Annotated in this window: 55 protein-coding genes, 1 tRNA gene and 1 riboswitch (1 of these 57 running past the window's edge); of the genes, 16 read left to right on the top strand and 40 right to left on the bottom strand. The window is 72.1% G+C overall.

The window, feature by feature from the left end:
• From ACFPZJ_RS08130 to ACFPZJ_RS07985, 30 genes are all read right to left on the bottom strand, one after another.
• Positions 1-102, bottom strand: partial view of a hypothetical protein gene (locus tag ACFPZJ_RS08130; protein ID WP_381019112.1) — the start only. 204 nt of this gene lie to the left of the window's left edge; only the first 102 of its 306 coding nucleotides appear in the window; the start codon lies at positions 100-102; its stop codon lies beyond the left edge, outside the window.
• Positions 99-437 carry a hypothetical protein gene (locus ACFPZJ_RS08125; RefSeq protein WP_381019110.1) on the bottom strand — a complete coding sequence of 113 codons (339 nt, stop codon included), beginning with the start codon at positions 435-437 and terminating at the stop codon, positions 99-101. Before ACFPZJ_RS08125 ends, ACFPZJ_RS08130 begins: the two co-directional genes overlap by 4 nt.
• Positions 437-982: a mobile element protein gene (locus ACFPZJ_RS08120; protein WP_381019109.1), complete on the bottom strand. Its 546-nt coding sequence runs from the start codon at positions 980-982 to the stop codon at positions 437-439. Before ACFPZJ_RS08120 ends, ACFPZJ_RS08125 begins: the two co-directional genes overlap by 1 nt.
• Positions 969-1,322 carry a hypothetical protein gene (locus ACFPZJ_RS08115; RefSeq protein ID WP_381019107.1) on the bottom strand — a complete coding sequence of 118 codons (354 nt, stop codon included), beginning with the start codon at positions 1,320-1,322 and terminating at the stop codon, positions 969-971. The genes ACFPZJ_RS08120 and ACFPZJ_RS08115 overlap by 14 nt, the downstream gene beginning before the upstream one ends.
• A 13-nt stretch (positions 1,323-1,335) precedes the next feature.
• Positions 1,336-2,625 (bottom strand): phage major capsid protein, encoded by a 1,290-nt coding sequence (locus tag ACFPZJ_RS08110; RefSeq protein WP_381019106.1) that lies wholly within the window; start codon positions 2,623-2,625, stop codon positions 1,336-1,338.
• Positions 2,622-3,443, bottom strand: a complete 822-nt coding sequence (locus ACFPZJ_RS08105) for an HK97 family phage prohead protease (protein ID WP_381019104.1) — start codon at positions 3,441-3,443, stop codon at positions 2,622-2,624. Before ACFPZJ_RS08105 ends, ACFPZJ_RS08110 begins: the two co-directional genes overlap by 4 nt.
• Positions 3,444-3,446: 3 nt before the next feature.
• Positions 3,447-4,145 carry a hypothetical protein gene (locus ACFPZJ_RS08100; protein WP_381019102.1) on the bottom strand — a complete coding sequence of 233 codons (699 nt, stop codon included), beginning with the start codon at positions 4,143-4,145 and terminating at the stop codon, positions 3,447-3,449.
• Positions 4,142-5,488 carry a phage portal protein gene (locus ACFPZJ_RS08095; protein WP_381019100.1) on the bottom strand — a complete coding sequence of 449 codons (1,347 nt, stop codon included), beginning with the start codon at positions 5,486-5,488 and terminating at the stop codon, positions 4,142-4,144. The genes ACFPZJ_RS08100 and ACFPZJ_RS08095 overlap by 4 nt, the downstream gene beginning before the upstream one ends.
• 16 nt (positions 5,489-5,504) lie before the next feature.
• Complete coding sequence (locus ACFPZJ_RS08090; protein ID WP_381019098.1) at positions 5,505-7,298, bottom strand: terminase large subunit; 1,794 nt, start codon at positions 7,296-7,298, stop codon at positions 5,505-5,507.
• Positions 7,267-7,749, bottom strand: coding sequence for a phage terminase small subunit P27 family (locus ACFPZJ_RS08085; protein ID WP_381019096.1), 483 nt, complete (start codon positions 7,747-7,749; stop codon positions 7,267-7,269). Before ACFPZJ_RS08085 ends, ACFPZJ_RS08090 begins: the two co-directional genes overlap by 32 nt.
• 375 nt (positions 7,750-8,124) lie before the next feature.
• Positions 8,125-8,517: an HNH endonuclease gene (locus ACFPZJ_RS08080; protein WP_381019094.1), complete on the bottom strand. Its 393-nt coding sequence runs from the start codon at positions 8,515-8,517 to the stop codon at positions 8,125-8,127.
• Positions 8,518-8,677: 160 nt separating this feature from the next.
• Positions 8,678-8,878 (bottom strand): helix-turn-helix domain-containing protein, encoded by a 201-nt coding sequence (locus ACFPZJ_RS08075; protein ID WP_381019092.1) that lies wholly within the window; start codon positions 8,876-8,878, stop codon positions 8,678-8,680.
• A gap of 178 nt (positions 8,879-9,056) precedes the next feature.
• Positions 9,057-11,147 (bottom strand): ATP-binding protein, encoded by a 2,091-nt coding sequence (locus ACFPZJ_RS08070; protein WP_381019091.1) that lies wholly within the window; start codon positions 11,145-11,147, stop codon positions 9,057-9,059.
• Positions 11,148-11,233: 86 nt separating this feature from the next.
• Positions 11,234-11,419, bottom strand: coding sequence for a DUF6257 family protein (locus ACFPZJ_RS08065; protein WP_381019089.1), 186 nt, complete (start codon positions 11,417-11,419; stop codon positions 11,234-11,236).
• A gap of 2 nt (positions 11,420-11,421) precedes the next feature.
• Positions 11,422-11,739, bottom strand: a complete 318-nt coding sequence (locus ACFPZJ_RS08060) for a hypothetical protein (RefSeq protein WP_381019087.1) — start codon at positions 11,737-11,739, stop codon at positions 11,422-11,424.
• Positions 11,736-11,912 carry a hypothetical protein gene (locus ACFPZJ_RS08055; RefSeq protein ID WP_381019086.1) on the bottom strand — a complete coding sequence of 59 codons (177 nt, stop codon included), beginning with the start codon at positions 11,910-11,912 and terminating at the stop codon, positions 11,736-11,738. Before ACFPZJ_RS08055 ends, ACFPZJ_RS08060 begins: the two co-directional genes overlap by 4 nt.
• Complete coding sequence (locus tag ACFPZJ_RS08050; protein ID WP_381019084.1) at positions 11,909-13,027, bottom strand: hypothetical protein; 1,119 nt, start codon at positions 13,025-13,027, stop codon at positions 11,909-11,911. The genes ACFPZJ_RS08055 and ACFPZJ_RS08050 overlap by 4 nt, the downstream gene beginning before the upstream one ends.
• A complete protein-coding gene (locus ACFPZJ_RS08045; protein ID WP_381019082.1) occupies positions 13,024-13,239 on the bottom strand; it encodes a hypothetical protein in 216 nt (71 codons plus the stop codon). Before ACFPZJ_RS08045 ends, ACFPZJ_RS08050 begins: the two co-directional genes overlap by 4 nt.
• Positions 13,236-13,910, bottom strand: a complete 675-nt coding sequence (locus ACFPZJ_RS08040) for a hypothetical protein (protein WP_381019080.1) — start codon at positions 13,908-13,910, stop codon at positions 13,236-13,238. The genes ACFPZJ_RS08045 and ACFPZJ_RS08040 overlap by 4 nt, the downstream gene beginning before the upstream one ends.
• 186 nt (positions 13,911-14,096) lie before the next feature.
• On the bottom strand, positions 14,097-14,741 hold the full coding sequence (locus tag ACFPZJ_RS08035) for a hypothetical protein (RefSeq protein ID WP_381019078.1): 645 nt from the start codon (positions 14,739-14,741) through the stop codon (positions 14,097-14,099).
• On the bottom strand, positions 14,738-14,968 hold the full coding sequence (locus ACFPZJ_RS08030; protein ID WP_381019076.1) for a hypothetical protein: 231 nt from the start codon (positions 14,966-14,968) through the stop codon (positions 14,738-14,740). Before ACFPZJ_RS08030 ends, ACFPZJ_RS08035 begins: the two co-directional genes overlap by 4 nt.
• Entirely contained in the window at positions 14,965-15,300 is a 336-nt protein-coding gene (locus ACFPZJ_RS08025; protein ID WP_381019074.1) for a hypothetical protein, read from the bottom strand. Before ACFPZJ_RS08025 ends, ACFPZJ_RS08030 begins: the two co-directional genes overlap by 4 nt.
• A gap of 160 nt (positions 15,301-15,460) precedes the next feature.
• Positions 15,461-15,847: a hypothetical protein gene (locus ACFPZJ_RS08020; RefSeq protein ID WP_381019073.1), complete on the bottom strand. Its 387-nt coding sequence runs from the start codon at positions 15,845-15,847 to the stop codon at positions 15,461-15,463.
• A 58-nt stretch (positions 15,848-15,905) separates the two neighbouring features.
• On the bottom strand, positions 15,906-17,519 hold the full coding sequence (locus tag ACFPZJ_RS08015) for a DEAD/DEAH box helicase (RefSeq protein WP_381019071.1): 1,614 nt from the start codon (positions 17,517-17,519) through the stop codon (positions 15,906-15,908).
• Between the two features lie 366 nt (positions 17,520-17,885).
• Positions 17,886-20,552 carry a bifunctional DNA primase/polymerase gene (locus tag ACFPZJ_RS08010; protein ID WP_381019070.1) on the bottom strand — a complete coding sequence of 889 codons (2,667 nt, stop codon included), beginning with the start codon at positions 20,550-20,552 and terminating at the stop codon, positions 17,886-17,888.
• The gene (locus ACFPZJ_RS08005; protein WP_381019068.1) at positions 20,549-20,812 is read right to left on the bottom strand and encodes a hypothetical protein; all 264 of its coding nucleotides are present in this window, start codon (positions 20,810-20,812) and stop codon (positions 20,549-20,551) included. Before ACFPZJ_RS08005 ends, ACFPZJ_RS08010 begins: the two co-directional genes overlap by 4 nt.
• The gene (locus ACFPZJ_RS08000; RefSeq protein ID WP_381019066.1) at positions 20,809-21,279 is read right to left on the bottom strand and encodes a hypothetical protein; all 471 of its coding nucleotides are present in this window, start codon (positions 21,277-21,279) and stop codon (positions 20,809-20,811) included. The genes ACFPZJ_RS08005 and ACFPZJ_RS08000 overlap by 4 nt, the downstream gene beginning before the upstream one ends.
• The gene (locus tag ACFPZJ_RS07995) at positions 21,276-21,563 is read right to left on the bottom strand and encodes a hypothetical protein (RefSeq protein ID WP_381019065.1); all 288 of its coding nucleotides are present in this window, start codon (positions 21,561-21,563) and stop codon (positions 21,276-21,278) included. Before ACFPZJ_RS07995 ends, ACFPZJ_RS08000 begins: the two co-directional genes overlap by 4 nt.
• A gap of 15 nt (positions 21,564-21,578) precedes the next feature.
• Complete coding sequence (locus ACFPZJ_RS07990) at positions 21,579-21,839, bottom strand: helix-turn-helix domain-containing protein (protein WP_381019063.1); 261 nt, start codon at positions 21,837-21,839, stop codon at positions 21,579-21,581.
• Between the two features lie 47 nt (positions 21,840-21,886).
• Positions 21,887-22,177: a helix-turn-helix domain-containing protein gene (locus tag ACFPZJ_RS07985; RefSeq protein WP_381019061.1), complete on the bottom strand. Its 291-nt coding sequence runs from the start codon at positions 22,175-22,177 to the stop codon at positions 21,887-21,889.
• 279 nt (positions 22,178-22,456) lie between these two features.
• Between ACFPZJ_RS07985 and ACFPZJ_RS07980 the strand changes: the two genes are divergently transcribed.
• From ACFPZJ_RS07980 to ACFPZJ_RS07965, 4 genes are all read left to right on the top strand, one after another.
• Positions 22,457-22,888, top strand: a complete 432-nt coding sequence (locus ACFPZJ_RS07980) for a hypothetical protein (protein ID WP_381019059.1) — start codon at positions 22,457-22,459, stop codon at positions 22,886-22,888.
• Positions 22,889-23,045: 157 nt separating this feature from the next.
• Positions 23,046-23,279: a hypothetical protein gene (locus tag ACFPZJ_RS07975; RefSeq protein ID WP_381019057.1), complete on the top strand. Its 234-nt coding sequence runs from the start codon at positions 23,046-23,048 to the stop codon at positions 23,277-23,279.
• A 4-nt stretch (positions 23,280-23,283) separates the two neighbouring features.
• Positions 23,284-24,960 (top strand): site-specific integrase, encoded by a 1,677-nt coding sequence (locus ACFPZJ_RS07970; protein ID WP_381019055.1) that lies wholly within the window; start codon positions 23,284-23,286, stop codon positions 24,958-24,960.
• A 475-nt stretch (positions 24,961-25,435) separates the two neighbouring features.
• Positions 25,436-26,944, top strand: coding sequence for a toll/interleukin-1 receptor domain-containing protein (locus ACFPZJ_RS07965; RefSeq protein ID WP_381019053.1), 1,509 nt, complete (start codon positions 25,436-25,438; stop codon positions 26,942-26,944).
• Positions 26,945-27,020: 76 nt separating this feature from the next.
• Here the strand turns inward: ACFPZJ_RS07965 and ACFPZJ_RS07960 are convergent, their stop codons facing one another.
• Positions 27,021-27,692, bottom strand: coding sequence for a GTP cyclohydrolase II (locus ACFPZJ_RS07960; protein ID WP_381019051.1), 672 nt, complete (start codon positions 27,690-27,692; stop codon positions 27,021-27,023).
• 188 nt (positions 27,693-27,880) lie between these two features.
• Entirely contained in the window at positions 27,881-28,396 is a 516-nt protein-coding gene (locus tag ACFPZJ_RS07955) for a MarR family winged helix-turn-helix transcriptional regulator (RefSeq protein WP_381019049.1), read from the bottom strand.
• A 68-nt stretch (positions 28,397-28,464) separates the two neighbouring features.
• On the opposite strand from ACFPZJ_RS07955, the gene ACFPZJ_RS07950 reads away from it, so the two are divergent.
• The 4 genes from ACFPZJ_RS07950 (at position 28,465) to ACFPZJ_RS07935 (ending at position 32,296) form a co-directional block, all read left to right on the top strand.
• Positions 28,465-29,604, top strand: a complete 1,140-nt coding sequence (locus ACFPZJ_RS07950) for a dihydrofolate reductase family protein (protein WP_381019047.1) — start codon at positions 28,465-28,467, stop codon at positions 29,602-29,604.
• A gap of 49 nt (positions 29,605-29,653) precedes the next feature.
• Positions 29,654-29,727: transfer RNA gene (locus ACFPZJ_RS07945), tRNA-Met, on the top strand.
• 307 nt (positions 29,728-30,034) lie between these two features.
• A riboswitch (cyclic di-AMP (ydaO/yuaA leader) is annotated at positions 30,035-30,191 on the top strand.
• 12 nt (positions 30,192-30,203) lie between these two features.
• Positions 30,204-31,232 (top strand): M23 family metallopeptidase, encoded by a 1,029-nt coding sequence (locus ACFPZJ_RS07940; protein ID WP_381019046.1) that lies wholly within the window; start codon positions 30,204-30,206, stop codon positions 31,230-31,232.
• 119 nt (positions 31,233-31,351) lie between these two features.
• Positions 31,352-32,296 carry an aldo/keto reductase gene (locus ACFPZJ_RS07935; RefSeq protein WP_381019044.1) on the top strand — a complete coding sequence of 315 codons (945 nt, stop codon included), beginning with the start codon at positions 31,352-31,354 and terminating at the stop codon, positions 32,294-32,296.
• A gap of 24 nt (positions 32,297-32,320) precedes the next feature.
• On the opposite strand, the gene ACFPZJ_RS07930 is transcribed toward ACFPZJ_RS07935, so the two are convergent.
• The 4 genes from ACFPZJ_RS07930 to ACFPZJ_RS07915 all read right to left on the bottom strand — a co-directional run bounded on the left by ACFPZJ_RS07930 (position 32,321) and on the right by ACFPZJ_RS07915 (position 37,669).
• A complete protein-coding gene (locus ACFPZJ_RS07930) occupies positions 32,321-33,676 on the bottom strand; it encodes a PrsW family intramembrane metalloprotease (RefSeq protein WP_381019042.1) in 1,356 nt (451 codons plus the stop codon).
• 24 nt (positions 33,677-33,700) lie between these two features.
• On the bottom strand, positions 33,701-34,549 hold the full coding sequence (gene trmB, locus ACFPZJ_RS07925) for a tRNA (guanosine(46)-N7)-methyltransferase TrmB (protein WP_381019040.1): 849 nt from the start codon (positions 34,547-34,549) through the stop codon (positions 33,701-33,703).
• Positions 34,550-34,952: 403 nt separating this feature from the next.
• Complete coding sequence (gene lhgO / locus ACFPZJ_RS07920) at positions 34,953-36,152, bottom strand: L-2-hydroxyglutarate oxidase (RefSeq protein WP_381019038.1); 1,200 nt, start codon at positions 36,150-36,152, stop codon at positions 34,953-34,955.
• A gap of 92 nt (positions 36,153-36,244) precedes the next feature.
• On the bottom strand, positions 36,245-37,669 hold the full coding sequence (locus ACFPZJ_RS07915) for an MFS transporter (protein ID WP_381019036.1): 1,425 nt from the start codon (positions 37,667-37,669) through the stop codon (positions 36,245-36,247).
• 702 nt (positions 37,670-38,371) lie between these two features.
• Here ACFPZJ_RS07915 and ACFPZJ_RS07910 point away from each other — a divergent pair.
• Positions 38,372-40,498: an asparagine synthase-related protein gene (locus ACFPZJ_RS07910; protein ID WP_381020111.1), complete on the top strand. Its 2,127-nt coding sequence runs from the start codon at positions 38,372-38,374 to the stop codon at positions 40,496-40,498.
• A gap of 297 nt (positions 40,499-40,795) precedes the next feature.
• Positions 40,796-41,323 carry a hypothetical protein gene (locus ACFPZJ_RS07905; protein ID WP_381019035.1) on the top strand — a complete coding sequence of 176 codons (528 nt, stop codon included), beginning with the start codon at positions 40,796-40,798 and terminating at the stop codon, positions 41,321-41,323.
• Positions 41,324-41,327: 4 nt separating this feature from the next.
• On the opposite strand, the gene ACFPZJ_RS07900 is transcribed toward ACFPZJ_RS07905, so the two are convergent.
• Both ACFPZJ_RS07900 and ACFPZJ_RS07895 read right to left on the bottom strand, forming a co-directional pair.
• Entirely contained in the window at positions 41,328-43,097 is a 1,770-nt protein-coding gene (locus ACFPZJ_RS07900) for a sigma-70 family RNA polymerase sigma factor (protein WP_381019033.1), read from the bottom strand.
• Positions 43,098-43,742: 645 nt separating this feature from the next.
• Positions 43,743-44,492, bottom strand: a complete 750-nt coding sequence (locus tag ACFPZJ_RS07895) for a TetR/AcrR family transcriptional regulator (protein ID WP_381019031.1) — start codon at positions 44,490-44,492, stop codon at positions 43,743-43,745.
• A 376-nt stretch (positions 44,493-44,868) separates the two neighbouring features.
• Here ACFPZJ_RS07895 and ACFPZJ_RS07890 point away from each other — a divergent pair, with 376 nt between their 5' ends.
• Together ACFPZJ_RS07890 and ACFPZJ_RS07885 are read left to right on the top strand one after the other, a co-directional pair.
• Complete coding sequence (locus ACFPZJ_RS07890) at positions 44,869-46,248, top strand: NAD(P)/FAD-dependent oxidoreductase (RefSeq protein WP_381019029.1); 1,380 nt, start codon at positions 44,869-44,871, stop codon at positions 46,246-46,248.
• A gap of 189 nt (positions 46,249-46,437) precedes the next feature.
• Positions 46,438-48,081, top strand: a complete 1,644-nt coding sequence (locus ACFPZJ_RS07885; RefSeq protein ID WP_381019027.1) for an ATP-binding SpoIIE family protein phosphatase — start codon at positions 46,438-46,440, stop codon at positions 48,079-48,081.
• Positions 48,082-48,142: 61 nt separating this feature from the next.
• Here the strand turns inward: ACFPZJ_RS07885 and ACFPZJ_RS07880 are convergent, their stop codons facing one another.
• Positions 48,143-48,802, bottom strand: a complete 660-nt coding sequence (locus tag ACFPZJ_RS07880; protein WP_381019025.1) for a LuxR C-terminal-related transcriptional regulator — start codon at positions 48,800-48,802, stop codon at positions 48,143-48,145.
• Positions 48,803-49,092: 290 nt separating this feature from the next.
• Here ACFPZJ_RS07880 and ACFPZJ_RS07875 point away from each other — a divergent pair, with 290 nt between their 5' ends.
• From ACFPZJ_RS07875 to ACFPZJ_RS07865, 3 genes are read left to right on the top strand one after another with little or no spacing between them, the layout of a single operon-like run.
• Positions 49,093-49,461 carry a peptidase inhibitor family I36 protein gene (locus ACFPZJ_RS07875; RefSeq protein WP_381019023.1) on the top strand — a complete coding sequence of 123 codons (369 nt, stop codon included), beginning with the start codon at positions 49,093-49,095 and terminating at the stop codon, positions 49,459-49,461.
• A gap of 1 nt (position 49,462) precedes the next feature.
• The gene (locus ACFPZJ_RS07870; RefSeq protein WP_381019021.1) at positions 49,463-50,155 is read left to right on the top strand and encodes an ABC transporter ATP-binding protein; all 693 of its coding nucleotides are present in this window, start codon (positions 49,463-49,465) and stop codon (positions 50,153-50,155) included.
• Positions 50,152-52,803 carry a hypothetical protein gene (locus ACFPZJ_RS07865; RefSeq protein ID WP_381019020.1) on the top strand — a complete coding sequence of 884 codons (2,652 nt, stop codon included), beginning with the start codon at positions 50,152-50,154 and terminating at the stop codon, positions 52,801-52,803. Before ACFPZJ_RS07870 ends, ACFPZJ_RS07865 begins: the two co-directional genes overlap by 4 nt.
• 32 nt (positions 52,804-52,835) lie before the next feature.
• Here the strand turns inward: ACFPZJ_RS07865 and ACFPZJ_RS07860 are convergent, their stop codons facing one another.
• Complete coding sequence (locus tag ACFPZJ_RS07860; protein WP_381020109.1) at positions 52,836-54,095, bottom strand: MFS transporter; 1,260 nt, start codon at positions 54,093-54,095, stop codon at positions 52,836-52,838.
• Positions 54,096-54,218: 123 nt separating this feature from the next.
• Between ACFPZJ_RS07860 and ACFPZJ_RS07855 the strand changes: the two genes are divergently transcribed.
• Positions 54,219-54,767 (top strand): MarR family winged helix-turn-helix transcriptional regulator, encoded by a 549-nt coding sequence (locus ACFPZJ_RS07855; RefSeq protein WP_381019018.1) that lies wholly within the window; start codon positions 54,219-54,221, stop codon positions 54,765-54,767.
• Positions 54,768-55,208: the final 441 nt, after the last annotated feature.

The following is a 55,208-nucleotide window of genomic DNA, read 5'->3' as shown; positions in this document are numbered from 1 at the left end:
CACGATCTCCTCGGCCCGCTCGCGCAGGGCGCCGCGCACCTGCTCGGAGCGCATGATCTCCGGCAGGCACGACGGGTCGAACTCGAACTCGATACCGCTCATCCGCTCACCACCTTCAAAAACACCTCGGTGTGGTCGAGCAGTCCGCCGAACGAGCCGAGCTCTCCCGGCTCGCCGTCGACCTCGTACAGCACGCCCCGGTATCGGACCCGGGACTGGGCGGTCAGGCCCATGCCGGGCGGCCCGGCCAGCCGCCATCGGGTGACGACCTGGTCTTTGCCGTCGACGACCTCGGTGGAGCTGACCGGCTGCATGTTGCAGTCCGGCACGTCCCGCTCGACGTCCTCGTACTGGTCGGCTCCGTAGTCGTCCTCGCCGGTCTTGACCCGGTCGATGACGGTCACGGTGTCCCGGCGCAGAGGGTTGTCCAGCACCATCAGGCGTCGTCCCCTCGGTTCAGGCGGTAGGCCTCGACCGCCGCGCGCCACTGCTCGGTGATGCCGACCGCCGCGGTGGCCGCGAACGACACGGACTCGGTGCCGGTGGTCACCTGCTGAATGGCCGGGTCGGTGCGGTAGATGACGCGGGCCTGGTCGACGACGACCTCGGCCACGTCCTCCGGGACCGGGTCAAGCCCGTGGTCCCAGTTGACGGTGACCTCCGACCACTCCGGCCAGCAGCCGTCCGGGTGCAGCAGCAGCCCGGCCTGCCGCCGCACCTTCACCCCGGTCAGCGGCACACCGTCGACCTCGACCGCGTGCACGGCCAGGACCGGTGCGGCGGGCAGTTGCAGCACCGCCTTGCCGGTCCCGTCCAGGAACGTGGTGTCGTCGGTGACCAGGGAGACGGGGTGGCGGACCTGGCCGCGAAACCGGCGGGTCGCGGCCCGCAGCGCGGCCAGCAGCTGCGGATCGTCCGCCGGCTTCTTCAGCAGCGCGGCCAGGTCCGCCGGCTCCGCGAGGTACGGCTCAGGCCCCGCCACCGCTGCCGCCCGCCGCGCGCTGCTGGGCCTCGGCCAGGAATTCCTCCCGCCGCTCCAGCAGCCCCTTGCGCTTCTCCCCTGCGGCCTCGGCGTCCAGGACGCGGGCCGTCTCCTGCTCGTCGGCCTCCGCCAGGTACGCGATGACCTGCAACACGGTGTGCTCCGCCGGGTCGAACCCGTCGCCCCCGTCCTGACGGTCCTGCGTGCGCGGGTCCGCCTGCGCCTGCGTGAGCGGGGCCGCCTGCCCGCCCGCGGCCGGGGCCGTGCGCGCGCGGTAGCGGGCCTCGTCCTCCGCACGCACACGGATACCGTCGATAGTGATCATCTTGTGTTCGGGCATGCGCGCTGCCTCCTTACGGGGTCACGGCCGGCTTGACGACGATCAGCCGGTTCGGCTTCCAGATGACCTGCATGGCCCGCAGCTCGGCCCGCACATACACCAGGTTCCGCTGCGCGTAGTCCTTGTGCTGGTTGAACGCCAGGATGGACAGGCCCTCGACGTCGAGCAGGGCGACCTGCCGCCAGTCGCCCAGGATCACCGTGCCCGGGCTGAGACGCTGCGACAGCGCCCGCGCCCGGCCCCACGAGGTGTTCGGTCCCTGCCCGAAAGGCCCCTGGCCGAAGAACCGGTCATTGGCGTCCTGCAGCAGGTCCCAGGCCTCGTCGTCCTCGGGGGACATCAGGCACGCGGTGACGTTGCCGCCGGGCAGCGTGGTGATGCGGGTGATGGCCTGGCGGATGGCCTTGACCTGCGCCATGGCGTCGGTGCCCGGGGTGTAGGTCAGCTCCTGCACGCCGGTGGTGTTCAGGATGCCCTTCGGCTGCCCCGAGGTGCCGGTGCCGTTGAGGAGCTTGTCCTCGATGACCCAGTCGAGGCTGTACTCCAGCTCGTTGTTCATGTACGTCGCCAGCGCCGGCGCGTTGGACAGCAGCGCGTTGGTGACGTCGTAGCCGTCCGCGTAGGTGTACGGCTTGGCGTCCGCCAGCTCGGTCTGGATCGTGGACGTCGGCTTCAGCGCGGTGTCCGGGTCGGTGGGCAGGATCTCGTCCTGGACCACCGCCGCGTTCCGGGTGACACCGGTCACCTGGAGGTACTCGAACGGGCCGTCCGACTCGCCACGGCTGATCAGGTCCAGGATGGTCAGGTTGTCGCGGTCGACCTGGTCGACCATCGGCATCCGGACCGGCTGGACGTGCCCGAGCGCGACCTGCAGCGGCGCGGCGGTCGCCTTGCGCTGGGCCATCCACTCCTTCAGCGAGCCGACCCGCACCCGGCCGATGTCGACCGCGGACCCCTCGCCGAGGCCGGAGGGGTGCTGCTTGCGAAACTCCCCGTACAGGCCGGACTTCACGAACCGGTCGCCGAAGGTGTGCGCATCGGCGTCCTCCTGGCGGTCCTTCACCTGCACCTGGCCGGCCGGAGACTTCGGGGTGTTAGCGGCGGCCTTGCCCGCCATGGCGGCGGCCGCGGCCTGCGCCTCGTCGGCGGCCTTCACCTTGGCCTCGACCTCGTCGGCTTCCTTCTTCAGGTCGTTGATCCGGGTCACCTCGTCCTCGGTGAAGTCCCGGTTCTCTTCCTGCGCCTTTGCAGCGATGGCCGCAGCCTCGTCCAGCAGCGCCTTGAGCCGCTCTCGCAGCGTCATCCTGTCCTCCTCATGGTCATCTCTCGTGCGGTGACCCATGCGGCTACCTGGGCGGGCGACAGGCCGGATACCTTCGCGGGCGCCTGGCGGGCGGCGGCGGGCGTCTCGGCCGGCTGCTGGCCGGTCTCCTGCTCGGGGTTGGTCCGGCCCGCGGCCTTGGCGGCGGGGGGCCGGGAAGTCTTCTGAGGCTCGGCCGCGGCGAGGACCTCGCCGATGGCGGCGTGCGCCGAGGCCAGCCGGTCGTAGTTGGCCTGCGACAGCACCCGCCCGGCCTTCACGCCGTGGGCCAGGTCGGCGGCCTTGGCGGCGATCAGCTCCGTCTGCTGGTTCGCGCCGACCAGGCACGGCCCCACCTCGTAGAGCTTGCTCACCCGCTTGATCTCGTAGTACTCGCCCCACGGGTGCGCGGCCAGGTCGTCGGTCTCGACCCAGCCGCCCTCGCCGACGTCGTAGGCGAAGCTGAACTGCTTGATCCGGCGGCCCTTCAGCAGCTGGTGCACGTGCCGGGCCGTCGGGTTGGTGTCCAGGTCCTCGATGCGCCCGCGGACCTTCAGCCCTTCCGGGACTTCCTCGGACTCGACCACGACACCGATGTGCGAGAAGGGGTCGCTCCACCTGTGCGACCACACGACCGGGATCGGGTCACCGGAGGCCTTCCACTCCGCCAGGACCTGGCCAAACGCCCCGTACTCGACGACGTCGCCGACGGAGTCTTCGTTGCCGAAGACGGAGACGATCGCGATGAACTCGCCCTCGGCCAGGCCGTCGGCGGGGCCCACGGCCTTGATCCTGGCGGACGCTTCCTTGGTGCGGGGCACGTCTCAGCCCCCCTCTCGTGTGTAGTCCAGACGGCAGTTGCAGTTCGCGGTCTCGTCGGCGTCGCCGTTCGCATCGCCCGGCCAGCGCAGCCCGTTGGCGAACACCCCGCCCAGCTCCACCGCGTCGCCGTTCAGGCGCACGTGCGAGGCGCGCGGGTTCTTCCCGCCCGTGCGCCAGATCTTGTGCGTCAGCCCGGAGGCGCCGGCCGCGTCGTGGCTGCCGAAGCTGCGGGCCTCCGTGGCGGCCGTGACCGCGCGCATCCCGGCGGCGACCACCCACGACGCCAGCCCGGCCTTCAGGTTGTCCCGCCAGTCGCCCTCTTCACGGACGGCTGTGGTCGCCGCGGTGTAGGCGGCCTGCTCGTACTCGGCGGCGTGCGAGGCGGCGGCCTTGGCCAGCCAGGCCTCCATCACCGCCGGGTCCCAGCCGTCGGCCTCCGGGTTCCACAGGCCGAGCACGGACCAGGCACCGATCTGCGCCAGGCGGAACCCGTAGCCCTGCATGAGCGCGGCCAGCTGCGCCTGCCGCTCCGGGGACTGCGCGGCCCACAGGTCGTAGAAGTCCGGCGGCCCGTCCGCCTTCACATCCGCCCGCTCCAGCAGGGCGTCGGCCTGGCGCTGCGCCCAGTCGGTGAGCGCCGCGGCGTAGGCGTCCCGCTCTGCCTCGAACGTGCCCAGGTCCTCGGGCCGCCCGGCCTTCACGCGGGGCGGCCCTGCCCTTTTGGGAGGGCCTCCGGGGCGGTGTCCCTGGGCGAGGCGAGGCCGCCGATCGTGACGTTCAGCGGTGTCACCAGCTCGTCGGTGCCATCCACGTGCGGCAGGTTCTGCACCGCGCGCGCCTCCGAGCGCAGCATGTACGGGGCGCCGACGGCGGTCTGCAGCAGCGCGGCCTGCTCGGTGAAGGAGCCGCGCAGCTTGGCCTCCAGGTTCGCCTCTACGTAGAGGTTGGAGCCGGGGGCGAGCATCGGCACCAGCATGCTGTTCAGGACGTCCTGCCACTGCGTGACGTAGGGGCCGAGCGAGATGGTGAACAGCATCTGCCGGAAGGCGTCGATGTTGGAGAACGTCCCCTCGCGGGCGCCGACCAGCTCGGGGGCGATGTGGTAGGCGCTCGCCACTTCGGCGTCGGTGAGCTTGCGGCCCTCGATGTCCTGCGTCTCCTTCGGGTTGAACGCATTCACCGTGACCAGCTTCATGCCGTCCTCAAGGAGCGGCGTTCCACCGGCCTGGTGGCCGCGGCCCATGAAGGCGTTGAACGCGGCCAGGAACCGGTCCTTCGCCGTCTTCGACCAGGGGGGCGCTTCCGCTGGCCGCTCGATGACGGTCGGAACCCGGGCCCCGTTCTTCCACACCGAGCGCCGCCACTCGACCGCTTCGGCCTGCTCGGCGAGGATCTGCCGCAGCGTCATCATCGGCGACGTGCCGTCCGCGCCGATCGTGGCGTAGCCGTGGTCGTACAGGTAGGGCGCGGGCAGGGTGACCACCTCGGCCGGGCCCATGGATGACATCAGGTAGAGGGCGTCGGCCTGGTCGTCGTCGTCGGCCAGGATGTGGAACCGCCGGGCGGGCTTCCTGCGCAGCTCATAGCCGCTGGAGGTGTCGGCGCTGGGCAGGACCTGCTGGCACCACCGGTCGTAGATCAGCCAGTCCACCAGCGTGGCGTGCCACAGCCGGGCCGGGGACCGCATCGGTGCGGGCTCGGCGAGCAGCTGCGCCAGCGGGTGGTCGGTGACCCGGCGCCGGTCGGTGTCGGAGACCCGCTCGTAGACGTGCCAGGGGATCGTGCACAGCTGCCGGGCGATGTAGTCGACGACCTTCCGCACCGACGGCTGGGTCTCCCACACGCGCGCGGCCGCCGCGGTGTCGGCGTACTGCGACAGCGGGACCCCGGGGTCGACGACGCGGATGCCGTTCGCGGCGAGGTAGCCGCCGAGCTGGCTGAGGTCGCTGAACTGCTCGGCGGCCTTGGCGAGGACGGGCACCCCGTCCTGGTCGATGACCTGCCCGGAGGCACGAGTCTTGCTGCGGCGCGGCCACCAGCGCATCCGTCCGCCCCCTCTCTCAGATCGCTTCGAACTCGCCGTCCTCGTAGGCGGAACGGCGCTTGGGCGGGCGGGCGAGGACCTCGGACATCGCGTCACACAGCGCGGACACCCCGTCGATCTTGTCGGCGCTGTTGGCCTTGTCGGGCTTGACGTTCCCCGAGGCGTCCATCTGGATGGCGAGGTTGTCGACCATCCACGTCATGACCGGGTTGCCCCCGTGGCGCAGCATCGGCCGGCGGCCCTGGCGCACCTGCCGCTCGCCGAGCAGCAGCACCCGCTTGACGGCCTTCAGTGCCGGGCTCATGGTCTTGTAGCCCTGGCCGACGCCGACCATCGGCGCCCGCTCGCCCTCGAGGTCGTTGGTCAGCGATGTCGATCCCCACCGGTCGAACCCGAGCGACTTCACGTCGAACTGGTCCAGGTCCCGGCGCACGACACGGCCGATGGCGTCGTAGTCGGTGACGTTGCCCGACGTGGTCGTCAGCCAGCCCTCGGCAGCCCACCGGGAGGCCGCGCCAGCGGTCCGCTTGTCCAGGGCCGGCAGGTTGTCCTCCGGCGTCCAGAACCGCAGCAGTAGGTCCAGGCTGCCGTCCTCGTCGTCCGGGAACAGCCACGCCAGCGCGTTCAGGTCGGACACTGAGGCGAGGTCCAGGCCGCCGTACGCCTCGCGGCCGCGCAGCTTCACCTCGTCGACCAGGGCCTGGTTCGCGCGCCAGGCCTCCAGGGTCAGGAACTTGGTGACCTGCTTGGTGCGAATGCCCAGGTGCAGTCGCTGGAACTTCGCCAGATCCGCCGGCGACTGCTGCGCCTCGCGGGCCTTGCGCTCGAGGTAGGAGCGGGTCGGCGAGATACCGAACCCGGGGTTGGCCGCCCGCCACGTCGCCTCGACGAACGGGTCCGCGTCCTTGGGGACTGCCCACACCACGCCGTACACGGACGGGTCCTCGAGGACGCCCCGCGCCAGCTGCTCGATGCGGGTCCGCTTGCGGTTGTAGATCGTCTCCGGCTTGCCGCTGTCCGCCGTGGTGATGATGACGATGAGCGGCTGCCGGCGCGAGCCGGTACCGGTCTCGATGACCTCGACCATCTCGGGGTCCTTGTGCACGTGCAGCTCGTCGATCACCGCGCCGTGCAGGTTCGCGCCGTGCTGGGCGTCGGCGACGCTCGAGATGACCTCGAAGTACGAGTTCGTCTTGGGGTGGACGATCTTGCCCTTGTAGGGCTTGACGTGTCCCTTGAGCGCCGGGGCCCGCTCGGCGAGCTGCTTGATCGGCGTGAAGACGTACCCGGCCTGCTGCTTGGTCGTCGCCGCGGCGATGACCTGGGCACCGGGCTCGCCGTCCGCGCACGTCAGGTAGATGGCCAGGCCGCCGGACAGGGTGGACTTGCCGTTCTTGCGGGGGACGTCGACGTAGAGGTCCGTGATGATCCGGACGTACATGTCGGCGTCGTCGTCCCAGCGCACCCACCCGAAGACCGGGGCGATGATCCAGGCGACCTGCCAAGGGTCGGGCTTCAGGGGCTGTCCGGCCCACTGGCCCTGGGTGTGGCGCAGCAGGCTGAAGGACTTGATGACCTTGTCGACGCGCTCGGGGTCGAACCGGGCGCCGGCGACGTCCCGCGGCTCGGGGGTCTTGATGAGCGGCGGGCAGTCGGGCAGCGGGATTCCGCGCGAGGTGAGGTACCAGGCGACCTCGGGGCTCAGCTTCAGCCGTTCGAGCTCGGCGTCGTCGAGGAACGCGGAAGGGGTGACGTCGCCGGCGTCGGCGTCCGCCCGCTTACGCGAACGGGTTGTCGTCCTCGTTGCCATCGTCGGCCCCCCTGCTCAGGGCCTGCTCGGTGGACGGGCTCAGGCCGAACTGGGCGGCGAACCCGCGCAGCTCCCGCCCGGCGTTGCGGGCGATGGCCACCGACGGGTTGGGCACGGTCCGCTCGGAGACTGACCCGTCCGGCCGGGTGGTGGTCTGCACGATGGTCAGGCCGGTCAGGGTGACGTCGCGGGTCGCGGTGACGAACACGGCCCACGTCTCGCAGTAGGCGGCGAGCATCGCCCGGTCCTCCTCCTTCAGCAGGTCCAGGCGGGACAGGCCGGGGACGACCCGCCGCCACTCGGCGGAGGCCTCGCGCGATAGCCACGTAGGGGGCTTGGGCGGGATGCGGCGGAACGCCGGCCCTGGGTTGACCTTGCGGCCTCCGGAGTCGCGGCCCTCGGCGCGGCCGGTGAGCAGCTTCAGGGCAGCGGGTGCGGCGGTGCGGGCCATGGGGTCACCTCCCGTCACCTGCACGAACGCCCGTCACGCGAAGTGACGGGCGGCTATGGCGATTTCACAATTCTGAGCGTGCGTGCGCCGCACTGACGGCGCCGGGCCCCCAGAAAATCAAGCTGGAAATCCAGACTCCCTTTCCCCCGGGGAGGGACTGGGCTGGGCTGCTCGCTCGCGGGCGTGCCGGACGCAGCCGCAGCGCGGCGGACAGGCCCATTGGACGTGCCTGTTGCGGTGCTTCCCCCACCGGTGGCGTCCTCGGCCGCAGGCGACCTCTCGGATGATGCCGTCAGGGGTGTCTATCTCGGCGCGCGACCAGCAGTGCGGCGAGTCGCGCGGGTCGGTGATGGCCATGGGGTCAGCCTCCGTGGGTCAGCGAGGCCTGCGTCGTGCTCTGTTGGCGCGCGCGGCCTCGGCCTTGGACTTGGCGAGGTGGCAGTCGATGCAGATGAGGCCGAGGTTGTCGAGGTCCTCGGCTGCTCCGCCCTCGCTGATCGGGATGATGTGGTCCAGCTCGTGTTGCTGCTCGCCGTCGGGATCGTCGGCGCGGTCGGGCTGCTCGATGCCGCATCGGTAGCAGCATCCGTTGTCACGGATGGTGACGCGTCGCTTCAGCGTGCGCCATCTGCCCGAGCTGATGCCGTAGCGCGCTGCCTTGTCGTCCCTGCCTGCCCATGGGACGCGCTGATGCTGGTCGCATCGGCCACGGGGGACGAGGGCTCGGCATCCTGGGTGGGCGCATCGGGTGGGGGGCCGGGTGGGCACGGGGGTACCTCCCCGGGGGTGTCCAAGGGGTGGCCTGGTGGGGGCCTGAGGCCCTGGGGGCATGCAGAAGGCCCCGCTGGTGGGCGGGGCCTTGGGTGTCTGCGGTGCCTCAAGTGGGCACAGTTGTACGCCGAGATCGTGACACGCCGCTGACCTGCGGTCAAGCAGCGGCCAGGCTGCGGCGCTCGACGTCAAGGGCCTGGACGTCTTCCACGGCGTACCAGGGCTGCCGAGGACTGCCACCGGACCGCTTCAGCCGGCCGCGCCGGACCAGCTGCCGGACGGTGTCCAGCTCGACGCCGAGCAGGCGCGCGGTCTGGTGCGCGGTGAGGTAGCCGGGGCGTAGGTTCTGCTGCTCCATGTCTCCATGATGCGGCAGTGAGTGTGCCGGCGGAGGCTGCGAGTGAGGCCGTTTGCGGGGGGTCAGACTGACCCTGACAGGCAGACTCACTGCCTCACTAGATCGCCGTTTGCGCTGATCAACGCCAGTGGGGCGGGGCAGTGACCTTGGAAGTGGAAGGTCACTGCCCACTGCCGGGTCACTGAGCCTCTGCGAGTTCCTCCGCGTGCCGTTCGAGGGCCCTTTGGACGCTCTCCAGCTTCACCACGGGGTAGCCGTCGTACAGGCCGGTGTCCTCGCCGTGCTCGACGAGCAGGGCGCGCAGCCGTTTGCCGTCCCAGTGTTCGTAGGCGGCGTGGTTGCGGGTCTTGAGTCGGTGCAGCACCTCGCCCGTCTTCACGCGCTTCTCGGAGCCGACGACGGCCGCCAGGTCTGTGAGGTGGTCGACGGGCTGGGCGACCTCCAGCTGGTGGACGGTGGCGACGCCGTCGCGGAGCTGGCGTGCGCGGTCGGCGATCTCCTTGGCGGGGTCGGTGTCGATGAAGTGGGTGCGCACCGTGATGGCGGGCTCGCCCGCGGGGATGTCGATGCCGTCGCCGGCGACGACGAGAGTGCCCTTGTCGAGGCCCTGGCGCAGCAGGTGGGGTGCGGCGCCGGCGTTGACGGCCTTGTCGCCGAGCGCCATCTTCGCCTGGGACTCGGTGCCGACGACGAGGGACGCGCGGATGTGGGCGCCCTCGCGGACCAGCTTGGGCAGGTTCTCGTCGGTGGGGTCCTGGGTGCCCTGCCACAGGGTGACGGAGACGGCGCGGCCCTGGTTGTGGAGGCGGCGGCAGGCCATGAAGTAGCGGCTGGTGGCCTTCTTCCCGCCGTAGGGCCGGCCGTCGTCGCCCTTCAGGGGGTTCATGAAGGCGACCTGGGCCTCGTCGACGATGACGACGAGCGGGTGGTGGACGGTGCCGGGCGGGTCCTGAAGGCGGCGCTCCATCTCGGTGACGGCGGCTTCGACCATCTCGGTGACGGCGCAGGCGTGTTCGTCGGTGGGGCCCTGGATGAGCACGGTGGCGATGCCCTCGAACATGGCCCAGTCGCCGACGCCCTTGAGGTCGCCGATCCAGAACTCGACCTTGGTGTCGAAGGCGAGCCAGAGGGCGATGGCGCGCAGGGATGCGGTCTTGCCCTGGTTGGACAGGCCGGTCATGAGCAGGTGCCTCTGGTAGACGCTCAGGGAGACGGCGTCGCCGCGCAGGGACTGGCCCCAGGGGGCGCGGCCGGTCTTGTAGTCGGCTCGGATGTCGTGGTCGAGGACGAGCGGGGAGGGGCCGATGGGCTCGTCGAGGGCGCCGGAGTCGGCGATCCACAGCCGGACGGTGCGGGGCTGCGGCGGGATGGTGATGAACACTTCGTGTTCGTGCCGGTTGAGGTTTTCGGCGAGCTTGCGGCGCTTGGCCTGGATCTCCTCGGTGGAGACGCCGGAGGGCAGGGTGACGTCGACCTCGACGCCGCAGCCTGCGAGGTTGATGGGGGACAGCATGGCGGCGCCGGCGTCGCCCATGGCGTCGATGGCCTTGCGCAGGGCGGCGATGCCCAGGTCGCGGAAGGCGACGACGACGATGGACGGGGTGATGGGTCCGCCGAGGTCGCGGGCGCTGGCGGGCAGGGCCCACTGGGGTGCGGTGTGTCGCTGCTGGCCGACGGCCCAGACGGCGGCGAGGCCGATCCAGGGCGCGGCGAACAGGAACGGCCCCCAGACGACCCCGGCGAGCATCGCCACCCACCGCACCAGTTCCACGATGGCCTCGATGGGGGTGAGGACGTCGCGGACGTTGCCGGTGCCCCAGGCGAGCATGGCGCCGAGCAGCAGCAGGACGCCGGTGCCGCCCGCGGTGGCGAGGCCGAGGGCCTTGGGGGCCTGGACCATCATCTGCAGCATGTCCAGGCGGCGCCGGTGGCGGGCGGTGCGGTAGGCCTGGGCGCGGGCTTCCCACTCCTTGACCTCGTCCATGAGGCCGGCGGCTTCAGCGGCGCGGATCATGCGTTCGTAGCGGGACGCGGTGCGTCCGTCCCAGACGCGGCGGGCGGCGATGCGCGTCCCGCCGAGGACGTAGGAGCTGTGGCGGACGGTGAGGCGTCCTGCGGTGCGGACACGTTCGTCGGCGAGGGCGGCGCGGGCGATGCGGCGGAAGCGGGCTCGGCGGCGGTCGGGACGGGTGGAGGACGCCTTCGGATGGGGCGCGTCTTCGGCGTCCTGCGGGGTGTCCTCTGGCGTTTTGATCAGGTGGACGGTCATGCTGGGGCTTCCTGCCTCTTGCTGGGGTTAGGAGGCCCGGGGACGGCTCTGCAGCGCGGCAGTTGACGGCCGTCCCCGGGGGGTAGCTACTTCTTCTGCTTGCGGCGCCTGGCCGCGTTCTCGATGCGCTCGACGCGGCGCTTCAGGTCGCTGATGTCGACGTTTCCGCTGCCGTCGTCGGCGAGCCCGCGCTTCGCCATGCGGGCGGTCAGGGCGGTGATACGGGCCTTCTCGCCGAGGGTGAAGTCGGCGAACGTGATGTCGTCGGCCATGGTCACTTCCGCTTCTGGTAGTCGGCCCACATGCCGCGCAGGACGAGGGCGAGGATCGCGACGGAGATACCGCCGATCGCGATGGCGATGGACGCGAACGCGATACCGACGCCGCCGACGCACACGGCGCAGCCGATGCCGAGCCACTCGCCGGTGCTGCGGCCGGGCTTGTGCTGGTGCTGGCAGGCCGCGGCCGGGGCGGGCTGCTGGGTCTGGGCCGCCTTGGCGAGCTCCAGCGCGGCCATCGCGACGGCGAGCACGTCGGTGTTGTGCTCGGCCTTGGCGACGGCGGCCTCGGCCTTCTCCAGGGCGTCGCTCATGCCGCCCACCCCCTGATGCGGGTGGTGATGCGCGGCCACGCCCAGACGCCGGCGGCGAAGGCGAGGACCGCGGGCTGAGACACGGCGACGGCCAGGGCGGCGAGGACGATGGCGACGAGCGCCGGGTAGAGGACGAGCAGCGCGAGGATCGCGCCGAACACGAGGCGCATCATGCGTATCCGCCCTCCATCGGCTTGGCCGGGGTCTCCGGCGGGGTCTTCTTCGCGGCCCTCGACAGGGCGGTGCGCACGTAGGGCTCGTCGACGAGGAGCCGCCTGTGCCGGGCGATGTGCTCGGCGATCTCGCGGGGTGATGCGTCGGCACCGAGAGTTGATGCGGCTTCCTCGACGGCGCCCTGGAGGTTGACCGGCTCCAGCTCGCTGACCTGCTGATGCGTGGGCGCATCAGGTCGATGCACCTCGTACTCCGGGGGCCGTTGCCCGAGGACCAGGGCGACCGCGACGGGGTCGACGGGCACGCCGTAGGCGCCGAGCAGCGCGGCGAGTTCAGCCGGGGGCGCATCAGGTCGCGCATCGTGTGCCAGCCGGATCGCATCGGCCGGGTCCATCTCGGCGAAGTGCTCGCGCAGAGCCTCGGTGGCGGTGGCCGGACGGGGCCGCGCGGTCGGCGGCCCGACGGCGGCGGGGGCGGCTGCACCGTACATGTCGGCGAGGGCCGCATCAGCTCCGTCGCGGACGCGGACGCGCTGGACGTCGACCAGGCCGGCGCCGAGCTCGGTGTCGCCGACGCCCACGTGCTTGGCCAGGCTCCAGTACCGGCGGACGGCGATCTTGCGCTTCCATTTGCCGGGGTGGCCGTCGGCGACGGCGCGTTGGAAGGCGAGCTGCCGGGCAGCATCGGCGTTGCGGCGCATCACCTCGGCATCCACGCCCGTGCGGTACACGACGATGCTGCGGGCGATGAACCCCAGTCCCTCGGCTGCGCCGGACATGGCCAGCGGCGTGACCGCGTACACGGCGGCCTCACGGGCGTTGCTGGCGATGGTCACGCCGATGCAGCTGGCGGAGACCGGGGCGAGCCACATACCGGCCCGAACCACGGCCGGGGAGGACATCCCCAGCATGGTCCTGCCGAGCATGACCATCGCGAGGATGAGGGTGAGGCCCTCGCCCGCGGCGACGACGCCGGCGGCGGTGGCCTGCCGGTGGAACTCGGAGACGGCGTTGGTGTAGGTGCCCCAGGCGCCGAAGCCGCCGACGGCGACCATGGCGGCAGCGGCCGCGCCGAGGACGACGGCCTGGCCCCGGGTGAGGGCGCGGGTGGTCATCGGCCCTCACCTCGCTCGGCCTCGATCGCGGCGAGCAAGCCACGCACGCGGCAGTTCAGGGCGAACGCCGCTGATCGCATGTCGCCGTCGGAGTGGATGTTCAGGTCGGCGGTCTCGTCGAGGATCCGCCGGGTGACGGCGATCTCGACGTCGAGGCTGGCCGTCGTCGGGGGCATCTGGCCCGGGTCGTGCAGCGGGTCGTAGGCGGTCACTGGCCTTCACCCCCGCGGCGGTTCTCGGCGTAGCTGAGGTGCTCGGGGCGGCTGCGCGGGCCGTCGACCCAGGCGAAGGGGCGGGTGGTGTCAGCGGCCTTGAACACGCGGATCGCCGCACCGGCCGGGGCGTCCGGCAGGGCGTAGACGCGGCCCCCTTCCAGGGAGGCGAGGAGGCGGGCGCCGTGGTGTTCGCAGCCGTCCGCGCCCGCGTTGTCCGCGTCAAGGACGGTGACGACGACCGGGCCGACGCACTGGGTGGGGTCCTCGGGGTGCGCGGCCGGGCAGCGGGGGGCCGGAGCGGTCGTCTCGACGGGAGCGGGCCGCGCCTGGGCGTTCGGCTCGGCGCCGAGGGCGCGCAGCAGGATGCGCAGCGCCTCGCTGAGACCACCGTGGGCCTGGGCGTAGGCGTAGATGTCGCGGCTGTCGACGGTGCCGTAGATGGCGAGCATCTGCTGGGCGACGCGCACGGCGGTCGTCACGGCTGGCGGCTGGCGCAGATGTTCGCGCACGGTGAGGGCGGCGGACCCGTACAGAGGCTCACAGGTGCTCTGGTTGCGCAGCCGCGCGGTGCTGGCGTAGTCCTCGCGGGCGAGCCGGTGAAGCTCGGCAACGCGTTCTTGCTTGTCGGAACTTGCAGCGCCACCACGGCGCGCGGAAAGATCGGTCATGCCGACTCCTGGTCTGCTCAGGATGCTCGGTGAAGGGCCGGGCGGTGCGCGCGCCGGGTGCTCCAACACCCGAGCTGCTGCCTGGCCCTTCGTCTTGCGCCGAGCATTCCATACCCTGAACGCTTTGTTCAAGCTATTGAATAACGCTGATGGTGGAATCCAGCCAGTGGAGTGAGCGCCTGGGGGTCAGGCGGACTCGGCGGGCTGGAAGTGCAACAACGTCAGGTAGTCGTCCGGCCCGTAGGCCGTGCGGCACCACTGGCAGGTCAGCGTCTCCTCGCCGGGGTAGGCGCGGAGGGGCGCCCCGCACACTCCGCCGTCCTCGAACTCCGCCACACAGTGGCCGATTTGCGTGCCACGCCTGCGCCTGCGCTCGTCCGGGTCCTCGGGGTCGACGATTGTGAGGATGTCGCGTTCGAGGTCGCGGATCTCCAGGGCGAACTCGCCAGCGCGCGGCCACTCGGTGACTATCCAGTCCATGTTCATCGACAGGCCACGGGCCGCGACGGCCACGCGGCGTTCGACTGCGGGAGGGACTGCGGGAGGGTTCCAGCCGCGGTCGTACTGCATTGCGGCCCGCCAGCGCTCCAGGACTCCGGCGATGCCGCCGGCCGCGCGGAGGCTGAGCACGTTCTCCCGGACGGGAAGAGGGGCCTCCGCAAGCCGGGTGCGGCCGTACTGGGGGCTGGTGCCGCTGCCGGGGGTGAGGAAACCGGCGAGCGCGGACCACAACTTGGGCATGCGGTCGAGGCGTTCGGTCGTGGCGCGAGCGCAGCCGGGGCACAGGTAGCCGTGCTCCAGCTGCTGCTCGCACAGTCCGCAGCCGTTCACGGCTTGCTGCTCTCCTCCGTCTGGGCCGCACGGCGGACCGAGTCGGCCGCCCACTTGATTCCGTTCGCCTCGATGACCTCGGCCACGGCCAGAACTTGGGTCAGGGCGGCCTCGGCCTGCTTGGCGCGGGCCTTCCATCGGTCGCCGCGGCGCCAGCCCCTGCTCGCGTTCTCATAGAGCCGATCCAGGGCGTCATCGGTGATGGTGTCGGCGGTGTAGCGCTTCACGCGGCCTGGTCCTTCCTGGTGCAGCGGTCGGGGTCGTGGAGGTCGCCGCGGGATTCGAAACCGATCAGGCAGCACAGGCTGTCCCAGTCCAGGGCGGCCTCGGCCTGGCGGGCGCGGAGGCGGGCGGCACGCTCGGCACGCACAGCCGCCGCGCGGCGCTCGTCGGCGGCGACGTACTCACGGGCCAGGGCGACGAGCAGCAGCAGCGAGACGGCGAACAGGCCGGCGGCGTACCAGGGTGCGCCGTTGCGCGCGGCGTTGATGGCGCAGCGGGCGGCGAGCAGGTCGGCCAGCAGGTAGGCCCAGCACAGGGCCCGGGCGGAGCGGTTCACAGGTACCTCCCGGTGAGGGGGATGGTGGTGATGCTGTGGCGCTGGCGGGCGGTGAGACCCTGGCCCCACAGGTCGGCGGTCCAGCGGGGGCGGGGAAGTTCACAGCGGCAGGTGCCGGAGGCGGCTAGGAAGTGGCCGCGGGGGCATCGCGGGCGGGTAGTCACCGGCCCTCCCCCCGCTCGTAGGTGCTGCTGGTCTCCTCAGTGGTCGCGTGCCCCAGCTGCGCGCGGAGGGCCGCGAGCTGGCGCCGGTCGAGGGCCTCGACCCAGGCGACGGCGACGGCGGCGACCTGCACCAGTTCGGCACGGAGGCGGGCCGGGTCGCGCTCCGCGTTGGCCTCGGCGACTTCCTCGGCGAGGACGTCGGACCATGTGCCGTAGCCGGAGGCGAACGCGTCCTGGCACCAGCGGCGGGCGGACTCGGCGGCGGCCTGCTGCTCCTTGTTGCCGGTGCCGTCGTGGTGGTTCTGTTCGCCGAACTTGGCGTCCTGGCGGGCGCGCTCGGCGAGGACCTCGCGCAGGACGCGGTGGGTGGTGTTCGGGTTCATGGATGCCTCCGTGATGTGATGGGGGAGGTCCGGGCCTGGTAACGACAGGCCCGGACCGCTACGCGGCGGGAAGGATGAGCTGGCCCAGGACGCGGCCCACGCGGTCCTGGTCGATCAGGTCGGCGACGTCGCCGGCCGTGCTGCCGCGGGGCACCTGGATACCGAGGCGCCGGCACAGGCCCAGCTGCTTCGGGCTCGGTTGGCCCATGCGCCATCGGGCCTGGCGGGCGACGAACGCGCCGGGCGCAAGAACCTTGGCCTGCTGCTCCAGCCACGCCAGGGCCTCGGGCAGGGGACGCGCCGTGTCGTCCCTAGGCGGGTGTACGCCGTCCGCCTCGGTCCAGCGGCGCATTCGGTACAGCCGGGTGCCGGGGTCGCGGACCAGGAACAGGAACATGGCCGACGTCAGGCGGATGAACCAGGTGCCGTCCTCGGTACGCAGCCACCTGATCGCCGAGGCTCCGAACAGGTTGAACTCCTCGGCCTCGATGTGCGCGACCAGCGCGCGGCGCTTCTCGGCGGCCACGGCCTCCTCGGCGACTTGGCGCAGGGACTTGCCCTCCTCGGCCTGCCCGATCTCCCGCGCGGTCAGGTCGACCATGCTGGCCAGCTTGTGCCGGGTCGAGGCGCCCATGACGTCGAGCAGCAGGGCGTCCGACTTCCCGGGCGCCGGGCGCAGGCCGCGGCCGACCATCTGGACGTACAGGCCCGGGCTCTTGGTTGGGCGGGCGACGACGATGCAGCTGGTGTGCGGGGCGTCGAATCCCTCGGTGAGCACCATGCAGTTGGTGAGCACCTGAACGTCTCCGGCCTCGTACCGCGCGAGGGTGGCCCGCCGGTCGTCGCGGCCCATGTCGCCCCACACCGGGGCCGCCGAGATGCCGGCCGCGCGCATCGCCTCCGCGGCGGCCTGGGCGGTCGCCACGGTCGGGGTGAAGACGACGCCGGGGCGGTCGGTGGCGTGGTCGACGTAGGCCTTGGCGATGGCGTCGAGGGCGCCGGAGTCCTCCAGGGCCTGGCCCAGCTGTCCCTCGACCAGGTCCCCGTTCCGGGTCTTCACCTTGTCGAGGTCGAGGGTGTCGACGGTGATGCGCTTGCCGCGGACGTCGCACAGGTAGCCGTCGCTGATCATGTCGAGGATGTCCAGGGTGAAGACAACGTCTTCCCAGACCTCGGCCAGGCCGCCGTCGGTGCGCGTCATGGTGGCGGTGAATCCGGCGACAGGGACGCCGTCCCAGGCGCCGAAGTGCTGGAGGACCTCCATGTAGGTGCGGGCGGCGGCGTGGTGGCACTCGTCCACGATCACCAGGCCGACGTCGCGGATGGCCTCCCTGCGCTTCTGTACGGCCAGGGTCTGGACACTGGCCACGATCACGTCCACGTCGTGGTGCTCGTCGCGCTCGGCCTTGACGATGCCGACGCGCAGCGAGGGGTCGACGGCGCGCAGCTTGGCGGCGGCCTGCTCCAGCAGTTCCTCGCGGTGTGCGATGACGAGGGCGCGGCGGCCGCCGAGGGTGTCAAGCATCTGGTGGACCAGGTTGGAGAACACCACCGTCTTGCCGGCGCCGGTCGGGAGGACGACAGCGAGCCGGTTGTGGGGTCCGGCCCAGCCGTCGATCAGGGCCTGGATCGCCTCGGCCTGGTACGGGCGAGGGGTGAAAGCCTCGGGCATGGAGTCACCTCGAATCAGTTGCTGGCGGTTTGCAGGGAGTGCAGGGACCTGGCGGGAGTCCTGCGGGGACTCCCGCAGCGGTCCGGAGTGGCGCTGATCTGCGGTTTTGCAGGGACGCAGGGACTTGCAGGGACTTAGGCCAAGGCCTGCATGTCGGAGAGGTTCAGAACTGCCGTCAGACGACGTGCGCTATACGGGGTGCGCGATACCGATGGGACGCGCGCGCTATACGAGGTAAGGCGGCAACCCCCGCAAGTCCCCGCCTCCCTGCGTACTCGCAGGTCAGGCACCGTGCAGGGACCTGCGAGAGTCCCCGCAGCACTCCCTGCACGGTCCCTGCAGTCCCTGCATCGGGCCGGGTGCCGGTCACGGCTCGTGCCGTCCGGTGCCGCGGTCGGCGTGGACATCGACGCGCCACAGGTTCTGTCGCTTGTGGCTGTCGTAGACCATGACGACCTTGTGAGTGCCGAAGTACCGGCCTGCTCGGGCCTTCAGCCACATGCCCAACTGGTTGGCACTGGGCGGCTCGTCGCCCTTGCGCGGCACATGGTTCGGAAGGCTTTTGATGACGGCACCAGTTGCGACCGGCTCGGCGCCGTAGGTCTCGCGCCACATCTCCAGGAAGGCCGTCCACTCCTGCTCCTCGTCGTCCTGGGTGCGCGCCTCGTTCTGGTCGGCCATCCATCCCTCGACGCCGAGGTAGTCGAGCAGGCCGGCCACCATGGAGGCCCACTCGCTGTAGTCGCCTTTGCGGACGCGGACGATGGGGGCCCCGGCGGAGATCCAGGCGCGGACCAGGGTGACGAGGGCGGCGACCAGCGTGGAGGAGTTACTGCGCAGCCACGGTCGCAGGTCGCCGACGGTGAAGCCGTCGCGCTGGTCAGGGTCGGGACAGTCAGGGTCCAGGCGGACCCAGAACACGCGCCGCTTGTTGTCGCCACCGGTGCGCAGGGCGTTCCCGGTGACCAGCCAGAGGCGGTCGTTGGGCATGGTCACCTTGCCGGTGGCGCCCAGGATGCGGTCGCCCCAGACCTCGTCTGTGAGCAGCGCGGACAGGACCGGGCTCTTGAGGACGTAGCCGTTGGGCAGGTTGTCGAACACGACGACGGGCTGGCCGGTGCCGTACAGCTGGGTGGTGATGCTCTTGCGCAGTTCGGTGTCGTTCTCGGGCCAGGCCGTGCTGGCGATGCCGTAGCAGTGCCGGAAGATGTCTTTCAGCAGGGACTTTCCGGATCCGGCGGCGGTCGCCGTCAGCACGAACATCGGTGTGGCGCCGTGGAAGTACGGGCGGATGATCGGGGTGAGCAGGGCGCCCAGGAAGTGCGCCCGGTCGCTGGCGGCCACCCAGGGGAAGTCCTTCAGGACCTGGTCCAGGACGATGGCCTTGGCCCGGGCCAGGCTGTCCGGGGTCACCTGCGGCTGGAGGCGGCGCAGCTTCACGCGCGGCTCCAGGTACAGGCCGGTCGCGCGGTCGTAGCCCAGGCTGTCCAGCAGGCTGCCGTCCGGCCGGATCACTGGAGAGGTGACGATGCCGCGCAGCACGGGAAGCGGCCAGGCCTTGCGCCCCAGGATGGTCGCGCAGGACTTGGGCATGAGCAGTTCCCGCTCCTCCACGATCTCCTCGGCGGTGCGCTTCACGACGAACGTGGCGACGTGGTCGGCGAGGTACGCGCGCAGGTTGTCCGTGCCCAGCTGCTGCACCACGGGGTCGTCGTTGTCGTCGCGGTAGACCCAGCACGGTCCGCCCGCCCGGGTATAGAGGTCGGGCAGCTGGCCGGTGCGCATCAGTTCCAGGACGCCGTCGATGGCGTCGGCCTCGTTGGTGATGTCCAGCTCGGGCTTGGCAGGCACGGCGCGCAGCTGCGGGCCGCCCTCGAACTCCTCCTGGGCGTCCGGCCTGTGGCCGGGGTCCAGCGCGGTCGATCCGTCACTGAAGTGCTGGGACTGTTGCGGAACGGCGTGCAGTCGGCGGGGTGCGACTTCCGTACCGTAGCCGCGGCGACGCAGGTCGCTCGCTGCCTTACGGAATGCGTCGGCGGTGGTGCTGCCCTGCGTCAGCAGCGTATGCGCGGCGAACTTGTCATACGGCGTCTCGGGCTCAAACACGGTGGACGTCGTAAAGACGAACAGCCGGTCCTTATCCGGATCGCGTCCGGTCGTGGCCTTGACGCCGCCGACGCCGTCGGCCCACCCCCAGTAGGTGGTGTGGCCGCGCGTGAGCAGCGGACGGAAGATGCCTTGCAGGATCTGCTGCCAGTCAGCGCGCTGCTCGAAGTCGTCCCCAGGCCGCATCTCGCCTTCAAGAGGCTCCCGCTTCGGCCGGGGCGCAGTCTTCACCTTGGCCTCGGCGACCGGCATCTGGTCGACCATCCGGCAGACGTCCCGGATCGCGCCCATGGTGTCGCCGTCGAGGACGGGGATGCTCGCGGGTGATCCGGCGATACGGAGGTACGGCCGGCCGGAGGCGTGCACGGCGCCGCCCGACGGTTCGACCAGGCCGTAGCCGCCTTCTCCGCGCGTCTCAATGAGTACGCGGATGATCTTTGTGCCGGGCTTCTCGGCGACGCGCTGCCGTTCCTCGGGGGTGTACTCGTCTTCGCCCGCCAGCCGCTGGGCCAGCTTGCGGTTCGGAGGAACGGGTGAGCCTTCCAGGCGAACGCGGAAGTGCCGGCCACCAGAGGGGGACTCGGTCACCCAGCCGTTGAGGATGGCCGACCAGGGTTCGCCCAGGCCGGACGCCTCCATGATCTCGGTGACCTCGTCCAGGAGGCCCTCACGGATGGCCAGGCCCTCGAACTCCAGCATCTCGACGTTGCCGGACACCTCGCCGTAGACCACGGCGATGCCGCGGGGGCGGTCGCCGGCGAACCATGCGTCGTGTTCGTCCGGGGTGCTGCGGTGGACCTTGTAGGGGGTCCACTTCAGGGCGGGCGCCTTGGTGCCGTCCGCCTTGATGGGGAGGACGCACAGGCCAGCGTCGTGCATCTCGCGGGCGGTCGCCCGGAGGTCGGGTGTGGTCTGTGGGTCGGTCAACGGGTGCTCCCGTGGTGCTGGGCAAGGTGCTGGGTCTTGATGCCGTCGATGAAGCCCTTCAGGCCGCCGATGCCGATCGGTTCGCCGTCCGCCCTCCGGTCGGTGCTGTAGACCGGGCCTTCCAGGCGGTGCGGGCAGCCGGGGCGCAGGCACTCGTAGCGGGCGCGCTGGCCGTCGAGGTCGACGAACAGGGCGCCCTCGACGTGCGGCTGGGGCGGGCGCCCGGCCCCTCGCCGGGCGCCCGTTGCGGTGCTGGTCAACGCGCGGCCTCGGCGGCAACTCGGGCGTGCCAGCTGTCGACGTCCTCGACGTCCCCGGCGGCGACGGAGGCCTGGAAGGACTCGGCCAGCCGCTGCTCCTCCGCGCGCTCGGCGACGGCGGCGCGCAGCTGGGCGAGGGTGTCGGCGGGTCGCTGCCCGCGGGGGACCACGGCGAGAGCGTTGCCGTTGAACTCCCAGAAGACGAGGGTCTCGGGGAGGGTGCCGGACTCGACGGCCTCGGCCGAGGACTCGGCCAGGCGGACGCCGTGCGTGGCGGTCAGGACGCGCAGTTCCTCGCGGGCGAAGCCGTCCAGGACGCGGTCGAACACGGCGTCCGGGTCACCGGTCTGCCTGATCAGGCCCGCGACGGAGTCGAGGCACTTGGCCACGTCGGCGTCGACGTCCTGCTTGGCGGCCTCGATGTCGGCCAGCGCGCGGATGACCTTGGGGTTCGGGGCGGACGTCATGCCGTCACCTCCGGCCGGCGCAGCAGGGTGCGCAGGGCCCACAGGCGTTCGCCGAGGTCCTGGCCGAGGGGGAAGACGACTACCTTCTGGCGGCCGGTCTGGACGAAGAACGCCATGAACTTGCTGCGGATGGACTCGGCGAGGGGCGCGGTGTCGAACTCCTCGACGGCCAGGCCGTGCTCGGACACGAGGGCCTGGATGGTCGCCTGCACGTCGGTCTCGGCGGGGTTGATGGGCTGGTCCGCGCTGGGCTCCACGAAGAGGGCCGTGGGAAGCTGCTGCATGAGCTGCTCCGTTCTCTACTGACTGATGGGTGCGGGCTGCTCGATAGGCGCCCCCGGCTGGACCCCGGGGGCGTCGCTGTTGGTGGCTGCTGCCGACTGGACCTCGACAGCAGCGGACAGGGGCAGGCCGAGGAACTGGAGCAGCTCGGCCTTGCGGACACGGAGGGCCCGGCCGAGCCGGATTACCTCGATGGGGAACTCACCCGCATCGATCAGCTCGTAGCCGTTGGTCTTGCCGATGTTGAGCGCGGCGAAGGCCTCCTGAGCGCTCGGCATGGCAGGCAGCTCAAGGACCTCCTGCAGGGAAAGGGAGGCGGGCGTGCTCATACGGCCACCTGCGCCGGGATGAAGACGCGGCCCGCGCGTTCCATCGGCACGAACAGCACAAGCAGGTCAATGCCGAGTGCCGCGGCGATGGCCTTCGCCTTCTCCTCCGGGACCGTCCGCTGCTGTCCGGCCATCAGGGCGCCGATGGTCCCGTGGGCAACCCCGGCCTTCTCGGCGAGTTCGCGGCTGGTGATGGGCTCACCCGTGCCGGTGCGCTCCATGAGGAGCTTGAGGCGGTCGGCGCTGGCGACCGCGTACCTCGTGGGAGGGCTGTCTTCCTTGCTCACGTTCACCTCGTGGAATGGTTCGTTCTGCTCGCTGAACGAGATGGCTGTGAGCATTCCATGCCGTGAACGGTTTGTCCAGCACGTTGAATGGCTGGGGTTGCGCGCCCGTAATCGGCCAATGCCTCTGCGCTACCTAGCGGGATCACTCAACCTGTTGAACAATCCGTCCAGGGAGTTGAATGAACGCCGCATGTGACCTGCTCGTACGTCTCGGTGACGTACACGGACCCTGAACGGCGCGTGAATCACAGAGACCACAGGAGTGGCAGGATGACGCCCATGGCGGCTAAGGACGGCAACCCCGGTGAGATGACCAGCAACCCTGAACGTCGAACGCAGCTCTCAGACCTGATCCGAAGGCGCAGGGCGGAACTCAACCAGGGTTTGGACAAGTTCGCGGCGCGAGCCGTCGACCCTGTCAGCGGAGTGCGCGTCACCCGGGGGTGGATCTACCGGCTTGAGACCGGCGAGAAGGTCACCCCGCCGGTGTACGAGGAGCTGTGCGCCCTGGCGGCCGCCGCACGCCTGCCGATCGAGGCAGTGCAGGACGCGGCCGGCGCACAGTTCCACGGAGTGGATCCGCTTCGCAGCGGAACGGGGGAAGCGGTCGCTTATGTGAGAAAGCTTGACCGAATCCCGCCGGAGCAGCGGGAGCGCCTCTTGCGCCTGATTGACACCCTTGTCCCCCCGGAATCGGACGAGGATCGCTGAATCAAGCATTCCCAAAAGCGTTACTCAGTGTGACGTCTCTGCGCAGCCTGTAGAGATTTGATGCCCGTGGTGCGATCATGTCCGCACGCCTTTCGACTGCAAAGGTGCTGGTCTAATGGTCAAATCGAACGCATGAGCGGGAGATGGGGGAGGCTGCATGGAGTCACCGGCGCGGCCCCGAGTCTGGTACTTCTTCAGCGACGACGTGCCCGAAGGGCAGGTGATCCTACCGATCAAGTGTGAGCACGGTCTGGCCTTCGCGATCCGGCCAGGGGAGATGACTCCAGCCATGCTCGAAGGTCTGAACCAGACGGCGAAGTTTGTTCTGGACATCGGGCTTGCGCATATCAGCCAGACTGTGGTGCCGAGAGACGGTGAACGGAAGGAGTAGCCCCATGCCGTCAGCCCGCCGCGCAGGGAGCATCTACCGACGCTGCGAGTGTCGCGGGGAGGACGGCAAGCTTTTGGGGGCCTCGTGCCCCAAGCTGAGGCGCAAGAACCACGGTGCCCCCGGGATCCGCCAGGAACTCCCACCGGATGCCGAGGGAAGGCGCCGGACATTCCGGCGTACCGGGTACGGAAGTGTCTCGGAGGCCCAGGGCGACCTCTCCCGCCTGCAGGCCATCCTCGACCTTCCCGGTGATGACCCGGACGAACAGCGCCGAGTCGGCGACCTGCTCGCAGACGTCGCCCGGCGACGCGTAGACATCCCCGAGCCATCCGAGGTCCAGCGCCGCCTCGGGGTCGGCGTTCCACTCGACGGGAAGATGACCGTCGGCGAGTGGCTCGACCAGTGGATGGCGACCAAGAAGACGACCAAGGCCACGCGCGCCACCACGAACAACGGCTACGCCTCCCACATCCGTGTGCACCTGAAGCCGCGCATTGGGCACCTCCGCCTGGACAGGCTCAGCGTGGGCCACGTACAGGACATGTTCAACGCCATCGCCGATGAGTCCGACGTGATTCGCGCGGAGAACGAGGCCCGCCGCGAACAAGAGGTCCGGGCCAAGTGGTCGAAGCCAGGGCGTCCGCCAGCCAAAGAACGGGAGCGCCTGGCGCGCGAGCGTGAGCAGCTGGCCGCCATGAAGCCGTACCGGAAGACGAACACCGCGGCCACGCGGCAGGCGATCCGGCGAACGCTGCGGGCAGCGCTCAATAAGGCGATCGCCGAGCAGCTCATCACCTTCAACGCCGCGGCTCACGTGGAGCTGGAGTCAGGCACGCGCCCCAAGGGCCTGCTGTGGACCGACGAGCGTGTGGCCCGCTGGCGGGAGACGGGCGAGACGCCGAGCCCGGTCATGGTCTGGACCCCGGCCCAGCTCGGCAGGTTCCTCGACGAGGCCGAGGGACACCGGCTGTACGCCTTCTACCACCTGATCGCTCACCACGGCCTGCGCCGCGGTGAAGGCGTGGGCGCCGACTGGGCAAACGCACACCTGGACTCCAAGCCGCCGCGGATCGAAGTGCTCACCGAGCTCGTGGTCGACGGCTGGACGCCGATCGAGACAGCACCCAAGACGGACTCGTCTATGGCGTCCGTGATGCTCGACAGCGAGACGGTGAACGTCCTCAAGGAGCACCGCGTCCGCCAGCTGGCCGAGCGCGACGCGTGGAACAAGCAGGCCGGGCTGGAGCGCAAGGAAGGCAAGGGCACGCAGGACTGGGTCGACACAGGCAAGGTGTTCACGGCGGAAGACGGTTCGTGGCTGCACCCGGACGTGGTGAGCCGGGAGTTCAAGCGGCTGGTGGAGAAGGCCGGCCTGCCTCCGATCAACCTGCGCGACCTCCGGCACGGCGCGGCCGCGCTCGTGAAAGCGGGAGGCGGAGACCTGCACGACGCCAAGGTGAAGTTGCGCCACAGCACCATCACGCTGACGTCCGACACTTACATGGAGATCTTCACGGAGTACGAGCAGGCGCTGACGGAGCGCGCGGCGGCTGCCGTGCCCCGGGCGCGGCGAGCGCGTGACGCGGCCCCTGCTCCGGGCGCTGTACCGGAGCAGGGGCCGGGCGCGTCGCAGCCAGCAGACGCTGTTATGGACGGCTCCCACGCTACGCGCCAGCACTGACAACGGGCAGGCATAGACGTAGAATTGAGGGACAGGCAAAGGGCCTCTGACCTGCGGGCCGGAGGCCCTTCTTGCTGGCCCGCTGCTGGCCCGGAAGCCGCAGAACGGCGCGGTACGAGACGGTATGAGACGGCACGAAGGTCGAGCAGTGAATGAACGCTAAACGCCCCTGACCTGGACTGGGCGGCATGAGGCGGGTCGGCGCGGTACGAGACGGAATGGCGCGGCATGAAGTGTCATCAGACTTTTAATCCATTGGTTGTGGGTTCGAGTCCCACAGGGCCTACGGACGGGGGCGTCCGAGCGGCTTCGGCCGGCTCGGACGCCCCTTCTGTCTTCGACCGCCCGGCGCCTTTCGACCGTCCGCGCGCGTCAATCGCCGTGCCGCCACGGTGTCTTCGTCCTCGCACACCGGCCGCACGTGCCGCGGAACCTGCTGTTCCCCGCCTCCCCGGCCCGCCCGTCTGCTACGACCGTGGCAACGCGAGCGAGAGGCGGGCGGGACAGCGGCATGGGCGGGATCTTCATCAACTACCGCAGAGGGCCCTGCACGGGCGTCGTCCAGGAGGTGCGCGAGCGGCTCGCGCGGCACTTCGGTGACGATCAGGTGTTCCTCGACACGTCGTCGCTCGTGCCGGGGCGGCGGTACCCGGACGAGGTGCGCCGCCGCGTGGCGGACTGCGAGGTGCTGCTCGTGGTCGTCCACCCGGGCTGGGCGGACGTACGGGACGAGACGGGGCGCAGACGGCTGGACCTGGAGGGGGACTGGGTCCGGCTGGAGATCGAGTTGGCGCTCGGCGTCGGCAAGACCGTGATTCCCCTGCTGGTGGACGGGGCCGGTCCGCCCCGACGGGAGGAACTCCCCGAGGGCATGGGCGAGCTGGCCAGTCGTCAGGCGCAGTATCTGCCCGGTCGCCGGCGGTACGAGGCCCTGGAGGAGCTCGTCGGGGTGCTGGAGGCGCATGTGGCGCGGACCTGGCAGCCGGTGGGCGCCGACGGGCGGCGGCGGTGGCGGCCCGGTCGGTGGCTGGGGGGTGTCACGGCCGCTGCGGCCGTGCTGCTGATGGGCGCGGTCCCCCTGCTCCTCGGGGGCGAGGGCGCGGGGCGGGCGCAGGAGGAGCCGCCGTTCGCCTTCTTCGCCCTCGGCTGGTCCCAACTGCTGATGTGCGCGCCGCTGGTGGCGGTCGCCGTCCTGTGGGGCGTCCTGCGGCGGTCGGTCCACAGCTGGGAGCGCGAGCTGCACGCGGTGACCCACGAGCGGTACGCCGGGCTGACGTTCCAGGCGGCCGCCGCGCTGGTCCTCGCGGCGGTGTTCGCGGTCCTGTCCACTGCGGACCACGGGCCGGGGACGTCCCTGATCTTCCTGGGGCTGGTGCTCGTCGGGGTGTTCCGGGCGGCCGTGTACTCCCTGCGGGCCCGGCGCGGGGACGAGGACCAGTGGGCCAGATGGCCGCAGGCCCTGCCCGACCCGGCCTCCCCGCTCGTCCTGCGGCGGGCGGTGGTGCGGCTGGAGAAACGGATGCGCGAATGGTCACGGCCCCTGCCGCGCGAGCAGCGCGAGAAGGCGGAGTGGGTGCTCCAGGACATCGGCGAGGCCCTCAGGCGTCTGCGGCGGGAGACGAGGCGGCCGCGTCTGGAGTGGCTGCGGCAGGACAGGCCCTGGCTGTTCAGCCTCTACGTCCTGTGGGTGGCGCTGAACACGGCCCTGGCCACCGCGGCGATGCTCACCCTGTTCACGGCGGGGCTGGGGTCCTGGCGCGCCTGCCTCCTGCCGCCGACCGCGGCTCTGCTGGCCGTCGCCGTCGCGCTGGGCACGGTGGACGTGGGCTACCGGCTGCAGTACTGGCAACGCCGCGCACTGCTGGCGGAGCTCGCGCGCGGCAGGAGCCGGCTCGCCGCACGCGTGGCGGAGCTGAGCTCCCCGGCGCGCACCAGGCCGACCGAGCCCGCACACCGCACGGAGCCGCGCAGGGAACCGGCGTAGGACCGCCGGCTCCGGGACCGACGCTCGCCCGGACCGACGCCTCCCCCTGGTCCGCCCCTGTCTCCGGCCCGCGGCCTCACCCCGCCGTCAGCTCGGTCAGTTCCGTCACTTCCGTGAGCTCCGTGACCTCCGTCAGGCCCGCCAGCGGCAGCGTGTGCTGGGTCTGGAGCACCTTCGCGCGCAGGTAGCGGACGTTGTGCGCGGTGGTGAAGACGCCGGTGGGGACGCGGTCCCGGACGGTGATGCCCAGCGTGCGCAGCTGGCCGGCCTTGTCGGGGTTGTTGGACAGCAGGTCCAGTTCCCGGATCCCCAGGGCGCGCAGCATCTGGGCCGCCGCCGTGTAGTCGCGGGCGTCCTCCGGCAGGCCCAGGGCGGCGTTCGCCTCGTAGGTGTCCAGGCCCTGGTCCTGGAGCGCGTACGCGTCGAGCTTGTTGTAGAGGCCGATGCCGCGGCCCTCCTGGCGCAGGTAGAGCAGGACCCCGCCGCGGTCGGCGATGCGCTCGACCGCCTCGCGCAGCTGCGGGCCGCAGTCGCAGCGGGCCGATCCGAACACGTCCCCGGTCAGGCACTCCGAGTGCAGCCGTACGAGGGGGGCCGGGCCCGGGTCGCCCAGCACCACCGCCACGTGTTCCTGACCGTCGGCCAGGCCGTGGAAGGTGACCACGTCGGCGTCGACGCGGTAGCCGTCGTGGAAGCGCAGCGGGACCCGGACACGGGAGCGCGGGGTGGCGGCGGGGATGTCGGGCATGGGGGCCTCCGGGTTCCGTTCGGTTCCACGTCCCGTGCGGCGGCGGCCGGGACTTCCGCTCGCTCCGGCCGGCCGTACAGGACATCTGCTTCAGATTTGAAGCAGATCCACGGTCGGGGACTCTACTCCATGCTTGAAAGTTGAAGCAACTGGGATGTGAGGGGACTCACGCAGAACCGCTCGGCGGGTCACGAACAGGACGGCGTCGACCGGCGGCGCCACGGCACCTCGTCAGAGGCCGGCCGCGTGGTGTCCTCCTGCAGCGCCCGCGCCACCCCGGTGCAGATCTCCTCCAGCTGCCCGACCTGCTCCTCGGTGAGGTGGTCGAACAGGGAGGCCCGTACGGTCTCCACGTGCCCGGGCGCCGTGTGCTCCAGCACGGTCCGGCCCTCGTCGGTCAGCGTGGCGATGCTGCCGCGCTTGTCCCACCGGCAGGCCTCGCGCCGCACCATGCCGTCCTTCTCCAGCCGCGTCACCGCGTACGTCAGCCGGCTGCGCGTGATCTTCAGCCGCTCGGCCAGGTCGGTCATCCGCAGCCGCCGCTCCGGGGCCTCCGACAGGGTGGTCAGGATGGAGTAGTACAGGTGCGGCATGCCGGCGTCCTGCTGGAGCTGCCGGTCGATCGCGTCCTCCAGGAGCAGCGAGGCGGCGATGTACGCGCGCCAGGCGCGCTGCTCCTCGGGGGTGAGCCAGCGAGTCGTCATGCCGCCAGTGTAAGTTTGTTTCAAACTTGAACCAAGCCTGCCCGCTCACGACCCACCGGGAAGCGCCGATGCCCCACCCGTACGTCCTGCTGTCCGCCGCCGTCTCCCTCGACGGCTACCTGGACGACACCGGCCCCGAGCGCCTGCTGCTGTCCAGCCCGGCCGACTTCGACCGGGTCGACGAGGTGCGGGCGTCCGTCGACGCGATCCTGGTCGGCGCGGGGACCATCCGCGCCGACAACCCCCGGCTGCTGGTCAACTCGCCCGAACGGCGCGCCGCGCGCCTCGCCGAGGGCAGGCCCGAGTACCCCCTCAAGGTCACGGTCAGCGGCTCCGGCGACCTCGACCCGACGGCGAACTTCTGGCACACGGGCGGCGAGAAGGTCGTCTACACCACGGACCGGGGCGCCGAACGGGCCCGCGCCCTCGGCATCGCGGCCGACGTCGTCCCGCTCGGCGGCGATCTCGACTGGCGGCGCCTGCTCACCCACCTGCACGACGTACGCGGCGTGCGGCGGCTCATGGTCGAGGGCGGCGGGCAGATCCACACCCAGCTCCTCAGCCAGGGCCTCGCCGACGAGCTGCAGCTCGTCCTCGCCCCGCTCTTCGTGGGCGACCCGGACGCGCCCCGCCTCTTCGGCCCCGGCGGCTACCAGGGCGGCCGGCTGCGCCTGGTCGAGACCCGGCCGATCGGCGACGTCGTCCTCATGCGCTACGAGCCGACGGCCCCGGGCAGCGGCCCGCTGTCCTCCGCCGCCGACCACCACTGGCTGGCCCTGGCCTGCGAGCTGGCCGACCGGTGTCCGCCCTCGGACACCGCGTTCAGCGTAGGGGCGGTGGTGGTGGCCGCCGACGGGACGGAGCTGGCCCGGGGCCACTCCCGGGAGGGCGGCGACCCGGTGGTGCACGCGGAGGAGGCGGCGCTGGCGAAGACCGACCCGCTCGATCCGCGCCTGGCCACGGCCACCGTCTACAGCAGCCTGGAGCCCTGCGCCCGCCGCGCCTCGCGGCCCGCGCCGTGTGCCCGGCTGATCCTGGACGCGGGGGTGCGGCGGGTGGTCACGGCCTGGCGCGAGCCGGACACCTTCGTGGCGGGCGCCGACGGCAGCGGGCTGCTGGCGGCGGCCGGCGCCGACGTCGTCGTCCTGCCGGAGCACGAGGAGCGGGCCAAGGCCCCGAACCGGCACCTGCTGGGCGGCGGCCGGTAGCGCGTGTGCTCGGGAGGTCCGCGCATGACGTACACTGGTGTCACACCGACGCGGGGTGGAGCAGCTCGGTAGCTCGCTGGGCTCATAACCCAGAGGTCGCAGGTTCAAATCCTGTCCCCGCTACTCAAGGCTCAGGGCCGGAACTCATCGAGTTCCGGCCCTGAGTGCTTCTCCGGCGCACGGGCGATTCCCGGGCAGCATCGTCACGCCCGGTGAGCATCTCGTCCCGCTCCGCATAACAACTGACGAACTGTCAGAACTCTTGAGTCGTTTGAAGCGTGGTCAACTCGCCCGATTTTCGCCTCGGATGGCAGGTAAGTCCCCACGAAAATCGTTAATGATCAAGAGGAACAGCTTGGAATCCACACCTCGCCTCCATTAACGTTCGATAACGCAGCGCGGTCGTCCCAGCCGTCACAGGAGATGGCTCCGTGCGCACGCGCCGAATCCCGTGAGGGAACCGGGGAACCACCACCTTGGGGTGAATCGAGCGGATGCCGCCGTGGAAGCACGGCTGTATACGCGCGTAGGAGACCTTCCCGCTCCGAACCCGTCAGCTAACCCGGTAGGCGGAGACGGAAGGAAAGGAGCACGCCTACGTGGCGTCCAACCGGCCTGCCCCCGAGGCCCCGTTCGTGCCCGGCCAGCGAGGTGGCGACACCTTCGGCTACGGCGATCACCGCACCGGCGAGGGCCCGTTCCAGGAGTGGAACCCCACCGAGGAGTCCATCCGTCCGGTACGCGGCCGGCATCGCGTCACCAAGCAGCGCGGCGGACTCGCCCGCAGCTCCACCGTGCTCGGCGTCGGTGTCATAGCCGCCGTCGGGGCGGGCGGCATGGCCAGCGCCCAGACCGGCAAGCCGCCGGTGTCGATCTCCATGCCCGACCTGCCCAATGTGGGTGCCCTCATCTCCGGCGAGGAAACCCCCGAGGGCTCCGCGACCCCGCTCAGCAACGTCGGCATGACCTCCGTCGACACCGCGGAGGGCGCCGCCGACGCCGGCGAGGCGCTGCGCGCCCGGATCATGGCCCAGGCCGAGCGTCAGCAGGAGCAGGTCGAGAGCAAGGCCGCCGCCGAGGCCGCGGCCGCCGCCGAGAAGGCCGCCCAGGAGGCCGCCGAGAAGGCGCAGAAGGAGGCCGAGGCCAAGGCCGCCGCCGCCAAGAAGAAGGCGGAGGAGGAGGCCCGCAAGAAGGCCGAGGCCGAGCGTCTGGCCGAGCTGGCCAAGCAGTACACGCTGCCGACCTCCTCGTACACGATCACCTCCACCTTCGGCCAGGCCGGCGCGTACTGGTCCTCCGGCTACCACACCGGTCTCGACTTCGCCGCACCCACCGGCACCCTCATCAAGGCCGTGCACAGCGGCACGATCACCTCCGCCGGCTGGGACGGCTCCTACGGCTACAAGACCGTGCTCACCCTCGACGACGGCACGGAGATCTGGTACGCCCACCAGTCGTCCATCAGCGTCAGCGTCGGCCAGAAGGTCAACACCGGTGACGTCATCGGCCGCGTCGGCGCCACCGGCAACGTCACCGGGGCCCACCTCCACATGGAGGTCCACCCGGACGGCTCCGCCAACGGCGTGGACCCGCTGGCCTGGCTGCGCGGCAAGGGCCTGACCCCCTGACACCCGCCGTCGCCTGAACCCCGGCGGTCCTGGCGGAGTCCCCCCGACGTCAGGGCTGCCGGTACGGTCGGCGGTCGTGTGCGGAATGCGGCCTACCGGTACGGGTGTTGCCGCAGAGCATGACGTCTCTTCGCAAGCTCGGCTCCTCCGATCTGGAGGTCTTCCCGCTCGCTCTCGGCGGCAACGTCTTCGGCTGGACCGCCGACGAGGCGGCCTCCTTCGCCGTCCTCGATGCCTACACGGCCGCCGGCGGCAACTTCGTCGACACCGCCGACGTCTACTCGGCCTGGGCCGAGGGCAACCGGGGCGGCGAGTCAGAGACCCTCATCGGCAAGTGGCTCGCCGCGCGCGGCAACCGCTCGGACGTCGTCATCGCCACGAAGGTCAGCCAGCACCCCGAGTACCGCGGCCTGTCCGCCGCGACCATCAAGGCCGCCGCCGACGCCTCCCTGCGCCGCCTCGGCACCGACTACATCGACCTCTACTACACCCACTACGACCAGCCCGAGGTGCCGGTGGAGGAGATCATCGGCGCCCTGGACGAGCTGGTGAGGGCGGGCAAGGTGCGGCACATCGCCGCCTCCAACATCTCCGCGGAGCGGCTGAAGGCGTCCCTGGACCACTCCGACCGCGAGGGCCTCGCCCGCTACGTGGCGCTCCAGCCGCACTACAACCTGGTTTCGCGCGCGACGTACGAGGGTGAGCTGCGGGACCTCGCCGAGCGCGCCCGACTGGCCGCCGTGCCGTACTACGCCCTCGCCTCCGGGTTCCTCACCGGGAAGTACCGGCCCGGCACGACCGTACGGAGCGCGCGGGCGGGCGGCGCCGCCAAGTACCTGGAGACCGAGCGGGGACGGCGGGTGCTCCCGGTCCTGGACGAGATCGCCGCGGCCCACGCGGTGCCCGCCGCGACGGTCGCCCTGGCCTGGCTGGCGGCCCAGCCGACGGTGACCGCGCCGATCGCCTCCGCGCGGACCGTGGAACAGCTCCCGGCCCTGCTCGCAGTGGCCGAACTGCGGCTGACGCAGGAGGAGCTCGACCGGCTGACCCGGGCGTCGGCCTGACGGCCCGGCCTTCCGCGCCGGGCCCTACGACCTGTACGGGTTGTACGCCGGATACGGCGCCGTGTGCGCCGGATACGGCGCCGCCGGGTGTCCGTGGCCGCCGGACGCCCCGTACACCGGCCAGGGCGGCGCGACCACCGGGACGGGCGGGGCCGTGACCCTCGCCGCGTGGTCCAGCGCGGGCCGCGCCAGGTCCCGGCGCCGCCACAGCTCCTCCAGCAGCTCCCGTTCCCGTACGACGAAGTCGGCGCCCGCGCGGCCGCGGCGCGCGCGGTGGCGCAGGAACGCCAGCGAGGTCGCGTACGCCTCGTACTGCGCCACCGCCCGGGCCGCCTGGCGCCCGGCGTGACGGCGGGCGTACTGCCGGGCAATCCGCCGCGCGCGCATCGAGCCGAGCGCGAACGGCTCGGCCGGCGTCAGCCACCCGGCCACCGCGTAGGCGGGCAGCTCCTCCCGTACGGTCCTCAGCTCGCGCTGCCGGGTCCAGATCACCAGCCAGGTCAGCACCCCGAACGTGGGCACCATGAATGCCGCGTACACGGCGAGGAAGCCGTACTCGCCGAGCGTCGAGGAGCCGTTCCACAGCGCGTGCATGCCCATCGCCAGCAACAGCCCGCAGAGCGGGAGCAGCAGACGCCGTACGCGCTGCCGCTCCGTCGCCAGGGCGGAGATGCCGAAGCCGATGCCGGTGAGGACGGTGAACAGCGGGTGCGCGAACGGCGACATGATGATGCGCACGAAGAAGGTCGCCGCCGTGACGGAGGCGATGCCGCGGTCGCCGGTGAGCTGGTCGGTGCCGAAGGCGTTGCCGAGGTAGAGGATGTTCTCGGTGAACGCGAAGCCGGTGGCGGTGACCCCGGCTATCACCACCCCGTCGAGGATCCCGGTGAAGTCGCGCCTGCGGAAGAGGAAGAGCAGTAACACGGCGGCGGCCTTCGCGGACTCCTCCACTATGGGCGCGATGACCGTCGCGCCGAGGGTGTCGGCGCTGGAGGGGTCCGCTGTCGCGGTCGCTATCCACCGGGTGGCGAAGCTGTTCGCGACGATCGCTATCAGCGCCGCCGCGCAGGCGCCCCAGGCGAAGGAGAACAGCAGGTTCCGCCAGGGGCCCGGCTCCACCCGGTCCAGCCACCGAAAGGCGGCTATCAGCAGGGGCACGGGCAGCACGGCCAGGCCGAGCCCGACCAGGAAACCCTCGGTACCGGTCTCCTCGCGGACGAGCGCCAGGATGACCAGGCCGGAGAGCGCGAGGAGCGTACTGAGGGCTCCGTAACGCACCGACGTCCTCTGCCACCAGTGCGCGTGCCGCAGTCTGCCGCCCGCGGCTGCGTCGCCCGCGGGGCCGGTGGGGTGCGTCGGGTACGGGGGACAGGTGGCCACGGCATTGACCCTAACGACGTGGTGCTACATGGGCGGCTGTACGGGGTGCTGTACGGGCTGCCGTACGGCGTGCTGTACGCGACGGAAGAGCAGGTCGTTCACGACATGTCCCTTGTCCAGTCCCTGGCCCTCGAAACGGGTCAGCGGGCGGAAGCCGGGGCGCGGCGCGAAACCCCCGTCCGCCTGGGTGTTCTCGAAGTCGGGGTGCGCCGTGAGCACCCCGAGCATCTGCTCGGCGTACGGTTCCCAGTCGGTCGCGCAGTGCACGATCGCGCCCGGCCTGAGGCGGGTCGCGGCCAGGGTGAGGAAGGCGGGTTGGATGAGCCGGCGTTTGTGGTGCCGCTTCTTCGGCCAGGGGTCGGGGAAATAGACGCGGAGGCCGTCCAGGGAGTCCGGGGCGAGCATCTCGCGCAGGAGGATGATCGCGTCGCCGTTGCCGACGCGGATGTTGGTCAGGCCGCTGCGGTCGGCGAGGTTGAGGAGGTTGCCCTGGCCGGGGGTGTGAACGTCGACCGCGAGAATGTTGGTGCCGGGGTCGGCGGCGGCCATCTGGGCGGTGGCCTCGCCCATGCCGAAGCCGATCTCCAGGACGACGGGGTTGTCGTTCCCGAACAGCTCGCTGAGGTCGAGGCGGCGGGCCCCGTCGATATCGAACCCCCACTTGGGCCACAACCGCTGCAGCGCGTCCGCCTGCCCGGCGGTGACGCGGCTCCTGCGCGGCTGGAAGCTCCGGATGCGCCGCTCGAAGTGCGACCCGGCGGGATCGGCCTTCGGCCCGTCCGGGAAACGCGGCTCCCCCTTGGCCCGGAAGTGCCGGACGGACGTCCCGGGGGTCGGGTGGGGGGCTTCGGGGGTGTTCACGGAGTCAGTCACAGTGAGGTCGATTTTACGGGGGGCGTAATGCTTGCGGCGGTGGGGCGGGGTGCCTGCGGCGGTGGCGTGGGGTGCCTGCGGCGGCCTGTGCGGCTTCGGTGGGGGCTGCTGTAGCGCCTGCCTGTCGGGGGTGGGTCGGGGACGCGCCGGGGGTGTCCGTCCTCGGGCTGCCGCACGGTGTCTTTGCGGGGTGCTGCGGGCTTCCGGCAGCCGCTGCGGGCGGACACCCCCCCGACACGTCCCCTTCCCGCCGTGGGCGGCCGTGAACGCGTCGACATCTGTCCCGTCCTTGCTGCGGCGGCAGCCGCTCAGCCGCCAGCTCCTCGCGCCGGGTCGCGCATCGCCCCGGCCCCGGCAGCGGCGCCGAGCAACCTGGAACCCACCGCGCCGACAGCCCACCGGTTCACTCACGCCCCAGTACGGCCAGCGCCCTCCTCGCCACCTCCCTGCCGATCGGCAGGGACGCCGTCGCCGCGGGTGACGGCGCGTTCAGGACGTGGACCGTTCGCGGCACCTCCCGGATGAGGAAGTCGTCCACCAGCGTCCCGTCCCGCAGTACCGCCTGCGCCCGCACTCCCGCCGCCGTCGGCACCAGATCGTCCTCCGTCACCGCGGGCAGCAACCGCCGTACGGCCTGGGTGAACGCACCCTTGGACAGGGACCGGCGCAGCTCGCCCGCCCCGTACCGCCAGTGCCGCCGCGCTATCCGCCACGCGCCCGGCCAGGTGAGTGTCGTACCCAGCTCGGCGAGGCGTACCGTGCCCCAGTCGTAGCCCTCGCGGGCCAGCGCCGGCACCGCGTTGGGGCCGATGTGCACGCTGCCGTCGACACCGCGTGTGAGGTGCACGCCGAGGAACGGGAACGCCGGGTCCGGGACCGGGTAGACCAAGCCGCGGACCAGGTCGGGGCGCGCCAGCTCGTAGTACTCGCCGCGGAACGGCACGATCCGTACGCCGGGGTCGTCCCCCGTCATGCGGGCGATCTCGTCGCAGTACAGGCCCGCGCAGTTCACCAGGACCCGGCCGCGTACGACGTCCCCGGTCGTGGTGCGCACGGCGACGCCCAGGTCGGGGCGCCGGTCGATGCGCACGGCCCGCGCGCCGTAGCGGATCTCCGCTCCGGACGCCTCGGCCAGTTGCCGGGCCACTCCGGCGAAGTCGCAGATGCCGGTCGTGCCGACGTGTATCGCCGCCAGGCCCCGCACCTCGGGCTCGTACTCGGCGATCTGGGCCGCTCCCAGCTCCCGTACCGGTATGCCGTTCTCCCGGCCGCGCTGGACCAGTCCGTGCAGGCGGGGCAGTTCCGCGCGGTCGGTCGCGACGATCAGTTTGCCGGTGACGGCGTGGGCGATGCCGTACTCGGCGCAGAACTTGACCATCTCGGCGGCGCCCCGCACCGCGTAGCGCGCCTTGAGGGAGCCGGGACGGTAGTAGACGCCGCTGTGGATCACGCCGCTGTTGCGACCGGTCTGGTGGCGGGCCGGGCCCGGTTCCTTCTCCAGCACCGTGACGCGCGTGCCCGGCGCGGCCCGTGTGATCGCGTACGCCGTCGACAGGCCGACGATTCCGCCGCCGATCACCAGCACGTCGCAGTCGTATGCCATCTCGGCCCGCACCTGCGTCACCTCCCGGTTTCGATAGTGCACTGTGCCACTGACAATGCGTTCAGACCCGGGGCGTGCGGGGAGCGGCCGGCTCAGGCCGGGGCCATCAGGAGCGGTCGCGCGCGTTCCCGCAGCTCGACCACGCGCGGCTCGTCGCCGTACGGCTCCAGGCGGTGCAGGAGATCCCTGACGTATTCGGTGGTGCGGGCCGAGGAGATGCGTCCGGCCACCTCCACCGCTCTGACGCCCTGCTCGCAGGCCGCGTCGAGGTTGCCCGACTCCAGTTCGGCGACCGCGGAGACGACCAGCCGCAGACCGTGCGAGCGGACGAACTCCTCCGTCGGTTTGGACAGCGCCTGCTCGGTGAAGCGGCGGACCTGGCGGGGCGCCTTGAGGTCGCGGTAGCACTCGGCCGCGTCGGCGGCGAAGCGGTCGTAGGAGTAGAAGCCGAGCCAGCTGGGGTCGTGGTCGCCGGGGCGGGCACGCTCCAGCCAGCTCTCGGCCGCCTTCAGGGCCGCGCCGGCCGCCTGGGCGTCGCCCGCACGCGCGTGTGCCCGGGCCTCGACGAGGCGGAAGAAGCTCATGGTGCGGGCCGTGGCCAGGCCGCGGTTGCGTTCCAGGGCCGCCTGGGCGAGGTCCACGCCCTCGTCGCCGAAACCGCGGTAGGTGGCCTGCAGGGACATGGAGGCCAGGACGTAGCCGCCCAGGGGCACGTCGGCCGCCGCCCGGGCCAGGCGCAGGGCCTGGATGTAGTAGCGCTGGGCCGCCTCCTGCTGGCCCGTGTCGAAGGCCATCCAGCCCGCCAGGCGGGTGAGTTCGGCGGAGGCGCCGAACAGGGCCCGGCCGACCTCGTCGGAGTAGGAGCCGAGCAGGAGGGGCGCGGCCTCGACCCGCAGGCACTCGGGGACCATCGACGAACGCCAGTCGCCGCCGCCGTACTTGGAGTCCCAGCGCCGCGCGTCCTCGGCGGCCTCCCGGAGCTTCCGCACATCGCTGTGGCCGACTTTGATCGGTGCGCCGGAGCCTTCGGAGGGGTTCGCCTCGCGCGCCACCGAGCTGTCGGCCGGGGTTATCAGCCACCGCGAGGCGGGCGTTGCGTAGGCGCTCACCGCGAACGATCCGGCGAGCGACTGCCAGATGCCGCCGGAGCCGGCGCGGCGGCCGGCGAGGTCGAGGCGGTACAGCTCGGTCGCGGACTTCACCGCCTGTCCGACGTCCCGGGGGAAGGCGAGGCCCACCTCGGGCGCGGGGTCGGCGTCGGCCAGGCCGATCTCGTGGAGCGGCACCGGGCGGCCGAGCTTCTGGCCGATGGCGGCGGCGATCAGGTGCGGCGCCGCACCCTGCGGCACCATGCCCTTCGACACCCAGCGCGCCACCGACGTCTTGTCGTAGCGAAGCGTCAGCCCGCGTTGCGCGCCGAGGTCGTTGACGCGCCGTGCGAGTCCGGCGTTCGAGATACCCGCGAGGGCGAGAACGGCGCCGAGCTTTTCGTTCGGCCCGCGTTGCTCCCTGGACATGCGCCACCCCTCGACACAGACGGCTGCCGCGCTGGCATAACCACGCGGCATTCGTAAACCCAGCGTAGTTCGCCGCATCCCAAGCGTTAAGGGGCATTGTTCCGGTTGGCGGGATTGTGGTCCGCACTCAAGTGCGGGTCGGACACGCGCTGTTGCGGCGTGCTCCCGGTGTGTGGCCGTGCGCCCGTCCGTGCGCTCTTCTCCAGCCACCTGGGGAGCGGTTCCATGGTCCGTGCGTGGGTCGGCCCGCTGTACTGGATCCAGTGGGCTGGGGGACACCGCCGCCTCCATCCCCGCGGGCGGCGGAACGGTCCGGGGGGCGGGCTCCGCCTCCCGGACTGCGCGACCGCCGGGCGGTACGCAGAGCCTGTACGGAGCGTGTTCGACTCTGTTCTCGTTGCTCCGATTTGGCTGAAAATAGGCCCCACTCTTCCGGGGGAATCACCGCATCTACCACGGTACTTGAGGGCGCGTTGGGTGTTCTCAGGGGCGCTTTTCGGGGCGCATTTCTCGTCGCCGGTGCCGCGTGCCGACCGGGTTCGGCGCGGCGCGGACGTGGGCCGATGGGGCTCGGGCGCGCACGCGGGGGCGCGTTTGCCGGAGCGCAAGCGGATCCGCGCACCCTCCACGGCGTGTCCTTCATGGCAGCATGGTGAACCGGTTCGTACGGTGCACTGGTTGTCCACAGCTGTGGAGGCGTCGATGCGGTGGTTGGTGGGATGGAGCAGCACCGCCGCGGGCGCCGTCCGGGCCGGCTCCGCGGGAGCCACCGGGTACGACATCGGAGCCGAGGGCGAGACCGTGCACCCGGTCGGTTCCCAGCTGCTGTGGGGCGGTCCCGACCCGCTGTGGGCGGTCGGCGACTGGCGCCCCGACGAGGTCCGGGTCGTGACGGCCGACGAGCAGACCCGTATCGCCGTCCTCGGCATCTGCGGGGCCAGTGACGAGCAGTTGCGTGTCGCCCTGTTCGCCGCGCGCGGGGGAGCGCTTCGGCACCTGACGGCCTGGCCGGGCAGCTACACGGCCGTGGTGCGGGTGGGCCGGCGGATCACCGTCTGCGGCGATCTGGCGGGCGCGCGCCCCGTGTTCCACACCCCGTGGTCCGGCGGCACGGCGTTCGCGACAGCCGCGCTGCCGCTCGCCGACCTCGTCGAGGCCAACCTCGACTTCGGACACCTCGCCGCGCTGCTCGCCGCCCCCGATGTGCCGGCCGCGCTGCACGACTCCACTCCGTACGACGGCGTGAGGCGCGTTCCGCCGGGGCATGCGCTGATCCTGCGCGCCGGGGCGCGGGAAGTCGCCGGATACGAGCCGGTCGCCTCCCTCGCGGTCGCCGCGCCCCCGGCCGACCCGGACAGCGCGGTCGACGCCGTGCGCGACGCGCTCGTCGAGGCCGTCCGTACCCGTCTGTCCGCGCCCCGGCACGTGCCCGGGGACGGCATCGACCCCGGCCCGGTGCCCGGCATGGGGCCGGCCGAACGGCGTGCCGCGCGCGGGATGCCGGTTCCGGGGATCGGCGCCGACCTGTCCGGGGGGTCCGCCTCCGGCACGCTGGCCCTGCTCGCGGCCGGGCTGCCGGGCATGCCCGGCACGGTGCTGGGCCACGGCACGGGCGCCGGGGAGCGGCTGCTGGCCGTCACGTTCAACGACCTGGCCGTCGGCGGCCGGGAGGCCGAACTGGAGCGGGCCGGTGCGCTGGCGGCCAACCCCCGCCTGCACCATGTCGTCGTGGCGGGCGGTGAGGAGACCCTGCCGTACGCCGACCTGGACGGGCCGCTGACCGACGAACCGGGCCGGTGCCTGGTGACGGCGGCGCGGCACCGGGCCCGGCTGGCCGCGGGCAGCGCCGACCACTTCACCGGCTACGGGGCGCGCCAGGTCCTCGACGCCCACCCCGCCCGCCTGGCCGACCTGCTGATGGACCGCAAGCGGCGCCACCTCGTGCGTCCCGTCGCCGCGCTGGCGAAGGCCGACGGCTCGGTGATGGTTCCCGCGCGCGTGTACGCCGCGGCACGGCGGCTGGCCCGTACGCCGTACCGGGCGGGTCTGGAGTCCCTGGCCGAGGTCCTCCTGGAGCACCGCGCGGACGGCTTCGACGCGCCCGACGGCGCGGTGGAGGCCTCGCTCGCCGCGCTGACCTGGGGCAGACCCGGGCCGGCGGCACGCTGGCTGACGGGTGAGGCACTGGCCGAAGTATCGGTTCGCCTGCAGGCGTCGACGCACCGCTCCGAGGTGGGGCCCGGGCAGCGGCCCGGCGACTTCCGCGCGCGTGCGGCACTGGCGCGGTACGCGGCGGACCTGCGCGTGCTGGAGCAGGCCGCGGAGATCCGCTTCCAGCGACTGCACGCACCGTTCCTCGACAACCAGGTGGTGCGGGCCGCGCGGGCGCTTCCCGAGGCGCTGCGGGTACGGCCGGGGGCGCGGGCGGCGATCCTGCGGACCGTGCTGGAGGGCGCGGGCGTACGCGAGTTGCCGCCGGGCTGGGGCGCGCCGACCCAGACGACGGCGACGGCCGCCGCGCGTACGGGGCTGCGGACGGCGGCGGACTCCCTGCTGATGCTGTTCGAGACACCGCTGCTCGCGGAGGCGGGACTGGTGGAGGCGCGGGTGGTCCGGGCCGCGGTGCGCCGGGCGGCGGCCGGTGAACCACTGCCGGTGGACGGCCTGGCGGACCTGGTCTCCCTGGAGCTGTGGCTCCGTCGGCTGCTGTCCCGGCGCGGCACGTGCTGGACGGGCACACCGGCCCGGCAGCGGGCGGTACCGGCGGGGATCGCGCCGCAGCGGGGGGCGTTGGGGGCGGCTGCGTCCGGGGGTGTGGCGGGGGTGTGACGCGGTGTGCCTCCGGCGGTCCGGCCGCGGTGGATGCCTGCGGCGGCCCGTGCGGGAGCGGTGGGGGTGCTGTAGCGCCGGCCGTTTCGTCGGGGCTCGGGGCCGCGCGGAGGGTGCGCGTCGGCTGGAGCTGCCGGAAGTCGTGCCTCCCCCAGTGCCTGAAGAGCCTGGGCGGTACCCCCAGGGCGGCACGGGTGGGCGCAGCGGTACGCCGTCGCGCCGGGTGCGCACCCACCTCGGCACGGCACCCACGCCGATCCCCCTGTCAGCCGCCGCGGCCGGACCCACCCCGTCACAATGACCCAGTGCGGTACAGGATCCTGGGCGTCACCCAGGCGGAGGACGACCACGGCGCCGCACACCGCCCGGGCGCGTGAGCTGTGGGAGGCGGCCCGGGCGGAGGCCGCGCGGGGGACGCCGCCGCCCCAGTTCTCGGTGATGCTGGACCTGGTCGACGCGATGCTCACGGCCGGCGAGTCGGGCCCGGAGCACGCCGTGCCCAAGCTGGCCTGCGCGCTGCGCGAGGCCGTGCGGAAGCGGTGCTCCGAGACCATCCGGGCGACGCTCGTGGACCGTGCGGCGGGGTTGCTGTGCGAACTCGACGACGCCCGGCGCGCGGCACGGCTGATCGGCGCTGGTGAGCGCTGGCGCCGTGGCCGTCCGCGTCCCATGCCGGAGCGCGCACAGGTCGAGCGGGCCGAGGCCGCCGCCCGCGCGGTGCTCGGCCCCGGGCGGTACGCGGCGGAGTGCCGCACGGGCGGGTCCCTCACCGCCGAGGACGTCCTGCGGGAGCTGGGCGAGGCCGGTGTCCTCCGGCGCGCGTGACCCCTCAGGGGCTCGGGCGGGGGTGAACCTCCACACCGCCCGGTCCGTCGTCGACGTCGACATCGACCAGCGCGTCATGGGCGATCGAGGCGTGGTCGGGGTCCACGGTGAGGGAGGAGCGGGCGCGCACGGTCACGCCGTGCTCGTCACGCCGGTCGGCGACGGACAGACTCGACCGCTGCCGCACCCACGCGCTCTCGACGACGCTCAGCTCGGGCCCGGTGCCCTCGCCGGTGACGTCGTACGACACCTCGCTCCGCTGGTGCATGGCCGGGACGGCCGGGACCGGCGAAGTCGGCGTGGGCCCCGGTGCCGGCGTAGAAGTCGGCCGCGGGGTGGGCGTCGCTGACGAGGTCGGTGTCGGTGCCGAGCCCGTCGTCGGCTCGGACGTCGACTTCGCGGTCGGAGCCGAATGCCGGGAGGTCGCACGAGCGGGCTCGTTCACCCCGGGCCCAGGCCCGGGCTCCCCCTCCGAAGACGCGGGCGGGTCCTCGGTGGGTCGGCTCACCGGGGAGGACGCCGGCGGCGCGGCCTTCGGCTCCTGTTCGGGGGTGTCGTTCCCGGCGAGGGCCAGCGCCAGTGCCGCGGCCGCCGCCACGCCGACCACACTGGCCGCGATGCCCGCTTTCACGGGCGCGCCGAGCCCCTCGGAGGCCGCCGCACCGCCACCGGCTCCCGCCGCGCCGGACGAGCCGCCGCCCGCCGCCGCGGCCGTACCCGCGCCACCGGCCGCGCCCGCTCCGGCGCTCTGGGCGAGGAGCCCGGCCGTCCTGCCGTACCCGGCGGCACCCAGCCAGCCGATGACGGCGACCGGCACGACGGCCGGGATGCCGCCGGCGACCTCCTCGATCTGGCTCGCGGCCAGCCTGCACTTGGCGCACTCCTCCAGGTGCTTGCGCAGGCCCCGCTCGGCGCGGGTGCGCAGCCGGCCCCGGGCATAGGTGCCGAGCTGGTCGGCATAGCGCGCGCACTGCTCGTCGTCGGCGAGCGTGGCGCTGACGTGGGCCTGGAGGTAGGCCTGCTTGAGTCCCTCACGGGCGCGGCTGGCGAGGACGCGGGTGCCGTTGGCGTCCAGACCGAAGAGCGTGGCCACCTCGCTGGGCGACTCGTCCTCGACCTCGGTGTGCCACAGCACGGCCTGCCACCGCTCCGGCAGCGACCGGAAGGCCCGCATCGCCAGGGACTGCTCGGCCTCGTGCAGGGCGCGGACGTCGGCGCCCAGGCCCAGCGTGTCGTCGTCGGACACCTCGGAGCTCCGCGCGGCCTGCGTGGCGAACACCGCGAAGTCGTCGACGAGCTGCTCCCGCTTCGCCGACCGCGTCCAGCCGGCGGCCACGCGACGCACGGAGGTGAGCAGATACGCGCGGACCGCGTGCCGGGGTCCCGAGCCGCCGCGGACCGCCTGGAGCATGCGGGCGAAGACCTCGGCGGTCAGGTCGTCCGCGGTGTGGGCGTCCCGGCAGCAGGTGCCGGCGTACCGGCGCACCGCCGTGGCATGGCGCCGGTACAGCTCCTCGTACGCGCTGTCGTCGCCCGAGCGCATCCGGCCGATGAGGTCGGCGTCGGACGGCGGCTGCTCGCGCGGCGGCGGCAGGACGCCGTCCTCGTGCCGGTTGCGCTGTGCCGGGACGACAGCGTCCGAGGGCACCGCGACATCGTCGTCCGGCGGGGTGCCGGCCCGTCCCCCCTGATGCGGCACCCGTGGTGACATCGGGCCACCGGCCGTGGCGCCGCCGCCGTCATCGCACGGCTCGTCCCGCCCGTCAACGCTCATCGCGGAAAGCCTCCGCCAGCCGCTCTACCAGTCCGAACACCGGGTCAGAGTGCCATATTTGCTTTTCTTCAGTGCACCGCAGGACGCACCAACCACTCGTCCGTGGGGACTTGCCGGAGACCAGTACATGACCGTCACCCGTCCGGGGAAGCCTCGACCTCCCGGCAGGGGCGGCTGCCGCCGCGTCGATCTCGTCGCGTGGCCCGGTGCGCGGACTCCGTAGCCGCCCACGCCCTGTCGGCACCTCCGTACCGGCGCGGCTCGCAGGCAGTGCGAGCCGCGTGGGAGGGGCCCTCGCCCTTCGGCGTTGGTCGGGCCGGTACCGGAGGCCTGCCACCAGCACCCTCCGGCCTCACGCCGGCCGACATCGCAGGCCCGTCAGCAGGGCCGACCGGCCTTACGCCGACCGGCACCGCAGGCCCGCCAGCAGAACCCTCCGGCCCTACGCGGGCCGGGACCGCAGCCCCTCCAGCAGGATGTCCAGCAGCCGGGCCCAGGCGGCTGCCCGGAGCGGCGGGCCTGCGCAGTGGCCAGGCCCTGCCGTCACCTGCGCGCCTTTTCGGCTCGCGGCCGTGCGAGCCGCGCGCAAGGGTTCCTCGGCCTTACGCCGGCCGGCACGGCCGTCCTTGCAGCGGGCCCCCGGCCTCACGCCGGCCGGGACCGCAGCCCTTCCAGCAGGATGTCCAGCAGCCGGGACGAAGCGGCCGCCTGCTGTGCCGCGTCCGGCAGCGAGGGGGCGGCCGTCGCGATCACCAGGAGCACGTCCGAGACGGACACGTCGGGCCGCAGCTCACCCGCCGCGCGTGCCCGCTCCACGAGCCGGCCCACGACCTCCAGCAGCTCCGCCGCGCCCGCGTCGTCCTCCGGCGCGAGAACCGGCGGCTCCTCGGACACCAGCCGCAGCTCACCCGAGCCCGGCTGCGTCCGCTGCTGCGGCACCCGGGCGGCGGCCTCGTCGGCCACGCCCACCCGCAGCACCTGCGGCGGCAGCAGCCGCCCGGCGCCGGAGGCCACCGAGGTGCGCAGGAAGCGCGACAGTGCCGACCACGGCTCGTCCTCCTGGCCGAGCGCGGCACGCGCCTGCTCGGTCAGCCGGGAGGTCTCCTCCTCGGCTATCCGGCGCACCAGGACGTCCTTGCTCGGAAAGCGCCGGTACACCGTGCCGACGCCGACCCGCGCGCGCCGCGCCACGTCCTCCATCGGCGCGCCGTACCCCAGCTCGCCGAAGACCTCGCGCGCCGCGCGCAGTACGTGCTCCAGATTGCGCTGTGCGTCCACACGCAGCGGAGTGGTCCGCGCTCCGTTCCCGCGTCCGTTGCCCACCGCCGCGCTCATCGTCGCTCCGCCCGATGTCACGGCGGAAGCGGATGACCAATGCGAGTTCTGAACATGCATATGCGTTCCCCCGGTAATGACGTCTCCCCCCGGAGACCTCTCCCCGTCATGTAAAGCCGGAGCGCGCGGAACAGGCCCGCTTCCCGAACCCGCCGTCGCGGACCCGATGAGCGCATCCCCCTACACCCCGTCGACACACGAACATAGTTGAGAGGGAGTCAATTCAGAAGGGGCAGGTTCCGCACGGAGCGCCCCCCGATCGGACCACGGGTCGGATACGCCCCGATTGCGCCTCGGCCCGGCCCCCGGCTCACCCCCGCTGACCTGCGCACCTTCCTCGCGCTCCGGCAATCCGCCCCGGCCCGCGCGCCCGCGCCGTACGGTCACACAATTCGTCGGGGCTGTGGACAAACGCAAGCGGCGGGTGCGTCATGGGATGGTGAAGGAACGTGCGCGCATTCTCGTTGTCGGCGGCGGCTACGTCGGGATGTACACGGCCCTGCGCCTGCAGAAGAAGCTCAGGCAGGAGCTGAGGCGGGGCGAGGCGGAGATCACGGTCGTCACCCCCGACCCGTACATGACGTACCAGCCGTTCCTCCCGGAGGCGGCCGCCGGCGCCATCTCGCCGCGCCACGTCGTCGTACCGCTGCGCCGTGTCCTCGACCTCTGCCGCGTGATCATCGGCGAGGCGAAGTCCGTCGACCATGCCAAGCGCACGGCCACCATCGCCACCCTCGCCACCGAGGAGGAGGGCACGGGCGGACAGCAGCTGACGTACGACGAACTGGTCCTCGCCCCCGGCTCCGTCTCCCGCACCCTGCCCGTCCCCGGCCTGGCCGACCACGGCATCGGCTTCAAGACGGTCGAGGAGGCCATCGGCCTGCGCAACCACGTCCTGGAGCAGATGGACATCGCCTCCTCCACCCGCGACCCCGCGATCCGCGACGCGGCCCTCACCTTCGTCTTCGTGGGCGGCGGATTCGCCGGCGTCGAGGCGCTCGGCGAGCTGGAGGACATGGCCCGCTATGCCGCGCGGTACTACCACAACATCCGGCCCGAGGACATGAAGTGGATCCTGGTCGAGGCCTCGGACCGCATCCTGCCCGAGGTCGGCGAGGAGATGGGCCGCTACACCGTCAGCGAGCTGCGCCGCCGCAACATCGACGTACGCCTGCAGACCCGTCTGGAGTCCTGCGCGGAGCGGGTGGCGGTCCTCAGCGACGGTGGCCGTTTCCCGACCCGTACGGTCGTGTGGACGGCCGGCGTCAAACCCCACCCGGTCCTCGCCGCCACCGATCTGCCGCGCGAGGACCGCGGACGCCTGAGGTGCACCGCCGAGCTGACGGTCGAGGGCGCCCCGCACGCGTGGGCCGCGGGTGACGCCGCCGCCGTCCCCGACGTCACCGCCGGGGAACCCGGCCGGGAGTGCGCCCCCAACGCCCAGCACGCCGTCCGCCAGGCCCGGCTCCTCGGCGACAACATCGTGCGCTCCCTGCGCGGCGAGCCCCTGGAGACGTACGCCCACAGGTACGTCGGTTCGGTGGCCTCCCTGGGCTTCCACAAGGGCGTCGCCCACCTCTACGGACGCAAGCTCAAGGGCTACCCCGCCTGGTTCATGCACCGCGCCTACCACCTCAGCCGCGTGCCCACCTTCAACCGCAAGGCGCGCGTGCTCGCCGAATGGGCCCTGGCCGGGCTCTTCAAACGGGAGATCGTCTCGCTGGGTTCACTCGAACACCCCCGGGCCGAGTTCGAACTCGCGGCCGGTGGAAAGCCTTCCCACGAGCCCCCGGGCAACCCGAAGGGGTCGTCCTGACCGGACCCAGGAACTCCACCGGCCGGCCCGGCGTCTGACGGATGCCGACCCGGACCGCACACTGCCAGACTGGTCCACCACCGCGGGCGGGCCACCACCGCGGACGGGCCGCCGCTCGTCCCGGTGCGGCTCCCGGGGCCCCGGCCGGTTCCGGTGCCGGCCGCCGACAACTACACGAGGCAAGGATTCGTGAACTTCACGCGCTGGAGCGCCCGGCTCCCCGGAACGCAGCGCCGCGCGGCAGCGCGGACCGAGCAGGCGGTCCCCACGGACCGGCGGGGAGAAGGCTCCGTCCCCGCCGCCCGCGCCGAACAACTGACCGACGAGACACCGCCCGTACCCGCCGTCGACGACCTGAGGGTCGGCGAGGTCCTCGACCGCGTGCCCTCCCTCGCCGCCCTGGTCCACGGCCCCGACCACCGCATCGCCTACGTCAACGACGCCTACACGGCCGCCTTCGGCATCCGCCCGATCGGCGCACCCGCGCGCGAGGCGCTCCCGGAACTCGACGAGCTGGGCCTGCTGCCCCTGCTGGACCAGGTCCTGCGCAGCGGCAGGCCCCGCACGGTCAAGTCCCGCAAGGCCCCCGACGGCCGCTCCTACACCTTCACCTGCACCCCGGTCACCGAGGGGGACGGCGGTGTACTGGTCTTCGCCACCGACGTCACCGACCACGCCGAGGCCGCCGAACGCCTGCGCGCCAGCGAACGCCGCCAGCGCGAGACGGCCGTGACCCTCCAGAGGTCCCTGCTCCCGCAGGAGCTGGAACAACCCGACGACCTGCGCATCGCCGCCACCTACCACCCCGGCGGCACGGAGGCCGCGGTCGGCGGCGACTGGTACGACGTGATCACCCTGGGCGGCGGACGGACGGCCCTGGTGATCGGCGACGTCATGGGACGGGGCGTGCGCGCGGCGGCGGTCATGGGCCAGCTGCGCACGGCGGTCCGCGCGTACGCCCGTCTCGACCTGCCCCCGCACGAGGTGCTGCAACTCCTCGACGGCCTGGCCGCCGAGATCGACGCCAACCAGATCGCCACGTGCGTGTACGCCGTCCACGACCCCAACGAGGGACGGCTGGTGTACGCCTCGGCGGGCCATCTCCCCATCCTGGTCCGCGACGAGAACGGCACGGTCCTGCGCGCCGACGAACCGACCGGCCCCCCGCTCGGCACGGGCGGCTGGATGCACTCCTCCGGCTCGGTCCCGCTGGGCCCCGGCTCGACGGCGGCCCTGTACACCGACGGCCTGGTGGAGCGCCGCAACGAGGACCTCGACGAGGGCATCGCCGCGCTGGAACGCGCCCTGGCCGGAGCCACCGGCACCCCGCAGGTGGTCTGCGACCGCCTGGTGCGCTCGGCCGGCGTGACGGCCGACCACGACGACGACGTGGCCGTCCTCGTCCTCCAGCACCCGGCCCGCACCGGCCCGGAGGGCGAGCTGTTCCGCAACGCGGCCCTGGAACTGCTCGGCGGCGTGGAAGCGGCCCCACGCGCGCGTGCCTTCGCCTCCGGCGTCCTCACCAGCTGGCGTTTCCCCGCCGACCTGCACGATCTGGGCGTCCTGGCCACCAGCGAACTGGTCGCCAACTCCCTCCAGCACGGCACGCCCCCGATGCGGCTGCGGCTGCGCCGCACCGACCGCCGTCTGATCATCGAGGTCACCGACGGCGACGACCACCTCCCGAGGCGCCGCCGTGCGGAACCCGGCGACGAGTCGGGCCGGGGCATCGCCATCGTCGCCACGATCGCCTCGAACTGGGGGTGCAGACGCACACCGGGCGGCGGGAAGGCGGTGTGGTGCGAGTTCGTACTGCCGCGGGCGGTGACGTGACGGCCAAGGCGCCGTCCCCGCTGACGGCAGCGCTGGAGGAGGGCGCTCAGGTACCGGTCCGCTACGTGGGCTCCGGCACCTGCCGGTCCGGCCGCTCGGCGGTGCCGCCCCCCGCGCACCAGGCGATACGGGCCGCGTGCAGGCGGGTCTCGACGCCGAGCTTGGTGTAGATGCGGCGGAGGTGGTCCTTGACGGTGTCGGGACTCAGGCTCAGCGCGTCGGCGATCTCCCGGTTGGGCAGGCCGTCGCCGACCAGCGCGAGGACGTCCCGTTCGCGAGGGGTGAGCGTGGAGACCAGGGCCTCGGCGGGGGCCCGTTCCCGGTCCACCGCCGCGGGCCGGACGTAGGCGGCCTTCAGGGCCTCCGTCAGGCAGGGATCCAGCGCCAGGCTGCCCTGCGCGACGGCCGTGACCGCCCAGGGCAGGTGCCGGGCGGCGGTACCGCGGAGCAGCACGCCCGCCGCTCCCTGGCGGAGCAGCTGGCGCGTGCCGTGGCCGGTGAGCTGCTCGGCCAGCACGACACAAAAGGGCCTGCCGGGGCGGCCCGGACACCGCAGCAGGGTGTGCAGGGCCTCGCTCTCCGCCGCGTGGCTGATCACCAGCACGTCGGGCCGTGACCAGCGCACGATGTTCGCCACCGTGCCGGGAGCCCCCTCGGCCACCACACTGAACTGCCGGGTTTCCTCCAGCACCGTACGGACCGCGACGCGCGCGGAGAGCATGGGAGCCACCAACGCGACACGCACCATCTGATCCCCCGTAGATCGACTCGTTGGTCACCAGAACACGCTGTGGTCAAGAGCGGTTCTTCAGACTTCAACCAGCTTGCGCAGCCTCACACTTGACCCTACGTCGGTCAAGCGCTTACTGCCGCTGCACAAGTCATCCCATCCTGTCAACTCCCCTGTCGAGGGGAAATAGCTCCCGGGCCCCCCGCAAGGGGGGTACAGCCGTGGCGAGTGGTGCTGCAGATTCGTCACCACACTGCGAACACAGCACCAGAGGGGGAACGATGAGAGTCAAGACGGCCCTGGCGGCGGCGATGATCGTGGGCGCCGGCCTGTTCACCACACAAGGCGTGGCGAACGCCGCTCTGAGCGACTGCAACTCGAACAACATGTGCATGTGGGGCAACAACGACTTCCGGTGGATGATCGGCGAACGCGCCCACGGCTCCGGCACATGGGCGAACCTGAGTGGTGACCGCAACGACGAGATGGACTCGTGGGCCAACCGCTCCGCCAGCCACACCGGTTGCATGGCCGAGCACTCCAACGGCTCCGGCGACCGGCAGAGCATGCACAGGAACGACAGCGACAACAACGTGGCCCCCTGGAACAGCGACGAGATCTCGTCCTGGCGTACGACGAACGGATGCTGAGTTGACCGCAGCCGCTGGTGCACCCCTGGTCCGGACGAGCGGAGTGTGCAAGGCCTACCGCTCGTCGGCCGAGACCGTATGGGCCGCGCGAGACGTGGACTTCACCGCCCGGGCGGGCGAGTTCGTGTGCGTGTACGGCGCCAGCGGCTCCGGCAAGTCGACCCTGCTCAACCTGCTCGCCGGCCTGGACCTCGCCGACTCCGGCGAGATCCGGGTCGGCGGGGTCGACGTGGCCGCGGCCGACGAGGCGCAGCGCGCTCGCCTGCGGCTGCGCACCGTCGGCGTGGTCTTCCAGGAGCACAACCTCATCGACGAGTTCACCGCCGCGGAGAACGTCGCCCTGCCCCTGGAGGCCGACGGCCTGACCGTGGCCGAAGCCCGTGAGCAGGCGCTGGAACAACTCGCCCGCGTCGGCCTGACCGGGCTGGAGGACCGGTTCCCCTGGCAGCTCTCCGGCGGCCAGCGGCAACGGGTCGGAGTCGCCCGGGCGCTCACCGGACAGCGGTCGGTGCTGCTGGCGGACGAGCCGACCGGCGCGCTCGACTCGGCGGCCACACGCGAGCTGTTCGAGCTGTTCCGGAGACTGTGCGACGACGGCGTCCTCGCCGTGATCTGCTCGCACGACCCACGCTGCCGCGACTTCGCCGACACGGTCTACGAGGTCGTCGACGGCCGACTGGAATCCCGCGCGTGACCAGCACGGACAACGACACGGGGGCACAGGCCCGCATGACGCACCAGCCCGGCGCACACGGCCGTACGACGCCCGCCGGCACGACGTACGACGGTCAGCTGCGCCTGGCCCTGCGGCTCGCCCGGCGGCTGGCCCGCTCGCGGGCCCTGGCCCGCTCGGTCGCACTGGTCTTCGTCGCCGCGCTGCTGGTGATGGCCATGTTCGTCACCCTGCGGACGCTGTCCCTGTCGGGCGACCAGGTCGCCGACAACGAACTGGGCCGCTACGGCGCGAAGGTCGGCTACGGCAGCGGCGTGTCCCTGCTCCCCGGCGACGACACCTTCGTCACCGACCTGCGGAGCCGGCTGCGCGCCGCCGGAGCCACGGACGCCGACGTCGTGCTCAGCGCGACCGACGTCCAGCTGAACACCACGCCCGCCCGCAACGTGACGGCCCTGGAGACCGACTGGACCTCCCGCCCGTACCCCGAGCGGTACGAACTGCTGTCGGGGCGGTGGCCGAGCCGCCCGGGCGAGGTGGCCGTCACCGAGCCCGGCGACGTGCGCACCCCGGCCGGCAAGACGCTCACGGTGCTGGGCGACGTACGGCTCAAGGTCGTCGGCACCGTCGACGACCGGTCCGCGGACAGCACCAACCTGCTGCTCGGCGCGGGCACGTGGGCCACCCTCGACCCCTCCCTGAGCGAGGGATTCCCGGTCCTGGCCGCCCAGATGGACGTGGTGTGGTCGGGGGAGCGGCCCGAGGCCGTCGTCGACGCGTTCGCCGGTGCGGCGCGCGCCTGGGCCAAGGGGCGGGACAGCGAGGAAGCCGCCGCGCTGAGGCGGGACGGGCGGACGGCCGTGGCCGCCACCCTGGTCACCCGGGAGCAGCTGTCCTCCCGCCCGCAGAAGACCTGGATCGAGAAGACCCCGGCCGGCTACACCGTGCCCTCCCTGCTGGTGCCCACCGCAGCCGTGGCCCTGGTGTTCGGGCTGAACGGCCGCCGCTTCCGGCGTACCACCACCACCCTGGTCTCCCTGGGCGTCCCCCGTACGACGGCGGCGGCCGGCCCCGCCCTGGCCGCAGTGGCCTGGTCGCTGGCCGCGGCCGGGTGCGGAGCCGTCGCCGGTGTCGTCGTGGGCATGGGTGCCCGCCTGCTCGTCTCCCACCTGCGCGACCGACCCGCCGGCCCGGTCGACGACCTCGCCACGCCCGCGCTGCGGCTGCTCGCCGTGGTCCTGGTGACCGGCCTGGTCGCCGGGGCGGTGCTCGCCCGCACCGGACGCGGCAGCGCCGCACGGTCCCCCCGCGCGGACGATGACACGCCACAAGCCGACCGCCCCTCGGGCCGCCGCGCCCGCGACGCCCGGCACCTGCTGGCCGTCGCCGCGTGGTGCGCCACGGCGGTGTACGCCACCCGGGTCGACTCACCCGCCCAGGCCATGGTCCTCACCGGCATCCTGATCGGCGCGGTGCTCCTGACCATCCCCGAGGTGTTCGCCGGACTGCTCAAACTGCTGCCCGAGGGCGGCCCCCGGCGCCGCCTGGTCCGCCGGCAGCTCGCCGCCGACCGGGCCAGGGCCTGCGCCGCCCTGGCCGTGCTCACCGTGCTGCTCGGCGCCTCACTGGGCTACGTCACCCTGCTGGACACCCTGATCCGCACGGTGGAGAAGCAGTCGTACCCGGCGGTCCTCCCCGGGCAGGTCCTGCTGGCCGGCCACCAGAGCGACACCTACCCGCCCGGCAAGGCGCTGCTGCGCACGGCCGACGCCTCCGGCGCGCTCGACGGCCGGCCCCGCACGGAAGTGCGGTACCTGATGACCGACGACCTGGACAACCCACGCATGGCGAGCCGCGAAGGCGACGACGGCAGCCTGCTCGCCGCGGACACCCCACAGGACGTCGAACGGCTGATCGGCCATCGACTCGACTCCGCCCAGACCTCCGTACTGCGCGACGGCGGCCTCCTGGTCTGGTCGCACGCCACCGACGCCCCCATCGGATCCGACCCGCGCGTCCGGCTCGTCGTCCGCGAGGGGGACAAGGTCCTGGGCCGCACCGCCGACCTGCCCGCCACCGCCCTCGACGTGGACCCGGCCGAGTGGCGCGCCGGCTCCGACGGCATCATGCTGCGCTCCACCGCCACCGCCCTGGATCTGCCGATGCAGCCCCACGGACCGGTCATGGTCACCGGCGTCCCCGACGCCAAGGCCCACGCCCTGCAACAGGCGGTGATCAACGCCGGCATGGACGCCGGAGCCGTCCTGATCCACGTGGAGCCCGACGACCCGGTGCCCCCGGCGGCACTCCTGGCCACCGCGGTCGGCCTGGTGGTCCTGGCCCTCGCCGCCGTGCTCGCCGCGACCCGCAGCCAGACCCGCATCCTGCGCCGCTACCTCGCCCGGCTGATCGCCGTGGGCATCCCGCCGCGCTGGGCGCGCCAGGTCCTGCTCTGCCAGCACGGCGCCCTCATCGCCGTGAGCACCCTGCTCGGCCTGGTCATCGCCGTGCTGCCGACGGTCGTCCTCGCGGCACGGATCTCGGGCTTCGTGCTGAGCGTCCCGTGGTGGCAGCTGGGCGTCCTGGCCGCGGCGATCTACCTCGCCGCGCTGCTCGCCGCCGTCCACTCCGCCCACCGGCTCCGCGTGACCGAGGCCCGCTCGGCCTGACCGGACGTCCCCGGCCGGGGACGTCCGGTTCCTCAGACGTCGGCGGACACCGGCTCCCCGCCCCGGGCCACCACCCGGCTCCTCGCCGACCACGGCCGGTCCTGGACGTCCGTCAGCTCCCGCCCCAGACGCACGGCCAGCACCGTGATCCCCAGCGAGATCACCAGGAACGCCACGATGTACGGCGCGTGCAACGAGGCCCCGAGCGGCCCGCCCACCGCCGGCCCCACGGCCAGCGCCAGCTGCTTCACCAGGGCGAACGCCGAGTTGTACTGCCCGGCCAGGCCGGTGGGCGCCAGATCGGCCACCAACGGCGCCACGGTCGGCGACAGCATCGCCTCACCGAGCCCGAACAGCGCGTACGTCGAGACGAACGCGGCCGTCGCCATCGCCTGGCTCGTCTCCCCGAGCCCCGCGTACCCGGCCACGGCCCACGCCACGGCCCAGATCAGCCCGACCGCCGCGACGACCCGCGACCGCCTCCGCCGCTCCACGAAGCGCAGCACCGCGAACTGCGCGACCACGATCACCAGCGTGTTCGCCGCCAGCGCCGTGCCCAGCGCCGACGTGGAGATCCCGGCCGCCTCGACCCCGTACGCGCTCAGCCCCGACTCGAACTGCCCGTAGCAGGCGAAGAACAGCACGAAACCCAGCACACACAGCTGCACCATGGCACGGTTGCCCAGCAGTTGCCTCCAGCTCCCCCTGGCGGACGGCGCGTCCCCGATCCGCGGCGCGCGCGGCATCCGCACGGTCGTCATCACCACGACCAGCAGCAGGAACATCGCCGCCTCGATCGCGAACAGCAGCGTGAAGGAGGAGACGCGGGTGGTGTCGACGAGGTGCCCCCCGATGAGGCCGCCCACCCCGAGCCCGAGATTCTGCAGAAAGAACTGCAGGGCGAACGCCCGCGACCGCGTCTCCGCCGACGAGCAGTCCACGATCATCGTCGCCAGCGCCGGCTGCATCACGGCCTGCCCGGCCCCGAGGACGGCCGCCGACAGCAACACGCCCACCGCCCCGCTCGCCAGCCCCAGGCTCAGCGCACCGACGGCGGCGGCGACCAGAGCGGCGAGCAACACCGGAAGCGGGCCCCGCCGGACGATGGCCCGCCCGGCGAACGGCAGCACGATCAGCGCGGCCACAGCGAAGACGGCGAGCACGAGACCCGCCGTCATGGCCCCCAGCCCCCGCACCTGCGCCACATAGACGTACAGGTAGGGGACCGTGAAGCCGAGCCCGAAAGCGCTGAGTGCGTTGCCCACGTGGATCCGGCGCATCGCTGCGCCCATCGCCCTGGTCACGTTCACCTCTCTCACTGGTTAGGACTGAAGACTTCGAAGCTAAACTTCGAAGCTAAAGAGTACACATGCAAGGACTTCAAGGCAAAGCAAGGGCATGCGATACTGCCGCCCATGGCCGACACCCCCGGGGCCGGCGAGCCGACCCTCGAAGAACAGATCGCCGCCTACCAGCGCGAGTTCCAGGACCTCGACCCCCAGGTCGAGAAGATCGTGTCGGCGCTGTCCCGCCTGAACCGCCGTATGAACGTCGCCTACGGCCGCCAGACCGCCGCCCTCGGCATCAGCAACGCCGAGTGGGAGGTCCTCAAGGCCCTCGTCCTCTCCGGCGCCCCGTACCGCATGGGCCCCAGCGACCTCGCCAAGCGCCTCGGCCTGACCCCGGCCGCCATGACCCACCGGATCGACCGCATGGTCTCCGAAGGGCTGGTGACCCGTGAGAGGGACGAGTCCAACCGCGTACGAGTGATCGTGGAGCTGACCCCGGAGGGACGAGAGAAGTGGCTGGAGGCGATGCGCCTGGCGTCGGTCTTCGAGGAGGACCTCCTCCAGGACCTCTCCCCAAAGGAGCGCATGGCCCTGGGAGAGGTGCTCACCCGGCTGCTGCGCAGGGTGGAGCACGCCCAGCCGGACGCCGGCGGACGCCTCTCCGACCTGGACTGACGCGGGTCCAAAGATCTTGACAAGGGGCGCTTGACAGTCACCTGGTCGATCCGTAGAGTTCTTCGGGTTGCCGCAGAGACGTAACGGTTCTGCGACAGCACTTCCGCCGCACGAGCGGCATCCAACCACCAGCAAGATCTCTCCCCACGGGGTTGATTTCGGCATGCCCGAATTCAATTTCCATTGGGCGGCGACGAACGTGATCGACGCCGAGCGACTCCGATTTTGGAATCGCCGAGAGAGCGCGCTAAGGTTGGAGACGTCGGAACGGCCCAACAGCCGGGAAGACACCCCCTTCTGACTGAGGATCAGGCCCGAAAGGATCTGATAGAGTCGGAAACACCGAAGGGAAGCGCCCGGAGGAAAGCCCGAGAGGGTGAGTACGAAGGAAGCGTCCGTTCCTTGAGAACTCAACAGCGTGCCAAAAGTCAACGCCAGATA

Source organism: Streptomyces bullii (genome assembly GCF_042657145.1).
GTDB lineage: Bacteria > Actinomycetota > Actinomycetes > Streptomycetales > Streptomycetaceae > Streptomyces > Streptomyces bullii.
Note: the sequence above shows the minus strand (reverse complement) of the source record. Positions and strands in the feature narration are given on the sequence as shown.

What these genes read in the sequence shown, in the direction of transcription:
- ACFPZJ_RS08125 (WP_381019110.1), bottom strand. Translation starts at nt 437, where the DNA reads ATGGTGCTGGACAACCCTCTGCGCCGGGACACCGTGACCGTCATCGAC.
- ACFPZJ_RS08115 (WP_381019107.1), bottom strand. Translation starts at nt 1,322, where the DNA reads ATGCCCGAACACAAGATGATCACTATCGACGGTATCCGTGTGCGTGCG.
- ACFPZJ_RS08110 (WP_381019106.1), bottom strand. Translation starts at nt 2,625, where the DNA reads ATGACGCTGCGAGAGCGGCTCAAGGCGCTGCTGGACGAGGCTGCGGCC.
- ACFPZJ_RS08095 (WP_381019100.1), bottom strand. Translation starts at nt 5,488, where the DNA reads ATGCGCTGGTGGCCGCGCCGCAGCAAGACTCGTGCCTCCGGGCAGGTC.
- ACFPZJ_RS08090 (WP_381019098.1), bottom strand. Translation starts at nt 7,298, where the DNA reads ATGGCAACGAGGACGACAACCCGTTCGCGTAAGCGGGCGGACGCCGAC.
- ACFPZJ_RS08085 (WP_381019096.1), bottom strand. Translation starts at nt 7,749, where the DNA reads ATGGCCCGCACCGCCGCACCCGCTGCCCTGAAGCTGCTCACCGGCCGC.
- ACFPZJ_RS08075 (WP_381019092.1), bottom strand. Translation starts at nt 8,878, where the DNA reads ATGGAGCAGCAGAACCTACGCCCCGGCTACCTCACCGCGCACCAGACC.
- ACFPZJ_RS08070 (WP_381019091.1), bottom strand. Translation starts at nt 11,147, where the DNA reads ATGACCGTCCACCTGATCAAAACGCCAGAGGACACCCCGCAGGACGCC.
- ACFPZJ_RS08065 (WP_381019089.1), bottom strand. Translation starts at nt 11,419, where the DNA reads ATGGCCGACGACATCACGTTCGCCGACTTCACCCTCGGCGAGAAGGCC.
- ACFPZJ_RS08060 (WP_381019087.1), bottom strand. Translation starts at nt 11,739, where the DNA reads ATGAGCGACGCCCTGGAGAAGGCCGAGGCCGCCGTCGCCAAGGCCGAG.
- ACFPZJ_RS08055 (WP_381019086.1), bottom strand. Translation starts at nt 11,912, where the DNA reads ATGATGCGCCTCGTGTTCGGCGCGATCCTCGCGCTGCTCGTCCTCTAC.
- ACFPZJ_RS08050 (WP_381019084.1), bottom strand. Translation starts at nt 13,027, where the DNA reads ATGACCACCCGCGCCCTCACCCGGGGCCAGGCCGTCGTCCTCGGCGCG.
- ACFPZJ_RS08040 (WP_381019080.1), bottom strand. Translation starts at nt 13,910, where the DNA reads ATGACCGATCTTTCCGCGCGCCGTGGTGGCGCTGCAAGTTCCGACAAG.
- ACFPZJ_RS08020 (WP_381019073.1), bottom strand. Translation starts at nt 15,847, where the DNA reads ATGAACCCGAACACCACCCACCGCGTCCTGCGCGAGGTCCTCGCCGAG.
- ACFPZJ_RS08015 (WP_381019071.1), bottom strand. Translation starts at nt 17,519, where the DNA reads ATGCCCGAGGCTTTCACCCCTCGCCCGTACCAGGCCGAGGCGATCCAG.
- ACFPZJ_RS08000 (WP_381019066.1), bottom strand. Translation starts at nt 21,279, where the DNA reads ATGACGTCCGCCCCGAACCCCAAGGTCATCCGCGCGCTGGCCGACATC.
- ACFPZJ_RS07995 (WP_381019065.1), bottom strand. Translation starts at nt 21,563, where the DNA reads ATGCAGCAGCTTCCCACGGCCCTCTTCGTGGAGCCCAGCGCGGACCAG.
- ACFPZJ_RS07990 (WP_381019063.1), bottom strand. Translation starts at nt 21,839, where the DNA reads ATGCCGAGCGCTCAGGAGGCCTTCGCCGCGCTCAACATCGGCAAGACC.
- ACFPZJ_RS07980 (WP_381019059.1), top strand. Translation starts at nt 22,457, where the DNA reads ATGGCGGCTAAGGACGGCAACCCCGGTGAGATGACCAGCAACCCTGAA.
- ACFPZJ_RS07975 (WP_381019057.1), top strand. Translation starts at nt 23,046, where the DNA reads ATGGAGTCACCGGCGCGGCCCCGAGTCTGGTACTTCTTCAGCGACGAC.
- ACFPZJ_RS07970 (WP_381019055.1), top strand. Translation starts at nt 23,284, where the DNA reads ATGCCGTCAGCCCGCCGCGCAGGGAGCATCTACCGACGCTGCGAGTGT.
- ACFPZJ_RS07960 (WP_381019051.1), bottom strand. Translation starts at nt 27,692, where the DNA reads ATGCCCGACATCCCCGCCGCCACCCCGCGCTCCCGTGTCCGGGTCCCG.
- ACFPZJ_RS07955 (WP_381019049.1), bottom strand. Translation starts at nt 28,396, where the DNA reads ATGACGACTCGCTGGCTCACCCCCGAGGAGCAGCGCGCCTGGCGCGCG.
- ACFPZJ_RS07950 (WP_381019047.1), top strand. Translation starts at nt 28,465, where the DNA reads ATGCCCCACCCGTACGTCCTGCTGTCCGCCGCCGTCTCCCTCGACGGC.
- ACFPZJ_RS07935 (WP_381019044.1), top strand. Translation starts at nt 31,352, where the DNA reads ATGACGTCTCTTCGCAAGCTCGGCTCCTCCGATCTGGAGGTCTTCCCG.
- lhgO (WP_381019038.1), bottom strand. Translation starts at nt 36,152, where the DNA reads ATGGCATACGACTGCGACGTGCTGGTGATCGGCGGCGGAATCGTCGGC.
- ACFPZJ_RS07915 (WP_381019036.1), bottom strand. Translation starts at nt 37,669, where the DNA reads ATGTCCAGGGAGCAACGCGGGCCGAACGAAAAGCTCGGCGCCGTTCTC.
- ACFPZJ_RS07910 (WP_381020111.1), top strand. Translation starts at nt 38,372, where the DNA reads ATGCGGTGGTTGGTGGGATGGAGCAGCACCGCCGCGGGCGCCGTCCGG.
- ACFPZJ_RS07905 (WP_381019035.1), top strand. Translation starts at nt 40,796, where the DNA reads ATGACCCAGTGCGGTACAGGATCCTGGGCGTCACCCAGGCGGAGGACG.
- ACFPZJ_RS07900 (WP_381019033.1), bottom strand. Translation starts at nt 43,097, where the DNA reads ATGAGCGTTGACGGGCGGGACGAGCCGTGCGATGACGGCGGCGGCGCC.
- ACFPZJ_RS07895 (WP_381019031.1), bottom strand. Translation starts at nt 44,492, where the DNA reads ATGCATGTTCAGAACTCGCATTGGTCATCCGCTTCCGCCGTGACATCG.
- ACFPZJ_RS07890 (WP_381019029.1), top strand. Translation starts at nt 44,869, where the DNA reads ATGGTGAAGGAACGTGCGCGCATTCTCGTTGTCGGCGGCGGCTACGTC.
- ACFPZJ_RS07880 (WP_381019025.1), bottom strand. Translation starts at nt 48,802, where the DNA reads ATGCTCTCCGCGCGCGTCGCGGTCCGTACGGTGCTGGAGGAAACCCGG.
- ACFPZJ_RS07875 (WP_381019023.1), top strand. Translation starts at nt 49,093, where the DNA reads ATGAGAGTCAAGACGGCCCTGGCGGCGGCGATGATCGTGGGCGCCGGC.
- ACFPZJ_RS07860 (WP_381020109.1), bottom strand. Translation starts at nt 54,095, where the DNA reads ATGGGCGCAGCGATGCGCCGGATCCACGTGGGCAACGCACTCAGCGCT.
- ACFPZJ_RS07855 (WP_381019018.1), top strand. Translation starts at nt 54,219, where the DNA reads ATGGCCGACACCCCCGGGGCCGGCGAGCCGACCCTCGAAGAACAGATC.